The following is a 48,300-nucleotide window of genomic DNA, read 5'->3' as shown; positions in this document are numbered from 1 at the left end:
CCCACCCCACCAGCCGGAGGCGGTCGTGACCGGCAGGACCACCGGCGGGAGGGGGACGGGGGCACAGGAGGATGGTGACCGGACGTAAAGCGTGATTTGTGGCGCGGCATCCCGGTTGACCTCACGACCGCCCGAGCGCGCCGTAAATCATGCAGTCCGGACACCACCTCCGGCGCCCCCGGCACCCGCACCCCGAACAACAACCCGCGCCGGGACAACGCACCGCCGAAGGCCCACCGCCCGCCGCCACCAACCCCCGCCGGAGGCGCACCGCACCCGCAACCCCCGCCGGAGGCGCACCGCAACTACCCCAGCACCTCACCCAGCCCCACAACCCCCAGCAGCAGCCGCAGTTCCCGGTCCGCGCCCCGCAGCCGGATCCGTCCGCGCGCGGTGAGCTGGAGTCTGGCCAGGGCCTCGACGGCGGTCAGATCCGGCCGGATCAGGCCGCCGACGTCGCAGATCACCTCGGCTCCGGCCGAGTCCCGCAGCCGCGTGGTCAACTCCGCGCACAGCCTGGGCACATCGGCCGGAGTCAGTCGGCCGGCGATGACGAGAACGATCGGGTCCGTGGCGTCCACGGCAAGGAGACCGGTCCCACGGCCGGAACTCATCGCGAGGTCAGCCGATGCGCTCCAGCACCACCGGCGTCGCCTTGAACTCGGTGCCGGCCGCGGCGATGTCGTACGCGCCGTCCAGCGCGCCGAGCGCGTAGTCGAACTTCTCCGGGGTGTCGGTGTGCAGGGTCAGCAGCGGCTGCCCGGCCGTGACGGTGTCGCCCGGCTTGGCGTGCAGCTCGACGCCCGCGCCGGCCTGGACCGGGTCCTCCTTGCGGGCGCGGCCCGCGCCCAGGCGCCAGGCGGCGACACCGACGCCGTACGCGTCGAGACGGGTGAGGACGCCGGAGGACGGCGCGGTGATCACCTGGCGCTCGCGCGCGACCGGCAGCGCCGCGTCCGGATCGCCGCCCTGCGCCGCGATCATGCGGCGCCAGACGTCCATGGCCGAGCCGTCGGCCAGCGCCTTCGCCGGATCGGCGTCCCTCAGGCCCGCCGCGTCGAGCATCTCGCGCGCGAGAGCGAGGGTCAGCTCGACCACATCGGCCGGGCCGCCGCCCGCCAGGACCTCGACGGACTCACGGACCTCCAGCGCGTTGCCGGCGGTGAGGCCGAGCGGCGTGGCCATGTCGGTGAGCAGGGCGACGGTCCGTACTCCGTGGTCGGTGCCCAGGCCCACCATGGTGGCGGCGAGTTCGCGGGCGTCCTCGATGGTCTTCATGAAGGCGCCGGTGCCGACCTTGACGTCCAGGACCAGTGATCCGGTGCCCTCGGCGATCTTCTTGGACATGATCGAGGAGGCGATCAGCGGAATGGCCTCGACGGTGCCGGTGACATCGCGGAGCGCGTACAGCTTCTTGTCCGCGGGCGCCAGTCCGTCGCCCGCCGCGCAGATCACCGCGCCGGTGGTCTCCAGGACGTCCAGCATCTCGGCGTTGGAGAGCAGCGCGCGCCAGCCCGGGATGGACTCCAGCTTGTCGAGCGTGCCGCCGGTGTGGCCGAGGCCCCGGCCGCTGAGCTGCGGTACGGCCGCGCCGCAGGCCGCCACCAGCGGGGCCAGCGGCAGAGTGATCTTGTCGCCCACGCCGCCCGTGGAGTGCTTGTCGGCCGTGGGACGCGACAGCGCCGAGAAGTCCATGCGCTCGCCGGAGGCGATCATGGCGGCGGTCCAGCGCGCGATCTCCGTCCGGTTCATGCCGTTGAGCAGGATCGCCATCGCCAGCGCCGACATCTGCTCGTCGGCGACCTCGCCGCGCGTATAGGCGTCGATCACCCAGTCGATCTGCTCCGGGGTCAGCTCGCCCCGGTCCCGCTTGGCGCGGATGACGGAGATGACGTCCATGACGTTCCTTTCGATGAGTACGGCCCCTCCGCCGCCGGATCGCGGCGACGGAGAGGCCGGGTTCAGTTGAGGTGCCCGGGCCCGAAGGCCTGCGGAAGCATCTCGTCCAGCGTGCGGATACCGTCCGGAGTCTCCAGCACCAGTGCGGGACCGCCGAACTCGTACAGGAGCTGCCGGCAGCGGCCGCACGGCACCAGCACCTCGCCGGCGCCGTCGACGCAGGTGAAGTGGGTGAGCCGGCCGCCGCCGCCGAGTTGCAGCGCGGAGATCAGACCGCACTCGGCGCACAGTCCGATTCCGTACGAGGCGTTCTCCACATTGCAGCCGGTGACGGTACGGCCGTCGTCGGCCAGCGCCGCGGCGCCGACCGGATAGCCCGAGTAGGGCGCGTAGGCACGGGACATGGCGTCCCGCGCCGCGGCCCGCAGGGCCTCCCAGTCGACGGCCGGTTCCGCGTCGGCCGTCATTTTCCTTGTCCTCTGCGATAGCGCATACCGTCAGCCTTGGGCATCCGGAGGCGCTGCGCCGACAATGACAGCACCAGAAGTGTCACGACATACGGTGTGGCGCCGACGAAGTCCTCAGGAACGGTGTCGGTCACCAGGTACCAGACGAGGATGAGCGCGGCCACGACCGCGCTCGCCACGGCCTGGAACAGCGCCTTCCGGTACGCCTTCCAGAGAGCGAGCAGGACCAGCAGGACGACGAGCAGGAGCAGCAGCGCGTGGACGGTCTCGCCGCCGTTGCGGAGCTGGAGCGCGTCGGAGAAGCCGAACAGGCCCGCGCCCATGGCGAGTCCGCCGGGACGCCAGTTGCCGAAGATCATCGCGGCGAGACCGATATAGCCGCGTCCGCCGGTCTGGCCCTCCAGGTATATGTGCGAGGGAACGGTCGCGAGGAAGGCGCCGCCGAGGCCGGCCAGTCCGCCGGAGATCGCGACGGCCGCGTACTTGTACGAGTAGACGTTGACGCCGAGCGACTCGGCGGCGATCGGGTTCTCACCGCAGGAGCGCAGCCGCAGGCCGAACGGGGTCCGCCAGAGCAGCCACCAGGTGGCGATGAAGAGCACTACCGCGAAGATCGTCAGCACCGAGACATGTGTGATCAGACCGCCGATGATGCCCGCCAGGTCCGAGATAAGGAACCAGTGGTGGCCGGCGATGGACGAGAGTCCGTCCGAGAGGCCCGGGACGGTGACGTCCGGGATGGAGTCGACCGGCGGAGACTGCTTCGGGTTGCCGCCCTTGAGCTGTGCCTCGCCCGAGTTGAAGAAGATCTTGGCGAGATACTGCGTGACACCGAGAGCGAGCAGATTGATGGCGACACCGGAGACGATGTGGTCGACGCCGAAGGTGACGGTCACGACCGCGTGCAGCAGGCCGCCCAGGACACCGAAGGCGACACCGGCGATCAGTCCCAGCCAGGGGCTGGTCTGCCAGCCGATCCAGCCGGCGCCGAAGGTGCCGAGGATCATCATGCCTTCGAGACCGATGTTGACCACACCGGCCCGCTCGGACCACAGTCCGGCCAGTCCGGCGAGGCCGATCGGCACGGCGAGGCCGAGGGAGGCGCTGATCTGGCCGGCGGAGGTGAGCTGGTCGGCGCCGGTGAGGACGCGTACCGCCGACAGCAGGACCAGCGCGCCCGCGACGATCAGCAGGATCCGCGCGACGGACATCCGGGCGCGGGCGGGCTTCGCGGCCGGGGCCTTCGGAGCCACGGGAGGCGGAGTGTCGGTCGTCGTGGCGGTCATCGCGCCACCTCCAGCTTCTCGGTCTTGGCCAGGGCGGCGAGCTCGGCGCCGACCCGCTGCTGCTGGCGCTTGAGGCCGTAGCGGCGTACGAGCTCGTAGGCGATGACGACGCACAGGACGATGACGCCCTGGAGCACGCCGAGGATCTCCTTGTCGTAGCCGATCACTTCGAGGTGGTTGGTGGTGCGCTCCAGATAGCCCCAGAGGAGCGCCGCGAGCGCGATGCCGATCGGATGGTTGCGGCCGAGCAGAGCGATCGCGATACCGGTGAAGCCGATGCCCAGCGGGAAGTCGTTGCTGTACATGTGGCTCTCGTTGAGCAGCGTCGGCATGCCGATCAGTCCGGCCATGGCGCCGGAGAGGATCATGCTGGTGACGACCATCTTCTTGACGCTGACACCGCTGGCGGCGGCCGCGGACTCGGACTGGCCGACGGCGCGCAGGTCGAAGCCGAAGCGGGTGCGGCCGAGGACGAACCAGTAGGCGAGGCCCGCGAGTACGGCGATGAAGAGGAAGCCCCAGAGCCGGCCGGCCGGGCCGAGGTCCATGGTGAAGAACCAGGACGACTCGGGCAGCGGCTTGGTGGAGACCAGGGTGCCGGCCTCGTCGAGCTGGCCGAGGCGTTCCGGCTGGATCAGATAGCCGATGATCGCGGTGGCGATCGAGTTCAGCATGATCGTGGAGATGACCTCGCTGACTCCTCGGGAGGTCTTGAGGACACCGGCGATTCCGGCCCACATGGCGCCGACGAGCATGGCGACGATGATGACGACCGGGATCTGGACGATGCCGGGCAGGTCCAGCGTGCCGCCGACAACGGCGGCGAAGAAGGCGGCGATGCGGTACTGGCCGTCGACGCCGATGTTGAACAGGTTCATCCGGAAGCCGATGGCCACCGCGACGCCCGCGAGGTAGTACGTCGTCGCCTTGTTGAGGATGTAGACCTGGCTGTCGCTGGCGGAGCCGTACGACAGCATGTCGTTGAACGCCTCGAAGGGGTTCTTGCCGGTGGCGGCGATGACCAGCGCGGTGACGACCAGCGCGGTGATCACGGCCAGTACGGGCGCCGCGACGGCGAGGAGCAGCCGCTCCTTGTCCATGCGGGAGGTGAGCTTCTTCATCGGTCCTCTCCCCCGGCCCGGTCCGCCGTGCCGTCGTGTTCGAGGTGGCCGGTGGCGGCACCCGTCATGGCGGAGCCCAGCTCCTCGGGGGTGATCGTGGCGGGATCCGCGTCGGCGACCAGCCGGCCTCGGTACATCACCCGCAGGGTGTCGGACAGGCCGATCAGCTCGTCCAGGTCCGCGGAGATCAGCAGGACGGCGAGGCCCTCACGGCGGGCCTCCCTGATCTGGTCCCAGATCTGCGCCTGCGCGCCGACGTCCACACCGCGGGTGGGATGCGCGGCGATCAGCAGCTTCGGGTGGTGGCTCATCTCGCGGCCGACGATCAGCTTCTGCTGGTTGCCGCCGGACAGCGAGGCCGCGGTGACCTCGATACCGGGAGTGCGTACGTCGTACTCGCGCACGATCCGCTCGGTGTCGAGGCGGGCGGCTGCCGCGTCGAGCAGTCCGCGCCTGGAGTTGGGACGTTCGGTGACATGGCCGAGGATGCGGTTCTCCCAGAGCGGCGCCTCCAGGAGCAGACCGTGCCGGTGGCGGTCCTCCGGGATGTAGCCGATGCCGCTCTCGCGCCGCTCGCGGGTCGGCGCGTGGGAGATGTCGGTGGAGTCGAGTGTGATCACGCCGCCGTCGGGGTCGCGCATGCCCATGATCGCCTCGACGAGTTCGGCCTGGCCGTTGCCCTCGACCCCGGCGATGCCCAGGACCTCACCGCGGTGGATCGTGAAGTCGATTCCGGCGAGGACGTCCCGTACGACACCGTCGGTGTCGGTGGCGGTCAGCTTCAGGTCCTGGACCCGCAGGGCCGGTATGCCGGTGACGGTCGACTCGCGCGTCTCCGGAGACGGCAGCTCACTGCCGACCATGAGTTCGGCGAGCTGCCTGGAGGTGGTGGAGCGCGGGTCCGCGGTGCCCACCGTCGTACCGCGGCGGATGACGGTGATCTCGTCGGCGACCGACAGCACCTCGCCCAGCTTGTGCGAGATGAAGATGACGGTCAGGCCCTCGGACTTCAGCTCGCGCAGATTGTCGAAGAGCGCTTCGACCTCCTGCGGGACGAGGACCGCGGTGGGTTCGTCGAGGATCAGGGTGCGGGCGCCTCGGTAGAGGACCTTGAGGATCTCCACGCGCTGGCGGTCGGCGACACCGAGTTCCTCGACGAGAGCGTCGGGACGGACGTTGAGGCCGTACGCGTCCGAGATCTCCTTGATCTTGTCGCGGGCCCGGGAGCCGATGCCGTAGAGCTTCTCGCCGCCGAGAGCGACGTTCTCCAGGACGGTGAGGTTGTCGGCGAGCATGAAGTGCTGGTGCACCATGCCGATGCCGCGTGCGATGGCGTCCGCGGGGCTGCCGAAGCTGACCTGCTCGTCGTCGACGGTGATGGTTCCCTCGTCGGGCTTCTGCATGCCGTAGAGGATCTTCATCAGGGTCGACTTGCCGGCACCGTTCTCACCGCAGAGGGCGTGCACGGTGCCTCTGCGGACGGTGATGTCGATATCGCTGTTGGCGACGACGCCGGGGAAGCGTTTGGTGATGCCGCGCAGTTCGACGGCGGGAGGGCTGGACGCGTTGATGGCGCACTCTCCTCGGAGGAAGGAGCGTTGGGGCGGGGGGCGTTGGGTGACGCTAGCGCGTCAACTCCCGCCTACGCGCGTAGAGTTGACACATCGTTATGGGCCCGGCGAAAGGGTGATGAGGCCCTTTCGCCGGGCCCGTACGCTCAGCCGGCCGCGGGTCGGACCCGCGCGCCGGAGCGGATCACGGGGTGGTCTTGACCTTGACCGAACCGTCGATGATCTTCTGCTTGGCAGCGTCGATCTTCGGCTGGATGTCCGCGATGAAGTCACCGCTCGTGGAGAGCGAGACGCCGTCCTTGGCGAGCGAGTAGGTGTTGGTGCCGACCAGCGGCTTCTTGTCGTGGATCGACTTGATCAGGTCGTAGACGCCGACGTCGACGTTCTTGACGACCGAGGTCAGGATCGAGTCCTTGTACTTGGCCAGAGAGGCCTGGTTGTACTGGTCGGAGTCGACGCCGATCGCCCAGGCGCCCTTGACGCCGTTGACGGCCTCGATGGAGCCGGAGCCGGAGGAGCCCGCCGCGCTGTAGATCACGTCGGCGCCCTTGTCGAGCATGCCCTGAGCGGCGGCCTTGCCCTTGTCGGGGCTGGCGAAGCCGGAGGTGTCGGAACCGTGGGACAGGTACTGGACGTCGACCTTCATGCTCTTGTCGGTGTCCTTGACGCCCTGCACGAAGCCCGCCTCGAACTTCTTGATCAGCGGGACGTCCACACCGCCGATGAAGCCGACGTGCTTCTTCTCGGTCTTCAGCGCCGCGGCCACACCCGCGAGGTAGGAGCCCTGCTCCTCGGTGAAGACGATGTTGTCGACGTTCTTCGCGTCGACGACCGAGTCGACGATGCCGAAGGTGGTGTCGGGGAACTTGACCGCCGCCTGCTTCATCGAGTTGGCGTACGCGTATCCGATGCCGACGACCGGGTTGTATCCGGCCTGGGCGAGCTGGCTGAGGCGCTCCAGCCGGTCGGCCTCGGTGTCGGTGGTCTTGGCGGTCAGTTCCTTGACCTCGCCACCGAACTCGCCCTTGGCCTTGTCTATACCGCGCGCGGCGGAGTCGTTGAAGGAGTGGTCGCCACGGCCGCCCACGTCATAGGCGACGCCGACCTTGACACCGCCCGCGGCGGCGCTTGTCGTGTCGCTGGCCTTGGCCTTGTCGGCCGACGTGCTGCCACACGCGGTGGCAGTCAGAGCGAGCGCGGCGGAGGCGATCCCCGCCGCAGCGATCTTGGTTACCCGGCGCAAGAGGGTGGTCCCTTCAACCTGACCTAAGCGCCTCTTCCGGCGCTGGTTTCGCCGCGATCGTAACGCGCGTAGATGTCAGATAAAGACCTGTACGGAAGCTGTTATCGGATCGTCGCGAACGAGAGGTGTCCTGGCCGGTTACAAACGGTTGCCGTCCAACAACGCGGCGGCCGTGAAAAGCTCCACGCCGACCTGGATCGCCTGCTCGTCGACGTCGAAATCACCACGATGCAGGTCGTACTGGGCCTGGCTGCCGGGCGTCCTGACACCGAGGCGCGCCATCGCTCCGGGCACCTGCTCCAGATACCAGGAGAAGTCCTCGCCGCCCAGGCTCTGTTCGGTGTCCTCGATTGCATACGAACCACGGCGGGCGGTCTGGGCAGCGCGCAGCAGCTCCGTGACGGCCAGGTCGTTGACCACCGGCGGCACGCCGCGGATGTAGTTGATCTGCGACTTCGCGTGATGGAGCGTGGCGACCTCGTCGATCGCGGCATGCACCAGATCCGGCGCGTCACGCCAGGCGTGCAGATCCAGGCAGCGGACGGTGCCGGCCAGCTCCGCGTGCTGCGGGATGACATTGCAGGCGTGACCGGCCTCGATACGGCCCCAGGTGACCGCGAGGCCGGAGCGGGCGTCGACCCGGCGGGCCAGCAGCGCGGGGACGTCGGCGGCCACCCTGGCGACGGCGGTGATCAGGTCGGTGGTGAGATGCGGGCGGGCGGTGTGGCCGCCGGGGCCGTCGAGAGCGATTTCCAGCCGGTCGCAGGCGGAGGTGATCGGACCGTGCCGCAGCCCGATCAGCCCGGCGTCGACCCGGGGGTCGCAGTGCACCGCGATGATCCTGCCGACGCCGTCCAGCACGCCGGACTCGATGGAGTCGGCCGCACCGCCGGGCAGCACTTCCTCGGCGGGCTGGAAGATCAGCCGCACCGCGTTCGGCAGCAGGCCCTGCCGGTCCAGGGAGGCCAGCACCAGTCCGGCGCCGAGGACGGCGGCGGTGTGCACGTCATGGCCGCAGGCGTGCGCGCGGTCGGGGACGGTGGAGCGGTAGGCCACGCCCGTCTTGGTGTCCGGAATGGGCAGCGCGTCGATGTCGGCGCGGAGCGCCAGCATGGGACGGGTGCCGTCCCAGGTGCCGACGTCACACATGAGCCCGGTGCCGTTGTTGAGCACCCGCGGCGCGAGCCCGGCCTGCTCCAGCCGGTGCTTGAGCGCGGAGGTCGTACGGAACTCCTGGTTGCCCAGCTCGGGGTGCATGTGCATGTCGCGGCGGAAGGCGATCAGCTCGGCACGCAGCTCGTCGGAGAGCGCGCCGGGAAGCGCCGCGCCCTCGGGCAGCTCTGTTTCGGACTCGCGGGACATCAACTGGCTCACCTGTTGAAGGGTAGGCCCCTTCCGTGATCAACCAACCATCGATCCATAAAATTTCAGCCACTCAGGCGAAGAAATCCGCTTGCCGCGCGGTTGATGCCGGGACACACCGGGTATACCCGCCCGTCTTTGACCCCCGTGACCAGCGGTCACGGCGCGGTTGACCGGCCCGCCACATCCGTCGCGTACGCGGGTACCCGTTCGAGGCGTGAGGATCCGGGCGGTACGCCCACGGCCGGGACGTCGGAGTGCTTCGGGGCGGCTCCGGTGGAGAGCCGCCCCAGGGAGGCGCCGATGAAGGTGCCCGGTGTCCGTCCGGCTCAGGCCGGGGACGCCGTACGGGGCAGTCGCTGGACGTCGCGGGCCGTGCCCGTGACACCGGAGAGAAAGCCCTGGGCGCGCGGCGAGGCGGTCTTCTTGAGCCATTCCGGAGCGATGTCGCACACCGCGACCCGTACGCCGGTTCCGACGAGGGCCAGCGGCAGGGTGTGCACCACGGTCGACGGGAAGCTCAGGATCGTGCTCCCGATCGGGCCGCGCCGCGCGATCAGCTCCAGCGGCAGGTCCGGACGGACGATCTCCAGACCGGTCGCCAGGTGCAGCCGGTGCAGCTTGTCCGCGCCCTCGCGGCGGTGCGCGAAGTACCGGGTCGCGTTGTGGGCGCGGGCGAGTCCGATGACCGCCTCGGTGTACTGGTCCGCGTCGACCACACCCGTCTCGACCAGTGAGGTGCCGACCATGTCGGCACCGGCGGTGATCCGCGGCGGCCCGAAGGTCGACCGGGTCCACTCGAAACGGTTCGGCGTCACGGTGATGCCGTCGGGCACCTCCTCGACGGGCATCGAGGTGAAGACCTCGACCGTACGGGCCGCCGACGGCGTGAGCCGGCGCCGCGCGGCCGCGGTGACGGGCGCGAGGACCAGTTCCCGCGGCCCGCGGCTGCCGCGCCGGTGCCAGCGCACCAGCCGTTCGCCGCGGGCGATCTGCCCGATGAACTCCATCGTGGCGGTGCCGTCGTCCACGACGGTCAGCTCCTTGTTGCCGACGATGGTCAGCAGGAGCTGCACATAACGGGAGAACGGGTCGCCGATGACGATCCGTTCGGCCCGGCGCAGCATCGGTGCGAGTTCACGCACCGTCCGCAGGGGCGCCCCCGCGCCACCGCGCGCCTCTTGCCAGCGCACGGTGAAGCCCTCGTCGCGGGCCAGCTCGGCCATCCGGCGGAGCTGGCCCCGTGACATGGGATCGGTGGGCGAGAGCACGACGACGGTGAGGGCTTCACCGGTCGTGCTCGCCCTGGCCCACTCCAGCACGTTCAGAAGCTGGACCGGGCTCTCCACGAAAGCGATCGCACGAGGGTGCGGGGGGCGGCCCCCGCTGGGACCGGTCATGGCCGTCAGACCGCCACCTTGTCGGCGGCCTCGGCGACGACGCCCGCGACGCGGCGGAGCTTCTTCATCGGGCCGAGCTCCGACTCGTACACCTTCTTGACGCCGTCACCGAGGGACGCCTCGATGGTGCGGATGTCGCGGACCAGGCGCTGGAGGCCCTGCGGCTCGACCGAGGCGGCCTGGTCGGAGCCCCACATGGCGCGGTCGAGGGTGATGTGACGCTCGACGAACGTGGCGCCGAGCGCGACGGCGGCCAGCGTGGTCTGGAGACCGGTCTCGTGACCGCTGTAGCCGATCGGGACGTTCGGGTACTCGGCCTGGAGGGTGTTGATCACGCGCAGGTTGAGCTCCTCGGCCTTGGCCGGGTACGTCGACGTGGCGTGGCAGAGCAGTATGTTGTCGCTGCCCAGGACCTCGACCGCGTGGCGGATCTGCTTCGGCGTCGACATGCCGGTGGAGAGGATGACCGTACGGCCGGTGGCGCGCAGGGAGCGCAGCAGCTCGTCGTCGGTGAGGGAGGCGGAGGCCACCTTGTGGGCCGGGACGTCGAACTTCTCCAGGAAGGCGACGGCCTCGGTGTCCCACGGGGAGGCGAACCAGTCGATGCCGCGCTTGCGGCAGTGCTCGTCGATGGTGCGGTACTCGTCCTCGCCGAACTCGACGCGGTGGCGGTAGTCGATGTACGTCATCCGGCCCCACGGCGTGTCGCGCTCGATGTCCCACTGGTCACGCGGCGTGCAGATCTCCGGCGTGCGCTTCTGGAACTTGACCGCGTCGCAGCCGGCCTCGGCGGCCACGTCGATCAGGGCGAGGGCGTTGTCCAGCTCGCCGTTGTGGTTGATACCGATCTCACCCGTGACATAGACAGGACGGCCGGGGCCGGCGGTCCGCGTGCCGAACGTGCGCAGGCGGGAGGTGGCGTTGGTGCTCATGAAGGGTCCTTACTTGTCGAGGGTGTTGTGGGGGGTTGTGTGGGAGGTGCTCAGCCCCGGACCGAGGAGCCAGGCGGCGATCTCACGGATCGCGCCCTCACCACCGGGGGTCGTGGTGACGGCACGCGCGGCCGCGCGTACGGCGTCATGGGCGCTCGCGACGGCCACCGGCCAGCCGACGAGGCCGAAGCACGGGAGATCGTTGACGTCGTTTCCGACGTAGAGCACCCGCTCGGGCGCGATCCCGTGCTCGTCGCACCACTGCTTCAGTGCGAGGTCCTTGCGGTCGATGCCGTGGAGCACCGGCACCTGGAGTTTGCGGGCGCGGGCGGCGACGACCGGGTTCTGCTCGGTGGAGAGGATGAGCAGTTCCAGGCCGGCGCGGCGCAGCGCGGCGATGCCGAGCCCGTCGCCGCGGTGCACGGCGACCGTTTCGCGGCCGTCGGAGTCGACGAAGACCTTGTCGTCGGTCTGCGTCCCGTCGAAGTCCAGGACGACCGCGTCGATGTCGTCGTGGACCGGCAGGACGGCCGGGTCGAGCAGTGGCGCGAGAGCGCGGGCGCGGGCCAGGTCGTGCGGGTCGTCGATCTCCAGGACCCGCGCGGGATCGGTCGGTACGAGCGCGGTCCGGCCGAAGAAGCGGTGGTTGGCCTCGCGGAAGCCCTCGGCGCGCATCGCGTACGCGGCGCCGGTCTCCAGGTATTCCTGGGGCCGGTCCTGGCGGCGCGGCCGGTTCGACTTGTCGTGGTTGACGCCGTAGCCGTCGGGTCCGCCGGTGACCGCGGGCCCGTCCTGGCGCCAGATGAAGCCGTGGGTGGGCGCGACGGTCAGCGCGGTGTCCGCGCCGTCCTCGGCGACGGCGCCGGCGACGCCGTCCACGTCCTCGGCGGTGATGAACGGGCTGGTGCACTGCACCAGCAGGACGACGTCCGCGGTCTTGCCGCGCATCGCGCCGTAAGCGTCCATCGCGTGCAGCACGGCGGCCTCGCTGGTCGCGGTGTCGCCCGCGATGGCGGCGGGCCGCAGTACGACCTCGGCGCCGGCCGAGCGGGCCGCGTCCGCGATCGCCGCGTCGTCCGTCGAGACGACGACATCGGTCACCAGCCGGGCGGCCTGGCAGGCGCGCACCGCGCGGACGACCAGCGGGACACCGCCGACGGGTGCGAGGTTCTTCGCGGGCACGCCCTTGGACCCACCGCGTGCGGGGATCACGGCGAGGACGGTCATGGGAACTCCTTGGTTCGCGGCTCGCCGGTTCACAGCTCGCCCATCCGGCGGATGACGGGGGCCACGCGCTGCACGCCGTGGCGGTAGGCGCCGCGCGCCGCGCCTCGTACGGCCTCGCGCACCACACGGCGGACGCCGCCGGTGCCGGTCTCGGGCGGCGCGGTCGACAGCGCGGTGCCGTCGGTCGCCAGGTGGTAGCGGGCCAGCAGTCCCGGCAGATATCCGGGTGCGGTGGTGGCCGTGTAGTACGGGCTGATCGCGGGCAGCTCGGACTCGTCGAGCAGCCTGGCGACGTGTGCGCGGGCCGCGTCGAAGGCCGAGGCGTACGAGCCGTCGGCGGCGACGCCCTGCTGGTCGGCCCAGACGGCGTCCGGGCGCGGCCGGTAGCCGCTGTCGAGCTGGTCCCAGGAGGCGAGGCAGCCCGAGCCGATGAAGTGGTGGTTTCCGAGCGGCTCACGCACGCCGAAGTCGGTGAGGATCGCGGTGGGAATGCGCCGGTGCAGGGATTCCAGGGCGGCCGTCGAGGAGACGGTGACCAGCAGATCGGTGCGGTCCAGAACCTCGCCCATGTTTCCGTACACGAGGCTGAAGTTGGACGGCAGACCGCCGGGCAGCTTCTCGGCGAGCCGCTGGTACGGGTATTCCTCCACATGCGTGGTGTGCTCGCCGACCCGGCTGCGCAGCTTCAGCAGGACCTCGCGGCGCGGGTGGAGCTGGGCGTGCTGGATCAGGCGCCGCAGCAGATACGTACGGTCGGCGCGGCTGGCCGGCACGGACGGCTGGGCGGCGAAGACGACGGTGTCGCGGCCTTCCTCGGAGTCGTAGCGCGCACCGCCGAGGAAGGGCAGCGCGGCCTCGGTGACCGAGGACGCGTCGGCGCCCACGCCTTCGTACACGTCGCGGAAGCGCCGCGCGTCGTGGCGGGAGTTGGCCAGGACGACATCCGCGCCGTGCCGCAGCAGCAGACCGTCCGAGAGCTTCTCGTAGACGACGCCGACATAGCCGGTGACGACGACGGGCCGGCGCTCCAGGCCCAGCGCCGCCATCCCGTGCAGCATGGCCTGGACGGCGCCGCCGACGAGGGCCAGCACGACGACGTCGTACGACTCCTCGCGCAGGGTCCGCAGGAACGCGGTGCCGGTCATCTCCCGCAGGGCGTCCGCCTCCGCACCGACCTCCGCGAGCTGCCGGGCGGTGGGCGTGGCTCGCCCGCGCAGCAGAAACCCGCTGAGCTCTATGGAGCGGTCTTCGGGGACGATGCGGCGCGCGGTGAGCGCACCCCACTTCCACCGGGTGTCGGAGTCGGCGAGCACTGCGACCCGGACCGCTTGGCTGGTACGTGATGGCACGACCAGGACATTAGGAAGCCATTCCGTTTGTCGGCCCAACTCAATGGCAATAAAGGGTTAACAGAACATCTACGAATGGCGACGAAGGCTCGGAAACGGCCGGGTTCATCATTCCGCCACGCGTCGTTCACCTTCCATGCGTCCAGATGTCAGGGCGGATGAGTTGGCATCGCCTACCTTCATGCGGGTGGTCAAGCTCTCCGTCGTCGTGCCGTTCTACAACGTGCAGACATACGCCCTCGAAACCCTCAGAAGCCTCCGAGCGAACAGCCGTGAGGACTTCGAGTTCCTGTTGGTCGACGACTGTTCGACCGATGGAACCCCGGACATCCTCGAACGCGCCGAGCGTGAGCTTCCCGGGGCGGTCCTGCTCAGACATGAACGGAATGGTGGACTGGCAACCGCACGCAATACGGGTCTCGACGCGGCGCGCGGCGAGTACGTCACATTCCTCGACGGTGACGACTGGGTGGCTCCGGGTTACTACGAACAGCTCCTCGCGTCCATAGAAGGGCTCGGCTGCGACTTCGTCCGGACCGACCACGTCCAGTTCACCGCCAGGGCCCGGACGATCCACCGCGTCCCGGTCGGCCGGCGCGACGAGGTGCTGCGGCCGCGGGACGCGATCCTGCCGGCGCACCGCTCCACCTCGGTCGACTATCCGTACGCCTGGGCGGGCATCTACCACCGGCGCATCGTCGACCGGGGTCTGGTGCACTTCACGGACGGGCTGCGGACGGCCGAGGACCGGCCGTGGATATGGCGGCTGCACCGTGAGGCGGAGTCCTTCGCCGCGGTGGGTCTGCTCGGCATCTTCTACCGGCGCGGAGTGGCCTCGTCGCTCACGCAGATCGGCGATGTCCGCCAGCTCGATTTCATCAAGGCTTTCGACCAGGTCATCGCGGAGACCTCGAAGGACAGCGAAGCGGACCGGTTCCTGCTGAAGGCTGTACGCACCTATTGCGCCATCATCGCCCACCATCTGGGATCGAAGGAACGGTTCGAGCCCGCCGTGGCCCGTCAATTGCGGACCATGAGCGCCGCCGCTCTGAAACGACTGCCCCAGGACGTCTTGAAGGAAGCGCTGGATTCGATGGACCTGGACCGTTCGGCCCGGCTGCGCCGCCTGCGAAGGCGGTCGCTGTCCTCCGCCGGGAAGGCGGCGGCGTGATGGCGCGGTCCGCCCACGACGCGAGCGTGAGGACGACGCAGATCTTCTGTGCCTCGACGCTCTACGGCGCCGCCACTCTGGCCGCCGCGACAGACGGCGGTCTCTTCCGCCCGGCCGCCCGCCGTCTGCTGGTCATCAGCAACAACGCGGGATCGCCCGAGCTGGCACCGTCCGTCGACGAGATGCCCGGGTTCGAGCAGCTCCGCGACAGGTTCGACGACCTGGTGTCGTGGAACGAGACCATCGCGCCGTTCCATCCGGGCGCCTGGGCCCCGCGGCCCGACGACATCCCGATCTGGGAGCGTCATCTGCGGCTGGCGTGGCAGCTCGGCGACGACCGTGTGGAACTGATCGTCGAGTCCATCCAGGTCACTCCCGCGCTCGCCATCGCGCAGATCTTCACCGGCGCGCCCGTCGATGTGTACGCGGACGGCCTGATGAGCTACGGCCCGACCCGGTCCAAGATCGAGCCGCTGGTCGGCGAACGCGTCCGCAGGCTGCTCCATCTCGATCTCGTCCCGGGCCTCAAGCCGCTTCTGCTGACCGAGTTCGGTGTCGAGCCCGAGCTGGTGCCGACGGAGGCGTTCACCCGCGTACTGGACGAACTCACCGACGCCGAGCGGGAGATCGAGACGCCCGCGACGCCTCCGGCGCTGCTGCTCGGCCAGTACCTCTCCGCGCTCGGGATCCTCACCGAGCGGGAGGAGGAGGATCTCCATATCCAGATGGTGCGCGGAGCGGTCGCCCAGGGCCACACGCGGGTGGTGTTCAAACCGCATCCGAACGCTCCCGCCGTCTGGTCGCGCCTCCTGGAGCAGGAGGCGGAGAAGCTCGGCGCCGACCTGACCATCATGGACACTCCGGTGCTCGCGGAGGTGCTGTACCGGCGGCTGAAGCCGGCGCTGGTGGTCGGCTGCTTCTCCACCGCGCTGTTCACGGCGGCGGCCTTCTACGGCATCCCGGTGGCCCGTACCGGCACGGAACTGCTGCTGGAGCGGCTCGCCCCGTACCAGAACAGCAACCGCGTGCCCGTGACGATCGTGGACGCGCTGCTGCCGCCGCTCGACGACAAGGGCACGCACCGGCCCGATCCGCGGGTGGCCGAGCTGCTCGCGGCCGTCGGCTACGCCATGCAGCCGCAGATATATCCGGAGCTGCGGCCGGCGGCGGAGAGCTATCTCTCGCGCCATCTCGACTCGCACACCTGGCGCTACTTCAAGCGCCGCCGGCTCACGGCGCTCGCTCTGCCGGGCGCGGTCCCGGCGCAGCTTTCCCGGATCCCGCGCAACGCGACGGCGCGGCGGATGGTGCGGCGGGCGCGGAAGCTGCGGCGGACGGTGCTGCGTTCCAACTCGTGACGACGGCGCAGGACGGACTCGTGACGACGGCGCAGGACGGATGAGGGCGGGCCACTGATCGGTGTGATCGGTGGCCCGCCCTCTCGCGTGTCGCGCCCGGTCCCGGCATCCGGGCCGGACGGTCTCAGCCGGCCGGAGTGCCCAGGACGGCCCGCAGGTCGGCCGCGTTCGCCTGAGTGACCTTCCACAGTTCGCGCTGCCGGCCGTGCACATCGGCGACGGCCGCGGCGTGGTCGTTCAGCATTCCCAGCGCCCGCTCGGTGAGCAGTGCTCCGAGGTTCTTGTCGTGGACCGAGACGCCCCACTCCGGGCGCTCGATGTCGGACAGGAAGTACGCCATCTTCGGATGCGAGATCAGGCTGATGACCGGTGTCCCGCAGCCGAACGGGATCATGCCGGCGTGCCCGCGCATCCCGATCACCAGCTTCGTACGGGCGTAGGTGTCCCGGATCGCGTCGTTCCCGAAGTCGTACATGGGGATCACCGGCAGCGAGATGCCGTGCTCGCGCCGCAGGTCGAAGGCGATCCGCTCGTCGTCCAGCGAGTGCGCCACACACATGACCTCGGCGTGCGCGCCCAGCGTGCGTACCGCCTTCGCCATCTCGCCGAGGAAGTGCCCGTAATCGTGGCCGAAGCGGAGCCCGGCCCGGTCGTAGGCGGCGTTGATCATGACGGTGTTCTCGCGGTGCTCCGGATCGGTCCAGCCGTCGACGAGCTGCCGGGTGACGGTGGTCGGACAGGGCTGGAAGCGCACCTTGTCGTGGAGTGACGTGGGAAGCAGCGCGCGGACCTTCTCGATCGAGCCGTGGTTGCGCAGTCCGAAGAAGGCGGCGCGTTCGACGAGCAGGCGCAGTCCGGCCTCGAAGCGCCGGCGCCGGTAGGACTGGCCGTCGAAGGCGTTGAAGCCGACCGCGTAGACCATGAGCGGTACGTCGATACGGTTCAGCATCTCGTCGGAGACGTTCCACTGCCAGCCGCTGTTGCCGTTGGGCGCGGTGTCCGGGATGAACAGGCCGCCGCCGCCGATGACCAGCCCGCGCCGGGCGTTGACCCGCTCCAGCGCGGCTTCGTCGAAGAGCCGGTGCGCGTGGACGGAGTGCCAGCGGCGCGAGCCGGTGTCCGCGCCGAAGGTCAGCCGTACGGACTCCGGCAGCAGCTTGTCGCCGGCGTTGCCCTGCTGAGGCATGTAGAAGGCGACATGGGCCAGTTGGTCCTCGGCCGCGCCCTGCTGCGACTTCGGCAGGCCCGTGGTGCGGCGGCGCATCTCCCGGCCGGCCTGGTGCGTCGGGTCGGTGCTGAGCCCGGCGAGCGCGTACTCCCGCGCCGCGCCGTCGTCGCCGTGGATCCAGGCGATCTGCGCCAGCCGGCCGAAGGCGGTCGCGGCGCGCTTGGGAGCGGCGGTGGCCATCAGGAGCTGGGCCCGCGCCTCCTCGTAGCGGGACAGGCTCATCAGCGCGTGGCCGAACACCTCGTGCGGCCATGCCTCGTTCACCGGGATGTGGATCCGGCCGAGCAGATCGGCCGCCTCCTGGTACTCACCGGCGACGATGTGCGCGGTGGCGACCTTGCGGGCGCTCTCCAGGTCCTCGGTGCGTACGACGTGCGGAGTGCCGTAGCGCACGATCAGGTCGTGGTGCGCGGCCGAGGACAGGGCCATGTACGCGGCGTGGAACTCGGCGTCGGCGAGGTCGAACTTCTCCCGGTCCTGCTCCGTCCCGCTGTACTCGGCCTGACCGTCGAGCGGGACGAAGTCTCCGTCCAGCACGGCGTCGAGAACGCCGAGGCCGGGACCGGAGCCGTCGCCGTCTCCGTACGCTCCGGCGCGGCCCGCCGCGTCCAGCCGCGCGCAGAACGCGTCGGTCAGATACTCCCGCTGGACGACCAGCGGCCCGGCCGCGATCCGGTGCCGGCCGCCGGAGCCGCCGGACGGCCGGCTGAAGGCGGCCAGTCCGTCACGCTGCCTCAGCAGTGCGCCGAGACCGCCGAGCACCACAGTGTCCGGGTCCAGCGTGATGACGGTGTCGTAGTCGCGGATACGGAACACGTCGAGGAGGAAGCAGTCGCGGCGGGACGATTCGTCGACGGCGTACGTCGCGTAGCGCTCGGTGGCGACCGGACGCGGCTCGATCCGCGGATGCAGCGCGCCGATCCGGGCGAGCGCGTCGGCGGACAGACCGTCGTGCAGGACGACGAAGTCCTCGCACACGTCCGGGTTGGAGAGCGCGAGGCTGCGCAGCAGCGCCAGGAAGCCGGGCACGCGGGCGTCGTCGACGAAGGCGGCGAAGGCGATACGGCGCTTTCCCGTCAGCGTGTTCGCCGGGGCCGGCACGGCCGGAGAGACGGCTTCGCGGGCGGCGGCCCGGTCACCGGAGAGCGGGACGGCGGTCATCTCAGGGATATCCTCATATCGGTGACACTCTGTGCGCGTTCCATGACCCATGCCTTCTCGGCCGCGCGCTCACGCTCGGAGGTGAGCGGTACGCGCATCGCTCCTGGCAGGCGGTGGACACCGCTCTCGTAGAAGTCGAAGCCGATCAGATCGAGCGTCGGGCTGACATCCAGGAAGTCCAGCAGCCACAGCGTGTTGAAACCGCTGGTCGGGACGGAGGGCCAGGCGTCCCAGCCGATGCCGCCGATATGGCGCAGCGGCCAGCGCAGCGACTCGTCGGCCACATACCGCTGGGCGCCGGAGACCAGCCGTTCGCGCAGCGAGTAGCGCCACTCCTCCGAGGCGCCGCCGTAGACGATCCGCGTGGTCACCGGCCGGTCCCAGTTGTGGCCGTGCTCATGGCTGGTGGCATGGATGTCGGTACGGCTGCCGGTGGCCGCCGCGTCGATCCGGTAGGAGCTGAAGCGGACGACCAGGTCGTACGCGTCTATTTCGGGACCCAGTGCGCTCCGGCCGAGGCTTTCGGAGTTGGCGACCAGGCAGACGGACTTGCCGGTGATCAGATTGCGCAGCTCACCGAGGCTGATCCAGTCGACTCCGCCGAAGGTGGGGTCGGCGAGCGGCGGCCGCATCCGGTTTCTGCGCTGCTCGGCGTAGTGGCCAATGAGCTCGCTCAGCGCCGAGGCGTCACCGCCGGCTCCCTCCATCCGCAGATCGAGGTACTGGCCGACGGCGTTCTGGAGTTCCAGCACCGGCCGGCCGGCCCGGCCCATGGCCAGCAGCGCGCCGACCAGCCGCGGCTCCGCCTGCTCCCGCTCGCCGCCGGTGTGCAGCCGTATTCCCTCGGCCCACAGGTCGTCGGCGGGCCCGCCGGCGAAGCTCTCGGCCGGCGGGCAGGCGCGGGCCAGTAGCTGGAGCATCTCGCCCTGCCGGCGCGCGGCGATCCGCAGTCCGGCGAGCCGCGGAGCCACACCGAACCGGTCTTCGGTGGTCAGTTCGAGATAGCGCTCGTACGCCTCGATGGCGGCGGTCTCGTCGCCGAGGGCTTCCAGCGTCCGGGCGCGCAGGCGCCAGGCGGCGCGGGACGCCTTGCGCTGGGTGAGCACGGTGTCGGTGATGAGCAGCGCGAGCCGCAGCTCCTCGCCGTCACCGCACTCCATGGCCTTGGTGCCGACGGCGAGCAGCGCGTCGAGCAGTTCGCCGTCGAGCTGACCGCCGGCGCCGGACGCCTCGCGCCCGCCCGCCGCGTTCTGTGCCGAGTCCTGGACGGTGCGGAGGTGCCGCAGTTTCCCGGCCAGTTCGGTGCGCTTGCGGTCGTCGCCCGCGACGAGCCTGTCGCCGTGCAGCGCGCAGGCCCGCAGACAGTCCGCCGGGTCCGTCGGCGTGATCCGGGCTTCGGGCCCCGACGTGTCCGGTGGTACGGCGGCGTTCTTGGCGGTCTTGCCGCCTCGCCGTCTCGGCCACAGGCTGCGGACCTTCGTCATGTTGCTCCCGGCGTCTACTTGCCCACGGACAGATGGTGGGTGGGTGACAGAGTAGGAAACCTCCTCGCCCGGAAGGTGAACTTCCACCGTCGGGCAGGGAAACGAAACGCTTCAGACGTCATTTCCGGCCAACGCGCGCCGCTCGGCTCCGCCGGTGTCACTCGTCACCGCGCGGCAGCGGCGTCCGGTCGACTCCCGCGACGGCCGGACCGGTCCCGGCCGATGTCACCGGCCGTTCCTCGACCGGCCCGGCTCAGCCGCCGGTCGCGCCGCTCCGCGCCCAGCCGACCGTGGGCCCATGGCCGAAGAAACCCGGCAGTCCGCCGCTGTGCAGGAAGACGGTCCGCCGTCCCGGGCGTACCTCGCCGTCCTCGGCCGCCGCCATCAGACCCGCCATCGCCCGGCCCGTGTAGATCGGGTCCAGGATGATTCCCTCGGTGCGCGCCGTCGTCCTCATGGCGGCCTTCACCGGTTCCGTGAGGCTCGCGTAGCCGTCGCCGACCTGGTCGAGCCGCAGCCTCAGCCCCGCCGGTTCGACTCCTCCGGCCGACAGGCCCGCGACCAGACGGCGTACGGTGCGCGCCGGATCGGGCACGGCGCCGCAGTGGACACCGAGCACGCGTTCCGCGCCGAGCGTGTGCACCAGCCCCGCCATCGTGCCTCCGGAACCGACGGCGGTGACCACCAGAGACAGATCGGGCGCCTGCGCGAGCAGTTCCCGGCCGCACTCGGCGTAGCCGCGGGCTCCCGTCACACTCGATCCGCCGAACGGGATCAGCGCGGGCGCCGCGCCCTCGCTCCGCAGGCGCGCCACGACCTCCTCCAGCGTGGCCGCCAGCGTGGTCTCGTCCACGTCTCCGGCCCAGACGATCTCCGCACCCAGCAGGCCGTCGAGCGCGACATTGCCCGAAGCCGCGCCGTCCGGCGTCCCGGCGAGGACCAGCACGACATCCAGTCCGAGCCGGGCGCCCGCGGCGGCCGTGAGCCGGGCGTGGTTGCTCTGCGCGGCGCCGCTGGTGACCAGCGTCCCGGCGCCCTCGGCCAGCGCGGCGCCGCAGAGCCACTCCAGCTTGCGGACCTTGTTCCCGCCGCCGCCGAGCCCGATCAGGTCGTCGCGCTTGAGCCACAGATCGTCCGGCCCGAGCCCCAGCGCACGCGCCAGTCGCGGCGCGGGCTCCAGCGGTGTCGGCCGGCTCGCCAGCGGCACCGGTTCCGGCGCGCCATGATCCGCCGCGGCCGTCATACGGAACTCACCGAGAGCTTCGCGGCGAAACCGAGGAAGAGCGCTCCGGCCGCCGTGGTCGCGCCGGCCGAGAGGCGCTTGCGGCGGCGGAAGGCGGCGGCCAGTCTCGTACCGCCGAAGATCAGGGCCGTCAGATAGAGCGCGCTCGCCAGATTGGCGAGGAATCCCAGCAGTACGAAGGAGAGCGCCGGATGCGCGTAGCCGGGATCGACGAACTGCACGAAGAACGAGATGAAGAACAGGATCGCCTTGGGATTGAGCAGGCCGATCACCAACGCCCTGCGGTAGGGCCGTTCGACGGAGGCCGACGCGGCGGGCTCGCCGGTGTCCTCCGCCGGGCGCTCGTGCCGGCCGCGCCACAGCGACCACGCCGTGCGCATCATCCCGATGGCCAGCCAGGTCAGATACCCGGCGCCGGCGTACTTCACCACGCCGAAGAGCAGCGCGTTGCCGTGCAGCAGCGACGCGACACCGGCGGCGGAGAGCACCATCAGCACGGTGTCGCCGCACCAGACACCGGCGGCGGCCTTGTATCCGTCCTTTATCCCGCGGCGCGCCGCGACCGAGAGCACATAGAGCGAATTCGGTCCCGGCAGCAGCACGATCAGGATGAGACCGACCAGATAGGTCGGCAGATCAGTGACACCCAGCATGTGCCGGAGTGTCGCACACGCGCCGCCGCCGGGAGCCACACGGGCCTGGCCGCAGGCGAATTCAGGACGCGTCCACCGGTGTGTACACGCCCCACACCGCCCGCAGTGCGTCGCAGACCTCGCCCACCGTGGCCCGCGCCCTGAGCGCGGCCTTCATCGGCGGCAGCACATTGGCCGTTCCCTCCGCCGCCGCTTTCAGTGCCGCCAGCGCGGTGTCCACCGCGGGCCGGTCGCGTTCCGCGCGCAGCCGGGCCAGCCCGGCCGCCTGCTGGGCCTCGGTCGCCGGGTCGACACGCAGTGGTTCGTACGGCTCCTCCTCGTCCAGGACATAACGGTTGACGCCGACGACCACGCGCTCGCCGCTCTCCGTCTCCCGCGCGACGGCGTACGCGCTGCGCTCGATCTCGCTCTTCTGGAAGCCGCGCTCGATGGCGCCGACCGCGCCGCCGAGGTCCTCGATCCGGTTCATCAGCGCGACCGCCGCGGCCTCCACCGCGTCCGTCATGTTCTCGACGGCGTACGAGCCGGCGAAGGGGTCGACGGTCGCGGTGACATCGGTCTCGTACGCCAGGACCTGCTGGGTACGCAGCGCCAGCCGGGCCGACTTGTCCGTGGGCAGCGCGATGGCCTCGTCGTAGGAGTTGGTGTGCAGCGACTGCGTACCGCCGAGGACCGCCGCGAGGCCCTGCACCGCCACCCGGACCAGATTGACCTCCGGCTGCTGGGCGGTGAGCTGCACGCCGGCCGTCTGGGTGTGCAAGCGCAGCATCTGCGACCTGGGGTCCTTCGCGCCGAACTCCTCGCGCATCACTCTGGCCCAGATCCGCCGCGCGGCGCGGAACTTGGCGACCTCTTCGAGGATCGTCGTCCGCGCGACGAAGAAGAAGGAGAGCCGCGGCGCGAAGTCGTCGACGTCCATCCCGGCGGCGACAGCCGTCCGCACATACTCGATGCCGTCGGCCAGCGTGAACGCGATCTCCTGCGCGGGCGAGGCTCCGGCCTCCGCCATGTGGTAGCCGGAGATCGAGATGGTGTTCCAGCGCGGCAGCTCGGCCCGGCAGTACGCGAAGATGTCCGCGGTCAGCCGCAGCGAGGGCTTGGGCGGGAAGATATAGGTGCCGCGGGCGATGTACTCCTTGAGCACATCGTTCTGGACGGTGCCGGTCAGCCGCGCCGCCGGGACGCCCTGCTCCTCCGCCACCAGTTGGTAGAGGAGCAGCAGCAGGGCCGCGGGCGCGTTGATCGTCATCGATGTGGAGACCTGGTCCAGCGGGATCGCGTCGAACAGCACACGCATGTCGTCGATCGAGTCGATCGCCACACCGACCTTTCCGACCTCGCCGCTCGCGATCGGCGCGTCGCTGTCGTATCCCATCTGGGTCGGCAGGTCGAACGCCACGGACAGGCCCGTCGTGCCGTGCGCGATCAGCCGCCGGTAGCGCGCGTTGGACTCGACCGCCGTGCCGAAGCCCGCGTACTGACGCATCGTCCACGGGCGGCCCCGGTACATCGTCGGACGGACCCCGCGGGTGAACGGGTACGAGCCCGGCTCGCCGAGCTTCGCCACGGGGTCCCATCCGTCCAGCGAGGCGGGCCCGTAGACCGCTTCGACGGGCAGTCCGCTCTCGGTGACTCGCTCGCTGCCGGGCCCGCTCGCCATCCGCTCCGCCTCCCGCCGGGCCGACCGCCGCGACCGGCCGCCACCGCCACCGTCCGCCGGTGATGACGGACTACGCGACGGACTGTAGCGGCGAGCGCGCGGTGGCCCGCGGGTCACACGCGCCGGGCGTGGCGTCCTTCCGGCCACCGGGTGCGTCACGCGTCCACCGACACCCGGGCCCGGGAACCGGAAGCGCTCACTCCTCAACCAGAAGCCTTGTACCGATCGCCAAGAGTTCATCTGGCCAGCATCCGCAGGTGGCCCGTGTACGGAGCGGGCGGCGTAGGTTCCGCCGCATGGTTTCTCTCCTGAGCACCCGGCTGGCGAAGCGGCTTCTGCGCCCCGCCGCGACGCTGGTGGACCGGCGTATCAACCGTTCCACGTCCGCCCTGCGCGCCGACATCAAGGCCCTGCGCGCCGAGCAGTACGCGTTCAACCTGCTCTTCGACAGAACGGGGCGCAGCGGGTCTCGGATAGTCACACCCGCGAGCATCGACACCCTGGTGCGGGAGATCGCCTCCGTGACGGGCGAGGACGAGAGGTCCGCCCGTCGCAATGTCACCATCGCCTTCCGTAATGTGATCGCGCTGGAGGCGCTCGCCGTGGGAAGGCTCGCCGGCTCCACGTCCAATGTGTGCGGCAAGCTCGCCACCGTTCCACTGCTTGCCCCGCCGAACGAGAACGTGCTCGAAATCGGCACCCTGTACGGGCTGTTCTCGGCCACGCTGATGCGGATGCTGCACCGCGCCGGTATCGAGGCGCGGCTGACGATCGTCGACCCGTTGGCGGGCAGCCAGCTCCAGCCCGGCGCGAAGCAGGCTTCCGATCCAACCGGCACGCCGGTACGGATGGACGTCGTACGCGCCAACCTGGCGCTGGGCGGCCAGGCGGGTGCCGAGGCACGCGTCGAGAAGGGATTCTCGGGCGATCCCGATGTACAGGCGGCGGTCTCCGACCGGCAGTACGGCGTGATCATCGTGGACGGCGACCACTCCATGGACGGCGTGCTCGCCGACCTCGAATGGGTCGAGAAGATCGTCGCAGCGGGCGGAATCGTTGTCCTGGACGACTACGGCGACGGCCGCTGGCCGGGAGTGAAGGACGCTCTGGACAAACACCTGGCGAGCGGCTCGTCGCGGCTGGCGCTGCTGGGCAAAGTGTCCACGTCGGCGTTCCTGCGGGCATCCTGAACGACCCGCGTCCAGAAGCGGACGCACCCGTCCCGGCCCCTCAGCCACCGTCTTTTCTGGCGAGCCGCCCGTCGGTAGTCACCTCCCGTCAAAAGAGGGACGACTCCGGCCGGCGGCTCCGCCCGCGTTTACGCGACCGCGCCACAAGGGGAACTGTCTGAAGGACAAAACAGACGCCTTGGGACACGGGAAAGACTGGTGGGACGAGGATGCTCACGAAATCCGTCATGGGCACGGGGATCGCCACGGCCGCCGTGCTCGCCATGAGTGTCGGCTGTACGGTGCGGCCCGTCACCGACGGCGCGGTGACCGATGCCAAACCGATGGGCCGTCTTCCGGGAGCGAGCGTCACACCCGTCGCCGAGCAGCCGTCGTGGAAAGCGTCCTGGACACCGTCGCCGGGGCCCGCCGACGGCCGGCCGGTGGTCTCCACACCGGACCCGACACCCACGCCGACGCCGACACCCACGCCGACACCCACACCTACGCCAACGCCAACGCCTACGCCGACACCGACCGTGCCGAAGCCCGTCACTCTGATGGCGATGGGCGCGCGGAGCGAGCTGGTCCGGGAACTCCAGGCCAGGCTGCGGCAGATCCAGCATTTCAACCGCGCTCCGAGCGGTTATTACGGCTCCGAGACGGTCGCGGCCGTTTCCTCCTTCCAGGGCAGGCGCGGTCTGCCGCGTACCGGCGTGACGGACACCCTCACCTGGCGGAAACTGGTCTCCATGACCAGGCAGCCGACCCGCGTCGAGCTGCGTCCGCCCGTCGTCAAGCCGGTCCCGAAGCCCGATCGCCGGTGCGCGAAGGGCCGGGTGCTGTGCATCAGCAAGAAGAACCGCAAGCTCTTCTGGATGATCAACGGCAAGGTCAGGTCGACGATGGACGTCCGCTTCGGCTCGCAGTACGCGCCGACCCGCGAGGGCACGTTCACGGTGTACTGGAAGTCGCGCAACCACGTGTCGACGCTCTATCACACCGCCATGCCGTACTCGATGTTCTTCAGCGGCGGCCAGGCGGTGCACTACTCCGAGGACTTCGCGCTCTACGGCTATGACGGCGCCTCGCACGGCTGCGTCAATGTCCGGGACAAAAAGAAGATCGCCTCGGTCTACGGGCAGGTCCGCACCGGCGACAAGGTGTTCATCTACAAGTGAGACCGTCCGCCGACAAGAGCGACCGAGCCGGGAAGAGGCGCGGGCGGGACCGGGGGAACGTGTCCCGCCCGCGCCGATGCGCCGAGCCGAAGGTACGGGGGGAACCCCGGCTCTCTGCGCGGCCGATGACCAGTCGGCCTACTCCCTACTGCGTCATGGTCCGGAAAAACGTCACACCTGTCCCGTGCGCACACGTGCCCGCCGATCAGGTGAGACCGGGCGGCGAGACGCCGGGGCTCGGCTCCGGATCCTGATCGCCGGGCACCTGATCGCCGGGGAGCGGACCCGAGACCGGAGACAGCTCCGGAGAGGGCGCGGACGGCGACGGCTCACCGGGCTCGGGCGGCGTCGACGGCCAGGACACCGGAGGCCCGGCGGGCGAGCCCGGCAGGCCACCACCGTCCGAGGCCCCGTCGTCCGCGCCGCCGCCGCCGGACTTCACACCCTCGCCTCCCGTGCCACCGCCGTCCTCGCCGAGCAGCCGGTCACAGAGACGTTCGACCTCCGGAGCGCCGTGTACCGCCGACTCCAGAGCGACCTTGGCCTTCGCGTCGATCTTCCCGCTGCGGTAGTCGCGGCAGGCCCTGACGGCCTCTCGGTACCGCTGGCCGGCCCGGCTGTTCGCGAGAGCGGACCAACCGCCGTGCTCACCGCCGGTTCCGGCGTCGTCGTCTGCGTCGCCCGCCTCGTCCGTGGCGTCTCCGTCGGGCCCGGCCGGACCACCGGCGGCCCCGGAGCCCGTCCGGTACGAGGGTCCGGGCGAGGCATGACCCATACCGTCCTTGCCCGGCGTGTCCGGGAAACCGGACGGGTGTCCGGAGGGGCCCCGGCCACCGTCGGTCGACTCCGACACCAGCGGTCCCGGCGAGGCCGCCGCCGAGACGGGGCCCCCGGGGACGGAGCCGCGCTCGCCGTCGAACAGCGCGGGCAGCAGACCGACGACGGCCACCGCGCCCAGCGCGCATCCGGCCACCGCGGCGACAAGTCCCGTCCGCAGCGAGTGGCCGGACCGCCGCGGGCGTACGGCGCCGGGCGCGGGAGCGAGACGCACCGTCGCCAGCAGGTCCTCGGCGCGCGGTCCCTCCGGTCTCACGGGGCCCGGTCTCTCGCCGCCGGCCGTCCGCCGGCGCCGGAAGGCGGCCAGAGCCGCCTTCTCACCGGGGAGTTCGGCATCGTTTGCGTATGTGACGGCGCCGATCTCGCGCAGGGCACCGGCGAGCCGCTCCGCCCGGCGCCGGACGTGTTCGTCCACGGCCCCGACCGGCTCACCACTCAGCAATCGCTCCGCCGTGTCCTTGTCGGGCCACGCGTCACGCTCGTCGGCCATCACATGTCCTTCTGCGTCCGCAGGCGCGAATGCGTCACACCCGCGGACGCCGCGACCCCCGGTCGGACACTGCGCTGCGGCGGAACTCCGCCGAGTCCCGGGCGATGACCTGCGGCGCTGTGGCGCGCGGCGCCGGCCGGTTCGCCGCTCGCTCCGCGAGAGGAGTGGTAAGCGGTTTCTCCGGCGATGCCGGAGGACGCGTCACCGGTGGGCCCTCGGTCCGTACCGCCGTCGGCGTCGTCCGGGTCGTCGGAGCCGCCGTCCTTCTCCAGCAGTTCGGCCAGCCGTTTGAGCCCGCGGTGCGCGGCCGTCCGTACCGCGCCCGGTCGCTTGCCCAGTGTCCTGGCCGCGCTCTTGGCGTCGAGTCCGACGACGACCCGCAGCACGACGGCCTCCGCCTGGTCCTGCGGCAACCGCGCTATCAGCGCCATGGTCCGGCCGGTGGCGAGGGCCTCCATGGCCTCGTCCGCCGTGTCCGACTCGGCCGGCTTCCCGGACAGTTCGGTGTCGTCGGCGCCGACGGCGGGACGCCTGCCGCGCATCCGGATGTGATCGAGAGCGCGGTTACGGGCTATCCGGGCCGCCCAGCCACGGAAGCGGTCGGCGTCACCGCTGAAACGGCCCAGGTCGCGGGATATCTGCAGCCATGCCTCGGAGGCCACGTCCTCCGCGTCCGGTTCACCGACGAGCGTCCGCAGATAGCCCAACAGCCGCGGGTGCACCGAGCGGTACACAGTCCGGAAGCCGTCCTCGTCCCCGTCCTGCGCCGCGAGCACCGCGGCGGTCAGCTCCGCGTCGTCCCCCAGCACTCCCACACCTGTCCTGAAATCGCGGCTGGTCGCTGCCGCGCCCCGCGCGTTTCTGCACGCTACGGCCTCGCCAGGGCCCACGTCCATGACTTGTACAACCCGCAACAACTTACCGACGTCATGCGGTGTGACAGAAAACGCACCCCCGGCGCAGATAGGAGTACGGGGCCGTACCGCGGCTCCGGCGGACGGCGACCGGGGCCTCTCCTGTGGGGGGTGGCGGCCCCGGTCGTCCTCCTGACTCCCCCCGCTCCGGCCTGGAATGATGCGCGGCATCGCTGGCGGATGCGGCCAACGCGTGACCAACGCGTCCAGGCGTTCACCCGATCCGCGAGGCGACAGCGGCGACGTCACCGGCCGCTACCTCAGCGACCACTGGAGCCGACGGCCACACGAGCTGGCTGTCCGGAAAACCCTGAGGCGCTTCGGTGAGTGGATCCGGAACACGAGCCGCCCCGGGACCACGAGGGAAAACGGGTTTCAGGAGCAGCAGGCCAAAGGTAATCCCACTGCGACGTTTTACGTCGAAGTACACTTAGACGAAAAACGTCGCAGTCGACCTGTAGGAGGCCCGGTGAAGACGAACCTGCTTGCCAAGCCGGATGACGTGGTCGATCGGGACCGGGAGTGGGGCCTGCTTACGGAGTTCCTCTCCGATCCGGATCCCGCGATGCGGCTCGGCATCGTGTCCGGGCGGCGTCGGCACGGGAAGTCGTACCTGCTGCAGGCCCTGTCCGAGCAGGTCGGCGGCTTGTATGTCACGGCGGTCCGGGAGGAGGGACGGCTGCCCGCGATCCAGCGGTTCAGCGATGCGGTCGCTGCCCACGCGGGCCTGCGGTCCGGCAGTCTGCGCCTGACCGATTGGCGGGATGTGCTGTCCAACGCCCTGGACGTGACCGCCCGTTCACCTCACCCGCTCCTGGTGATCGACGAGTTGCCCTATCTGCTCCAGCACTCGCCCGAGATCCCGGGCCTGCTCCAGCAGCTTTACGACGAGCGCCAGCGCGGTTCCCGCCCCAGCGCCGGACCAGGCCCGCGGTTGATCCTGTGCGGTTCCGCGATGAGCGTCATGCACGAACTGCTCTCGGGGACGAAGCCGCTGCGCGGCAGGGCCGTGGTCGATCTACGGCTGGGGCCCTTCGACTACCGGGGTAGCCGTACCTTCTGGCAGATCAGCGACCCGCTGACCGCGCTGAAAGTGCACGCAGTCCTCGGCGGCGCACCCGGCTACCGGCCGGTGGCCGGCCGCCCGCACCCCGACGACGGCTTCGATACCTGGCTCGCCCACACCCTGCTCGACCCCGGCCGGGCGGTCTACTCACGGACCGAGACCGAATACCTGCTACGCGAGGACCCGAGGATCACACAGCACACGCTGTACTACGACATCCTCACCGCCATCGCCCAGGGCGCCACCACCCCCAGCAAGATCGGCGCGGCCCTTGAGCGTCCGCGCAACGCCGTCGCCCACCCGCTCGGCGTGCTGGAGTCGACCGGCTACATCCGGCGCGAGCAGGACATCCTGCGCACCCGCCACCCGGTCATCACGCTGGCCGACCCGGTCATCCGCTTCAACCAGTTGATCACCCTCCCGGGGGCCGCCGCAGTCGAGCAGGGATTCGCCGAACAGGTCTGGCAGCAAGCCGCCCCCACCTTCAACTCCAAGATCCTCGGCCCGCACTTCGAGGATCTGACCCGCGACTTCACACGCCGCTACGCCCACACCCTGCTGCCCGCGGGTCTGCCCGGCCCACTCGGCACCACCGAGGTCGCCGACCAAGCCGCCCGGACAAAATACGAGGTCGACGTCATCGCCCTGGCCGCCGGCGAGCGCCCGCAGGCACCCCGCGCGAAGATCGCGCTCCTTGGAGAGGCCAAAGCCACCGCCGCCCGCCGGGGCACCGGAGACCTGGAACGCCTGGAACACATCCGCGACCTGCTCACCGACCAGGGCTACCACACCACCGGCACCGTACTGGCCCTGTACTCGCTGCACGGCTTCTACCCCGACCTGATCGAGCTGGCCGCCCGCCGACACGACGTCCTCCTGGTCGACTTGCCCACTCTCTATTCGGCATAAGGCGAAGGGCTCACCTTCACAGGCGAGCCCTTCCTCAAGCTTTCAGTTCCCGGAAGAGAGAGCAGTTCAAGAACTCAGGAAACAGTGAACCGGAACTCCATCACACGCCTCCGCCCTGCTTGGCGTACTCCTTGCCCTCCATGCGGGCCGATCCAGGAGCAAGCGAGAACCTCGACTCGGCAGGAGAAATGCTTGGTCAGGCGCCCCTACGGATCAGTCGGGCCAGGGGTGGCGGCCCCGGTCGTCCTCTCATTCCGCCGGGCGATGCGCCATCGTGCGGCCCGGCGACCGGTACCGCACATGGCGGAGACCTCGACGGGGCTCCCTCCCGCGTCCAGGTGGCGCCGCCGCCGTGCCCGCTCAGGGGCCTTCCGGGCGGGTGTTCAGGGCCCATACGCCCGCGTCGCTTCCAAACCGGTGCAACTCCGCCATGGCGGCTTTTCGGTCAACCGTTCAGCCGGAACCGCGAGTTCCATGGGTCTCGGGATGACCGCACCGTGCCGGTACATAGTTGACGAGGCCGACCGGCCCGGGCTGTGCGAAGAGGCTGACCACCGGGGTGCCCAACTCCCGTACACCACCCGGCTGACGCTGCGCGGGCGCCCGGCCGGCCGGTGGCTCCGGCAGGCACAGGCCGCAGGACGCCGGGCACGGGTCGGTGTCCGCGGCGAGGACGTCCAGGGCCCGGTCCAGCCGGTCCACCAGCTCTCTCGCCGCACCGAGCAGATCCGTCAGCCACTCGTTGCCCGGTTCGGTCCGCCCCGGGTGCCCGGCCGGTTCGGCCGCCACGGAGGGACCGGCCGTGTCCTGCGGCGCCCTCCGCACCGGGGCACCGGCCCGATCCGCCGCGGCCAGAAGATGGTTGCGTACCAGCACCCGGTGGACCGTCGTCCGGGAGGGCGGCATCCCGACGCCCAGCCGGCCGAGTGCCGCATGGAGGCGCTGCGCGCCCCAGTCCGGGTGCTGTTCACGCAGCGAGCAGATCAGCGCCTCCACGGAAGGGTCGAGCCGCGCCGGGCTCAGATGTGGTCTTCGGGACCGGTCCGCGAGGCCCGCCCCGCCTTCCGCCGTGTACCTTCTGCGCCAATTGTGGAGTGTCTGCCGCGAGACGCCGTTGCGCCGGGCGACCTCGGCGACCGGGTCGCCCGACAGCACCGACAGCACCGCCCGGTAGCGCTGCTCTGGACTCGCGTGACGACTCACCGATCCGCCTCCTCGCGTGGGGGTCCACCACCGGTGTAGACGATCACACGTTTCAACGATGTCTCCGCCCGGCTCGGCAGAGGTGAAACATGTCCCGGCACGGGGAGTCAAGAATGTCATGGAACTCTTTACGTACGAGGAGTGATGGGACCAGCGAAATGAATTGGACAGTCCTCGGCTCAGCGTTGACGCCGGACTTCGGGTTGACCAATATTCGAGCTGCCCGGACGGTCCGTTCCGGGACTGCTGGAGACACGGGAGGGAAAATGGAAGAGCACAATTCGCTGAGGGCCGATGAAATCGAAGTCTCGCCATCACCGATCGCGACGCCGGACTTCGTGATCTCGGACAACGACCCCACCGACCCGGTGCTGGTCATTTCTGACAATGACCCCTCCGACCCGGTGATCTGATCCGGTGGCCGTGACTCACGGCGGGTGGAAGGCTGCGCCTTTGACGCAGCCCTCCCTCGGCCTCACCGCTCTCCTGTCCCCGTTCGACACCGCGGACTTCAAGAATGAGATCTGGGAGAAGAAGCCTCTCATCATTCACCGCGAAGATCCGGACTACTACGCGGAACCGTTGACGTTCCGCGATGTCGACCACATTCTCTCCACTTCCAGCGTCCGCTCCTCGGAACTCAAGGTCGTTGTCAACGGACAGGAGATTCCGCTGGTCGAAATGGCCGCCTCGGGCCCGGGTGGGCCGAGCAATGGCCTGGAGGTCCTCTACGACCTCTATCGGAAGGGCTCGACCGTTGTCTTCAAGTTCCTGCACGAACGGTGGGAACCGCTGGGCCGGTTGTGCCGGACCCTGTCGGGCGAGTTCAGCGCGGGGTTCCAGGCCAATGCCTATCTGACCCCGGCCGGCGCCCAGGGACTGACCAGTCACTACGACACCCATGACGTCTTCGTCCTGCAGGTCTGGGGCTCGAAGCACTGGCGGCTGTACGAATCACCGGACGAGCTGCCGCTGCACTCCCAGCACTACCGGCGGCCCGCGGACGGCCCCGGTGCGCCGGTGCGGGAGTTCGACCTGAAGGCCGGCGATCTGATGTACATGCCCCGGGGCACCGTGCACGACGCGACCTCCAACGAGGAGGCGTCGCTGCACATCACGCTCGGAGTGCTGCCGGTTCTCTGGTCGACGGTACTCAAGGACGCGCTGGACCAGGCCATCGAGAGCGATCCCCGGTATCGCGGTTCGCTGCCTCCGGGCTTCGCCCTCGACCCCGAACTGCGTCGGCAGGCCGCGGACACCCTCGCCGGGATGCTCGCCTCGGTCGCCGGAGCGGTGCGGCCGCACGACCTCGTCGAGCGAGCGGCGAGCCGGGCCCTGGTCGGTCGGCAGCCGGTGCTCGACGGTCATCTGCTGGACCTGGAGGGGCTGCGCACGCTCACCCCGGACACCCAAGTGCGGCGCAGGGCGGAACTGCTGTGGTCGCTGTCCCGGGAGAGCACCGGACTCCACCTCGAATTCCATGGCAAGGTCGTCCGGCTCCCGGCACGGATCGAGCCCGAGCTGCGCTATCTGCTCACCGCCGACACGCCGTTCACCGCACGGGACATCACCGGCGCGCTGGATGTCGAGGGCCGGCTCGTCCTGGTCCGCAGGCTGGTGCAGGAGGGGCTGCTCACCCTGACCTGAGGTCGGCCTGCCGGCCGGTGCTCCGTGCAGGGGCGGGCGGATCGTCCTCCGCCCGCCCCTCAGGGCTGTCCCTTCGGTCAGGTCTCCTCGTACCGGCCCCCGAGGTGCTGTGCCAGGAACCGCTCGACGGCCGCGTAGAACGCCAGTCGATTCCGGGGCCGTACGAATCCGTGCCCTTCGTCGGGAAAGAGCAGGTACTCATGCGGGACCCCGTTCCGCCGCAGTGCGGCCACCAGCCGCTCGGACTCCTCGCTCCGTACGCGGGGATCTCTGGCTCCCTGGCCGATCAGCAGCGGAATCCGGATCCGGTCCGCGGCGGACAGCGGCGAGCGGGACCACAGGAAGTCCCGCTCCGTCTCGGGGGAGCCGACCCGGCGGCGCAGCATGGCCGCCATCGGTCCCCAGGTGACGGGCACCGATTCGATGAAGGTGATCAGCGAGGACGGCGCGGCGACCGCCACCGCGCAGCGGTAGTCGTCCGGAGTGAACGCCGCCCCGACGAGCGCCGCGTACCCGCCGTACGAACCGCCGTACACCGCGACGCGGCCGGGGTCGGTGTGGCCCAGCGCGACGGTGTGCCGCACCGCGTCCTGGAGGTCGTCCTGCATCCTGCCTCCCCATTCGCGGTCGCCCGCGTTGGTGAACCGCTTGCCGTAGCCGGTGGACCCGCGGAAGTTCACCTGGATACAGAGGTATCCGCGGTTCGCCAGCCACTGGGCCTCGGAGCGGTAGCCCCACAGATCGCGGGTCCACGGCCCGCCGTGGACGCACAGCACGGCGGGCAGCCGCCGGTGGCCGGTGCCGGACGGAGTGGGCGGGACGGATCCGGCGGGCGGGAAGGTGAGGTAGCCGTGCACCCGCAGACCGTCTCGGGCGCGGAACGAGAACGGTTCGACGCGGGCCAGCCTGTGATCGTCGAGAGCCGGGAGATGGCTGAACAGGAATACCGCCCGGCCGGTTTCGCGGCGCAGGACGCGATAGCCCGCCGGGCCGTCGTCGGTGTTGTGCTGCACCAGCCAGTGCCGGTCCGCACGGTCCCGGCCGAGTACCGTGACATCTCCGCGGGCGGCAGCGCGCAGAGCCTCGAAGTCGGGCGCCAGGGACGGGTCCAGCAGCTCGATGTCGTTGCGTTCGCGCCGTACGAGGACGAACTGCGCCCGGCCGGTGACCGGATGGGTGCCGACGCCCTCGACGTCGTACAGCGGGTCCTCGTACAGCACTTCGGTGTCTTCGGTGACGGTGTCCACCAGAAGCAGCCGGGCGGTGTCCGATCCGAGCGACGAGAGCAGCAGCAGGTGGCGGCCTCCGGTGGTGAATCCGAAGGGGCGCAGCGCCGGGGCGTCCTCGGCGCCGACGCGGTGCAGTTCGCGCCAGGGGGCGTCCTCGTCGGCGCGGACGAGGAGGACGGCGGAGCCGTCGTCGGCCGCGCGTACCGCGCCGCGTACCCGCATCCGGTCGTCGGCCACCCACCGGGTGAACCCCTCGTCGCGGGCGGCGAGGTCGAGTCTTCCCGTGGCCGGGTCGAGGCGGTACGCGTCGTGCTGGGCCCGGTCCCGCAGATTGAGGCCGATCAGAACGCGGTCGGGAAGGCGCGGGTCGATGGCGACGATGCGGGCCTGCACGCCGTCGTACGGAGTGAGGTCGCGCGCGGGTCCGGCGCCCGCCGGGTCCACCGCGTGGAGATGGGTGTTCTCGTCGCCGTCCCGGTCCTGCGCGTACAGCAGGACACGGCCGTCGCCGGACCAGGCGAAGGCACGTACGCCGCGCCCCGAGTCCGCCGTCACGGGCCGGAACTCCCGCCCCTCCCAGGGCCCCGCGTGCACGTTGAGGACACCCCGGGCGTCCGGGGCGAGAAAGGCGAGGAACCGCCCGCACGGGGAGAGTGCCGGGCTCATCCGGTCCGGATTCCCGAAGAGCACGGTGCGTGGGATCAGCGGGGTTGCGGTCATGGGCGGGCCCGTCCTGTCCTGGTCGTGGGTGCGTCGGCGGGTGCGAGAGCCTTGAATTCGGATCAGGCCGGGCCTGGGGGGATGTCCTGATGCAGCAAGTGGTGTTCACCGCGCGGGGCGCCGCGTCGACCGGAGGCAGCGGTCTCACCGGGGCCGCCGATTTCTCCGGGCCCGAGCGGCCGCGGCGGCCGCGCGGTGCCCGGGCCAGGCTTCGCCGGGCGGCCGGATCGGCGGCCGACACGGTCGCGGGGCTGGGCCGGGTGCTGGCCCTGGTCTGGCGGGCGAGTCCGGTACTGACGCTGGCGCTCGGCGTCTCGACCGTACTGATCGGGCTGGTTCCCGCAGCCGTGGCCATGACCGGCCGACTGCTGGTGAACACGGTGGTCGAGGGCGCCGCCATCCATTCCGGCGACCGTGCGGACCGGATCAGCCTCGACGTACCGCTGCCCGGCTTCACTCTGCAGTTGCCCGTACTCAGCACGGTCGGGGCCCTGGTGGTGCTGGCCGCGGTCCAGTTCGCGGTCTACGCGCTCAGTGCGCTGGGCACGGCCGTACGCAGCATCGCCCAGCAGTTGCTTCAGGAGAAGGCGTCCCAGAGTGTGCAGCTCCAGGTCATGGAGCACGCCGGCCGGCTGCCGCTGTCGTTCTTCGAGGACTCCCGTTCGTACGATCTGCTGCGCCAGGCCCAGCAGGAGGCGTCGACGCGCCCGGTCACCATGATCGGCGGAGCGTTCAATCTGCTGCAGATGGCGGTGACGTTCCTGAGCATGGTCGGACTGCTCTTCGGTCTCGGGCCGGTCGTCGCGGTGGCGGCGCTGCTCGCCCCCGTGCCCGCGTTCGTCTCCGACTCCCGGTACAGCATGCGCGGCTTCATGGTGACGCTCTGGTCCTCGCCGATCCGCCGCCGCATGGAGTATCTGTCCCGGCTGCTGTCCACCGACGCGTACGCCAAGGAGGTCAAGGTCTACGGCCTCGGTCCGTTCCTCACCGAGCGCTTCCGGCTGCTCGGCTCGACCGCTTACCGGGGCCTGCGCGGAGTCGTCATCGCCCGCTATCTCATGGGCAACGCCTGGTCGACGCTGACCACCCTGGTCGGGTCCCTCACCTATCTGTATGTCGCGGTGCAGGCGGTCAACGGACGGCTCAGTCTCGGCGACCTGATCCTGTACACCTCCGCCGCGACCTCGGTACAGGCATCCATCCAGGGCATCTTCACCGGCGTGAGCGGCATGTACGAGAACAATCTGTATCTGCGCAAGCTGTACGAACTGCTGGCCGTCCCGGTACACACCTCCGCCGGTGCGGGAGAGGCGGTCCGGCCGGCGGCTCCGCTGCCGTCCCCGCTGCTCGGCCATGTCGTGCTGGAGAACGTGACGTTCCGCTACCCCGGCGCCGACCGGCCGGCGCTGGCCGGTGTCAGCCTGGACATCCCGCCGGGCACCACTCTCGCCGTTGTCGGCCGCAACGGCGCGGGCAAGTCGACGCTGATCAAACTGCTCTGCCGGCTGTACGAACCCGACTCGGGCCGCATTCTGCTCGACGGGACCGACATCCGGGATCTCGATCCGGAGGAGCTGCGGAGCAATGTCGCCGCCATGTTCCAGGACTTCGTCTCCTACCAGGCCAGCTTCGCCGAGAACATCGGGCTCGGCGACACGACCCGGGTCGAGGACCGGGACCGGGTCGAGGAGGCGGCCCGGCGCGGTGGGGCGGCGCCGCTCACCGAACGGCTGCCGGACGGCTACGACACCGCGCTCGGCAAGTGGTTCGACACCGGGGTGGAGCTGTCCGGCGGGGAGTGGCAGAAGGTCGCGCTGTCCCGCGCGTTCATGCGCGACGCTCCGCTGCTGGTCCTCGACGAACCGACTTCCGCGCTGGACGCCGAGGCGGAGCACGAGCTCTTCGCCCGGCTGCGCGACCTGGCCCATGGGCGCACCACCGTGTACATCTCGCATCGGTTCTCCACGGTGCGCCACGCCGATCTGATCCTGCTGATCGAGGACGGCCGTCCGGCCGAGCAGGGGACTCATGAGGAGCTGATGCGGCTGGGCGGATCGTATGCCCGGCTGTTCGCTCTGCAGGCCTCCGCGTACACGGAAGGCCCGCTGGGAGGTGGCCCGGTGAACGGTGCGGGGCCCGGCGCCGGTCCCGGTATCGACAAGGCCGCCGCCATTGAGGCCGCGCTCGCGGCGAAGGGCAAGGGGAACGGCCGCCGGGCGGCCGGCCAGGGCCCGTGAGCCTCCGCGCCCTCCGGCATCGCCTCCCTCGTTCCCCGTCACGTCGGCACCGGCCGCGCGGCGCCGGTTGTGGCCAGCCGGACGCGGGCCTCCAGGCCGCCGCCGGGCCGCGAATCCAGCTCGATGGTCCCGCCGTGGGCCTGCGTGATGGAGCGGACGATGGAGAGGCCGAGCCCGACGCCGTCGCCCGTGTGGGTCAGCCGGCGAAAGGGCTCCAGCAGCCCCTGGACCTCGTGCCGGGGAACGAAGGCACCGGTGTTGCGGACGACAAGACCGCCCTCCGCCGATGTGGCCACCTCCAGCGTTCCGCCCGGCACGTTGTAGCGGACAGCGTTCTGGACGAGATTGGAGACGAGTTGGAACAGCAGCACCGGATCGCCGCTCACCCGCATGGTCCGCAGATCCAGCTCCGTGCGCAGGCGGGCCTCCTTGATGGCGGGCCGCCACTGGCCGAACGCCTCCGAGGCCACTCGCGCCACATCGATCGGTTCGTGCCGGTCCAGGCCGCGGTCGCTGGCGGCCAGGGTCAGGAGTCCTTCGATCAGCCGCTCGCTGCGCCGGTTGGTTTCCAGCAACTCCTCCTGGATGCGCGGCAGATCGTCCGGACCCGCCCGGCCGAGCCGGATCTGGATCGTGGCCCGCTGCACCGCCAGCGGGGTGCGCAGTTCGTGCGAGGCGTTCGCCACGAAGCGGCGCTGTGCCTCGAAGGCCGCGTGCAGACGGTCCATCAGGGCGTCGAGGGTGTCAGCGAGGTCCTTGAGTTCGTCGTCGGGGCCCTCCAGCGAGATCCGCTCGTGCAGATTGGCGGCGGACAGCCGCTGCGCGGTGGCCGTGATGGTGTGGAGGGGACGCAGCACCCGGCCGGCGATCCACCACCCCAGGACCACCGAGACCAGCAGCATCACACCCAGGGCCAGCAGCGACATCAGCAGGAGCTGTTCCTGGGCGTTGCCGCGCAGCCGTTCGGCCACCGCGGCGAGCTGGCCCGGGGTGAGCGTGGAGACGGCGGCGGAGGGCAGTTCGCTCTTCGGTACGACCGTCACGGTCGTGGCGCCGATGCGCTGCCGGAACAGCACGTTCGTCAGACTCAGCAGCAGCAGGCCGGTGACGGAGAACAGCAGGCTGTAGAGGGCGGTCAGCCGCAGCCGTATCGAATGTCGGTGGAGGCGTGGACTCTCGGTCGCTACCGGCATCGCGGTCCTCCTGGGGCGTGTTTCGAAAGTAGCGCCGTCCGCCCCCTGGGGCGGGGCTCGCGGCGTCTGGTGCGTGCGATCGCAAGGCGGAGGATCGTTCGCGTACTGGACGAACTGGACATATTGCGACGACTCCGACAACGCGGCGAGCGTGCGTGCCAGGCGTCGCGAGCCAGGCGGGACTTTCGAAACACGCCCTAGATCCGGTAGCCGCTGCCGGGCACGGTCTCGATCAGCGAGGGCTCCCCGAGTTTCGCGCGGAGTTTGCTCATGGTGATCCGTACCGCGCTGGTGAACGGGTCGACGTTCTCGTCCCAGGCCCGCTCCAGGAGTTCCTCGGCGCTGACGACCGTTCCTTCCGCGACGAGGAGCACTTCGAGCACCGCGAACTCCTTGGGAGAGAGACGCAGATAGCGGCCGTCCCGGAACGCCTGCCGGCGCGGCATGTCCAGCGTGACCCCGTCGCGTTCCAGTACCGGCGGAACCGCCCGGGTGGCGCGCCGGGCGAGTGCCTGGACGCGGGCCACCAGTTCCGGGTACTCGAACGGCTTGGAGAGATAGTCGTCCGCGCCGAGCGCCAGACCGCCCACCAGATCGCTGGTCTGCCCGGCCGCCGTCAGCATCAGGATGCGGGTACGGGCCGCCGAGGCGACGACCTGGCGGCACACCTCGTCGCCGTGCGTGCCGGGCATGTCGCGGTCCAGCACCAGTACGTCGTAGTCGTTGACGAAGAGCCGCTCAAGGGCGGCGTCGCCGTCCAGCGCGACATCGACGGCCATCCCGTACTGTCGCAGTCCCTCCGCGACCAGTTCGGCGAGCATCGCCTCGTCCTCCGCCACCAGTACCCGCATCGACCCGTCCCCCTGTCCGCCGACATCACTGATCAACCGTGATACCCGCCCCGGTGTTTCGCCACCGTATGCACGGTCGGAGACAGTCGCGCAACCCCGCCCCCGGTACACCTGTGGCACGCACCGGCGGCCGTCGGTGCGCCGCGGATCGTGCAGGGCGAGGAAGGGACCGACAGTGGCAGTCATCACGCAGAGGACGGCATCGGGACGGGGGGCCGGACGGCGGCGTCGTGGACGCGGCTGGGCCGGCGGGGCGGCCGCGGTCGCGATGCTGGCACTGGCCGCGTGCGGTGGCGGCTCGGACTCCCCGGGTGTCGCGAGCGCCGGGGACACGAAGAAGACCTCGTCGGCCTCCGCGGCTCCGAGTGGCAGCCGTCAGGACCAGCTCGTGGCCTTCGCCCAGTGCATGCGGAAGAACGGTGTGCAGATCCCCGACCCGGCTCCGGGGGACGAGAACATCCAGCTTCCCGCGGGCACCAAGGGCGACAGCAAGACCCAGGCCGCGCTCGCGGAGTGCCAGCGACTCCTCGGCGGCGGGGCGAAGGACACCACCGACAGCACGGCGCAGGACCGTGCCGTCGAGCTCGCCGAATGCCTGCGTGGCAAGGGCCTGGACGTCGCGGACCCCGAGCCCGGCAAGCCGCTCCAGCTCAGCGGGGCGGCGAGCAGCCCCGAGGCCCGCGACGCGATCACCGCCTGCCGCGCCTCCGTCGGAGCCGGCGCCGGCACCGCCTCGCCGTCGGCGGGAGGCTGACCGATGAGCGACGATGCCGACCGGCTGCCGGACACCGATGTCTTCGTGGCGGGCCCGGCCGGGCCCGCCGGGTCCGAGGAAGAGCAGCCACCGCGCCGTCGCCGTCGGCGGGGCCTGCTCCTCACCGTCGCGCTGGTCGTCCTGGCGGCGGCGGGCGGCGGCGGCGCCGTCGTACTGGTCCGGGACGAGGCCCCGAAGCCGGCCGCCGATGCCGCCCGGACCGCGACGGCCACGGTGACCAGGACCGATCTGGTGCAGACGCAGCGCGTCGACGGCACTCTCGGCTACGACGGCCGGTACACGGTCGCCGGTAACAGCCGGTCCATGGTGACGTGGCTGCCCGACGTCGGCGACACCCTCGATCGCGGGGAACGGGCGTACTCCGTCGGCGGAGTGGACGTACCGCTGTTCTACGGCCGGACCCCGCTCTTCCGGGAGCTGTCCGTCGGGGTACCGGACGGTCCCGACGTACGCGTGCTCAAGCGCAATCTCAAGGAGCTGGGCCACGGCGACGCTCTCGCCGACGACGACCACTACTCACCGGGCACCGCCGACGCGGTGCGGGACTGGCAGGACGCACTCAACCGCGAGAAGACCGGCACGGTCTCGCCGGGAGACGCGCTCGTCGAGCCGGGTTCCGTACGGGTGACGGAGACGCTCGGCATCATCGGCGCACCCGCTGAGGGACCGCTTCTCACGCTCTCGGGTACGGAACGGGTCGTCACGGTCGACATGCCGGTCGCGCAGCAGCAGCTCGCCCGCGAGGGAGCCGCCGTCCGCGTCCAGTTGCCGGGCGGTGCTCCGACCGACGGCAAGGTCACCGATGTCGGCACGGTCGCCCGTGACCCGGAAGCGGGAGACGGGAGCGGGCGAGCCGCCGCCGGTGACACGGCCGCGCGGAATGCCACGATCACGGTACGGGTCACCCTGACCAGGCCCAAGGACGTCGGGGCGCTGGACGGCGCCCCGGTCTCCGTCGACTTCACGAGCGACCGCCGCGAGGATGTCCTGGCCGTCCCGGTCCCGGCGCTGCTGGCCCTCGCCGAGGGCGGGTACGCGGTCGAGACGCCGCGGGGCGAGCTGGTGCCCGTTCGGCTCGGGGCCTTCGCCGGGGGCAAGGTCGAGGTGTCCGGCAGCGGGCTCACCGAGGGGATGCGGGTGGAGGTGCCGCGCGCATGAAGGAACCGGGGATGGCGCCGTCGCGGGCCGGCGCCCGAGGGCCCGCGGCCCAGAAGCGCGTTCCCGCGGCAGCCGAGGAGCAGGTACCGGCAACCGGCTCAGGGCGGGTGGCCGACACCGGCCAGGACCGCGCGCCCGTCATGGGCGAGGCCGACGCGCCGGTGATCCGGCTGGAGGATGTCTCCAAGTCCTACCAGGGAGGCGTGCACGCGCTGCGCGGGGCGAGTCTCGATGTCCGGAGCGGTGAACTCCTGGCCGTGGTCGGCCGTTCCGGCTCCGGGAAGTCCACCATGCTCCATCTGATGGGCACGCTGGACCGGCCGTCCACCGGCCGGGTGCTGCTGCGCGGCCACGATGTCGCCGAGCTGAGCGACCGGCGGCTGTCCGCCGTACGGGCGCGCTGGATCGGCTTCGTGTTCCAGCAGTTCTTCCTCTCTCCCGGTCGCACCGCCGTCGACAACGTCGCCGAAGGGCTGCTGTACCACGGCATCACGGCCCGCCGCCGGCGCACACTCGCCATCGCGGCACTGCGCCAGGTGGGTCTGGGCCACCGGCTGTGGCACCAGCCGCACGAGATGTCCGGCGGTGAGCGGCAGCGGACCGCCATCGCCCGGGCCATCGCGATCCGTCCCGCCGTGATCCTGGCCGACGAGCCGACCGGAAATCTGGACTCGGCGGCGGGCGCGGGTGTTCTGGCGCTCCTGCGTGATCTGAACGCCCGGGGCACCACCATCGTCGTCATCACGCACGATTCCGCGCTGGCCGGGCAACTGCCGCGCAGGGTGGAGCTGCTGGACGGCCGGATCCGTGAGGATTCCGCCCGGCCCGCGGCGCACCTGACCGAGGAGGTCTCCCGGTGAAGCGGTCCGAACTGCCCACTCCCGCGCGGATGTTGCCCACGGATGTACTCCGCGTCGGGCTCGTGGGCATCCGCAGCCGCCCGACCCGGGCGGTGCTGTCCGCGCTGGGCATCGCCATCGGCATCGCCGCGATGGTCGCGGTGCTCGGCATCAGCAACGCGGGCCAGGCCGACCTCGTGAACCGGATCAGCCGCCTCGGCACCAATCTGCTGACGGTCTCACCGGGCCGTGACCTGTTCGGCCAGGACGCGCAACTGCCCCTCGACGCGGTGGAGATGGTCGAGCGGATCGGCCCCGTCGAGTCCGTCACGGCGACCGGAGCACTCTCCGGCGTCACCGTGCGCCGGACCGATCGCATCGACCCGCTGGCCGGCGGCGGGATAGGAGTGGCCGCGGCGAGGACCGACCTCCTGTCGACCGTCGGCGGATCGGTCCGGGAGGGCAGCTTCCTCAACGGAGCTACCGGCCGCTATCCGGCGGTCGTCCTCGGCTCGGTGGCAGCCGAACGCCTCGGCATCGACCGGACGGGGCGTCAGGTCTACATCGGTGAGCGGTGGTTCACGGTGGTCGGCCTGCTCGAATCGGTCGTCCTCGCTCCGGAGATCGACCGGTCCGCGCTCGTCGGATGGGACGCCGCGCGCGATCTCTTCGCCTTCGACGGCCACCCGACCACCGTCTATGAGCGCTCGGCCGACGAGTCGGTCGAAGCGGTACGCGGTGTCCTCGCCGCCACGGCCAACCCGGAGAATCCGCAGGACGTACGGGTGAGCCGGCCCTCCGACGCCCTGGAGGCCCAGCTCGCCGCCAAGTCCGCCTTCACCTCGCTCTTTCTGGGGCTGGGTGCGGTCGCTCTGCTTGTCGGCGGTGTCGGAGTGGCCAACACGATGGTGATCTCGGTCCTGGAGCGCCGTCCCGAGATCGGCCTGCGGCGCTCGCTGGGAGCCGGGCGCGGCCAGATCCGTATCCAGTTCCTCGCCGAGTCGGTGGCCCTCTCCGGATCGGGCGGCGCGGTCGGTGTGGTGCTGGGCGCGGTCATCACCGCGGGCTGGTCGGTCATCCAGGGCTGGCCCGTCGTCATGCCGGTGGGTGTCCTGCTGGCCGGCATCGGCTCGGCGGCCCTCATCGGCACGGTCGCCGGTCTCTACCCGGCGACGCGCGCGGCCCGGCTGACACCCACGGAGGCGCTGAGCTCCATCTGACAGGAGGAGACCGGAGGAGACCGGGCCCGCCCTCGTCACCCGTGCGGCCGGGCCCGGTGTGGCGGCCCCGGTCGTCCTCCCAGCGCCCGGCCGGCACTCCGGCGCGCCGTACGCCTCAACTCGCCGCCCGCGCACGGCGCGAGACCACCGCGCGCAGTACCCGCTGGCCCTCGGTCGACAGATCCATGGCCTGGCGCAGTCCGGCCGCGCCGGCCGTCTCGGCCAGGATCTCCAGAATCCGGATCTGGCGCCGTAGTTCACCGGCGACCAGCGGCCCGACGCCGTCGGCGCCTGCCGTGCCGTCCGCGCCGGCCACCGCGTCCGTCACCGCCGCCGCGTCCTCGCGGCAGCGCGCCAGCCACTCCGCCGCGGCGCCGCTCTCGCTCTCGCCCTCGCCCACGGTGTCGAATGTCCGGTGGATCCGCAGCGCGGCGACGGAGCAGGAGTCCGCCCAGCTCCGCAGCGGCTCCGCCGCCCAGTCCGAAGGCGCGGCGCCGAGCACGGTCCGTACGATCCCGGTGGCGTCGTTCGCGCCGGTTTCGGCGTCGGCGGCGTTGACGGCGTTGACGGGCTTGACGGCGTTGGCCGCGCTGCCCAGGGCCTCCCTGACCGCCGCCAGCCGCGCGGACCAGTCCCGTTCGCCGCTCACGACGCCGGCCCACAGCGGCCGCAGCGCCTCGGTCCCGTCGGCGAGCGGCGGCAGACACCGGTCGAGACAGCCGAGTCCGCTCGCGGCCAGGCCGCGCTCATCCGCTTGTGCGATCAGCTTCACCAGGCTCATATACGTCTCCCGTCGCGGACGCGGTACTGACCACTACTGCGCCAAACGGCTGGAATTCGTCACTCACCGACGCTCTTCGATCCTCACCGATCACGTAACGCCGCTTCGTCTGCGCCGATATGCCAGGAAGGCCCCATCTCCTCAGCGTCCGGAGGCGCTCCGAGGCGCACCGAGGAGGCCAGAGAACGGCTCCTCGGCGACTGAATCCGGCCGCACGGTCTGGCATACGGCCGGAGACAGTTGACAGAACATCAGTGTGAGGGTCGGGCAGGGTCCTCATGTGCCTGCGGCTCCGGCGGCACGGGTCCCGCCGGAGCCGCGAGGGCGACCGGGCCCTGTGTCGCCTTCAGGCGCTGCATCCGCGTCAGCGTGAGCACAAACCTGATCGCGAGTACGGCGGCCACCACATCGATCACGTCCGCGGCGAACTCCAGGCGCACCGCGTTCCTGACCTCGTCGGCCTCCTCGGCCATCTGGTACAGCCTGGTGCTCACCCAGCCCACCACACAGGTGCCGACCCACGCCGCCCACCAGACGTTGACCACTCCGTACGACACCCGGCGCGGTGTCCCGTCCTGCTCCGCCTGGGTGCTCGCGGCCCAGGTGTCCGCCGCGACCCGGCGCGGCAGCCAGAAGCTCCAGAGCGGCACGAACCACGACCCGACGGCCCAGCCCTGGCCCATCCGGTGTCCGCCCTGATCGAAGACTCCGGCGTTCCGCCGGACCCGGAAGAACCAGACGAGGAAGACGACGGCCGTCGGCAGCATCGCGTTGACCTGGAACACTCCGGACCTGGCATAGAGCTGGTCGGCGCGGTCCAGGTCCTCGTCGGTGAAGGCGGCGTAGTCGCCGTTCACCACGTCCGACATCAGCCCGTGGATATTGGCTCCCGCGACCAGGGAGAAGAGATCCGTCGCGATGACGACGCAGAACAGCACGACAAGCGCTTTCGACAGGCCGACCGGTGAGGACAGCCGTGCCGCGGCCGGCGCGAGGCGCCCCGCGCTCGCCCGCGACCGCTGCTTGGCGCACTGCCCGCAGAGTCCCTCCCCGGTGACCGCGGCACGGGCACGGCAATGCGTACACAACATGATGTGGAACCCCCCAAGGTTCTCGCGCGCCCTCCCCGGGCGCCCGGCGGAACATATGCGCCGGGCGCACGCGCTGTCCACACGTAATAGGAGGGCACGCCGGCGCTCTCAGCCGGCGTCGACCTTTTCCGCGAGCGCCGTGAACCCGCTCCAGCTCAGCGCCGGCCTGGCCGGGTTCCACAGCTTCTGGGAGACCGCCCGCAGCGGCATCCTGATACCCCGGGCCACCTGGTCCTGGGTCTGCGCGTTCGGGAAGTCGCCCCAGACCGCGAACAGTCCGCCGAGGATCTGCTTCGAGTAGCGCTGCGGCACCGGCGTCGTGCCGCGCAGGACGAACGGAGTCCACTGCTCGTAGATCCGCTGCCCCGTCGGATAGCGGAAGGCGTTCGGCTGGCCGAGTACGTAGTACAGGTACTCATCGTTGTAGTTGATCACGTCACGGCCGTCGTTCAGATACTCCTCCGGCGGCCGCGCCCCGATCTCCTTGCCCGTCCAGTAGGCGACCTCCAGGCTCGGATCGGCCCGCACGGCGCCGCCGCGGAAGATGCCGTCGTTCCAGACCCTGAGCTTGCGGTCGAACGGCTCCATCGCCGAGGCCCGGCCGTTCGTCCAGGCGGTCGTCAGGTCCTGGATCCGGCCGCCGCTCCCGTACTGCTGCACCGCGAGCCGGGCGAGCCGCGGATAGGACGCCTCCGGGTCGCGGACGAGCAGGGCCTGGTACTCGTCACCGCCGAGATGCCAGTACGGCCCGGGGAACAGGCCGGCGAACTCGCGCAGCAGATCGTCCACGAGCCGCGCCGACGCGGCCTGCGAGATGTCGATGGCCCCTCGTGTCGGCACTCCGGCGGCGTTGCGGAGCTGGAGCGCCGGATAGTGGGCCAGTACCGCGCCGAGATGTCCCGGAGAGTCGATCTCCGGGACCACGTTGATGTGCAGCCGCTCGGCGAGCGCCAGGATCCGCCGCACCTCGGCCTGGGAGAGATGCTCCTTGGAGACGATCTCCGGATGGGTCGTGGAGGCGATACGGAAACCCTGGTCGTCCGAGAAGTGCAGCCCGAGCTGATTGAGCTTGAGGTCGGCCATCTCACGCAGCCGGTCCTCGATCCAGGCGGGCGTGTAGTACTTGCGGGCGATGTCGAGGTTCAGGCCGCGCTGCGGGCGGTCCGGACGGTCGCGCACGACGCCTTCCGGCATCACACCGTCCGCGCGCACCGACTGCTTGAGCGTGCGGGTGCCGTAGAAGACGCCCGCCTGGTCGGGCCCGGTTATCCGGACCCGGCCGCCGCGCACGGTGAGGGTGTACGACTCCGCGGCGCCGCCTCCGCTCGCGAGCGCCAGCTCGACATCACCGGCGCGCGCCGGCACGGCGCCGCGGTAGGCGATCTTCAGCTCCTGGGCGAGCAGCCTGCCCTCGTCCGCGAGCCCGCCGCTGCCGCCGGCGATGACGACGCCGCTCGTGGCGGCGGGCCGCCAGCCGGGACCGCGGGCCGCCTCGTGCGTCCGCACGGAGGGGATGGAGCGTGGCGCCTCCGAGAGCGGATAAGACCGCGAGGGCGAAGGCGAAGTGGTCGCGGGGGCGGGCAGTGAGCGCGCGCCCTCCGACGAATCCGTGCCGCCGGAGCCGCATCCCGCCACGGCGGCGACGGTGGCCAGCGCCACTGCCGCGCCGGCCACCTGGGGTGTCCGTATCACTGGATACCTCCCATGTCCGTCGAAAGTGTGGCGAAGTTACGCCGAAGGTCCCATGAAAACGTCCATCGCGCGCGCCGAAACTCTCCCTTCCGGGTGAAAATCGTGCACCCGTCGGACCAATTGCCTCAGGCGCCGATAGCGTTGCGACCCAGGTACCCCTTCTCGCTCAACCACCTCGCCTGTCCGTACGTCCAGCAGTACGTCACGCCAGTAATACGTCGTTGCCACCTCCCCCCGTCAAGCCGCGTTCGAGGAGCCCACGCTGTCCAGCGCATCCCACGCCGGCCCCCTCAGCCTCCTGCACCTCTTCAACAGCGCCCCGCAGGTCGCCGCTGAAGCGGCGTTACTCACCTGCTGCGGCAGCCAGCGCTGGGCCCAGCGGCTGGTCGCGCACCGTCCCTATCCCGATCTCGAAACCCTGCTCGCGGCGTCCGACGAGGCCAGTTACGACCTCTCCGCGGCGGACCTCGCCGAAGCGCTCGCCGGCGAGTCCTCCTCGGGCCCGCCGCACGGCGCGCCGGCCTCCGCCAGGACCGCGCTGCGCGCCGCGCACGCGGCGTACGAGAGCAGCTTCGGCCATGCCTTCGTGATCAGTCTGGACGGTCACCGGCCGGAGGAGTATCTCGACGAGGTGCTGGCCGGTATCCGTACCCGGCTCTCGCACGAGCCCGATCACGAACGAGTGGTCGCCGCCGACCAGCTCCGCCGACTCGCCCGGGCCAGAATCACACACATGATCGACCGCCGGATCCAAACGCCTCGTTCCGGGGACTCTAAATCTTCAGCTCATCCGGAATCCGGGAGTTCAGGCTGTCCGGATAGCCCGTCCGTGGCTGTTTGATTGCCTGTTTGATCACACCTGTGGACCCCTGGGCGAACGAACCGACAACACGTCGCTACGATGGCCGGGGCCGGTGGACCGTACCCGGCCGGGCGCGACCGACACCACTGTGCTTGATTGAGTAGAAGATGGCGGCCGGCCCCGATCCCCGCTCCCGGAGGGTTTTTCCGTGCCGGCTGGAACGCTGTACCGCGGCCGGGAAGGAATGTGGTCCTGGGTGGCTCATCGAGTCACCGGCGTCCTCATCTTCTTCTTCCTGTTCGTACACGTGCTGGACACCGCTCTCGTCCGTGTCTCCCCCGAGGCCTACGACAATGTCGTAGCGACCTACAAGAACCCGGTCGTCGCGCTGCTCGAGTACGGCCTTGTGGCCGCAATCCTCTTCCACGCGCTCAACGGCCTGCGCGTCATCGCCGTGGACTTCTGGTCCAAGGGCCCGCGC

40 protein-coding genes (1 of these 40 cut by a window edge) are annotated in these 48,300 nt (G+C 70.6%); 14 read left to right on the top strand and 26 right to left on the bottom strand.

The window, feature by feature from the left end:
* Positions 1–305: 305 nt before the first annotated feature.
* The 12 genes from PV679_RS16980 to PV679_RS16925 all read right to left on the bottom strand — a co-directional run bounded on the left by PV679_RS16980 (position 306) and on the right by PV679_RS16925 (position 13,857).
* Positions 306–614 carry an STAS domain-containing protein gene (locus PV679_RS16980; protein ID WP_319681089.1) on the bottom strand — a complete coding sequence of 103 codons (309 nt, stop codon included), beginning with the start codon at positions 612–614 and terminating at the stop codon, positions 306–308.
* Positions 615–621: 7 nt separating this feature from the next.
* Positions 622–1,899: a thymidine phosphorylase gene (locus PV679_RS16975; protein ID WP_319681088.1), complete on the bottom strand. Its 1,278-nt coding sequence runs from the start codon at positions 1,897–1,899 to the stop codon at positions 622–624.
* Between the two features lie 62 nt (positions 1,900–1,961).
* Entirely contained in the window at positions 1,962–2,366 is a 405-nt protein-coding gene (locus PV679_RS16970; RefSeq protein ID WP_319681087.1) for a cytidine deaminase, read from the bottom strand.
* On the bottom strand, positions 2,363–3,652 hold the full coding sequence (locus tag PV679_RS16965; protein ID WP_319681086.1) for an ABC transporter permease: 1,290 nt from the start codon (positions 3,650–3,652) through the stop codon (positions 2,363–2,365). The genes PV679_RS16970 and PV679_RS16965 overlap by 4 nt, the downstream gene beginning before the upstream one ends.
* Positions 3,649–4,773: an ABC transporter permease gene (locus PV679_RS16960; protein WP_319681085.1), complete on the bottom strand. Its 1,125-nt coding sequence runs from the start codon at positions 4,771–4,773 to the stop codon at positions 3,649–3,651. Before PV679_RS16960 ends, PV679_RS16965 begins: the two co-directional genes overlap by 4 nt.
* Complete coding sequence (locus PV679_RS16955) at positions 4,770–6,314, bottom strand: ABC transporter ATP-binding protein (RefSeq protein WP_319681104.1); 1,545 nt, start codon at positions 6,312–6,314, stop codon at positions 4,770–4,772. The genes PV679_RS16960 and PV679_RS16955 overlap by 4 nt, the downstream gene beginning before the upstream one ends.
* Before the next feature lie 214 nt (positions 6,315–6,528).
* A complete protein-coding gene (locus PV679_RS16950) occupies positions 6,529–7,587 on the bottom strand; it encodes a BMP family ABC transporter substrate-binding protein (RefSeq protein ID WP_319681084.1) in 1,059 nt (352 codons plus the stop codon).
* Between the two features lie 138 nt (positions 7,588–7,725).
* Positions 7,726–8,949: an amidohydrolase gene (locus PV679_RS16945; protein ID WP_319681103.1), complete on the bottom strand. Its 1,224-nt coding sequence runs from the start codon at positions 8,947–8,949 to the stop codon at positions 7,726–7,728.
* 329 nt (positions 8,950–9,278) lie between these two features.
* Positions 9,279–10,349, bottom strand: a complete 1,071-nt coding sequence (locus PV679_RS16940) for a hypothetical protein (RefSeq protein ID WP_319681083.1) — start codon at positions 10,347–10,349, stop codon at positions 9,279–9,281.
* Positions 10,350–10,354: 5 nt separating this feature from the next.
* The gene (locus tag PV679_RS16935; protein WP_319681082.1) at positions 10,355–11,281 is read right to left on the bottom strand and encodes an N-acetylneuraminate synthase family protein; all 927 of its coding nucleotides are present in this window, start codon (positions 11,279–11,281) and stop codon (positions 10,355–10,357) included.
* Between the two features lie 9 nt (positions 11,282–11,290).
* Entirely contained in the window at positions 11,291–12,508 is a 1,218-nt protein-coding gene (locus PV679_RS16930; RefSeq protein ID WP_319681081.1) for an acylneuraminate cytidylyltransferase, read from the bottom strand.
* Positions 12,509–12,537: 29 nt separating this feature from the next.
* Complete coding sequence (locus tag PV679_RS16925; RefSeq protein WP_319681080.1) at positions 12,538–13,857, bottom strand: DUF6716 putative glycosyltransferase; 1,320 nt, start codon at positions 13,855–13,857, stop codon at positions 12,538–12,540.
* A 187-nt stretch (positions 13,858–14,044) separates the two neighbouring features.
* On the opposite strand from PV679_RS16925, the gene PV679_RS16920 reads away from it, so the two are divergent.
* Both PV679_RS16920 and PV679_RS16915 read left to right on the top strand, forming a co-directional pair.
* Entirely contained in the window at positions 14,045–15,028 is a 984-nt protein-coding gene (locus PV679_RS16920) for a glycosyltransferase family 2 protein (RefSeq protein WP_319681079.1), read from the top strand.
* Complete coding sequence (locus tag PV679_RS16915) at positions 15,028–16,386, top strand: alpha-2,8-polysialyltransferase family protein (protein WP_319681078.1); 1,359 nt, start codon at positions 15,028–15,030, stop codon at positions 16,384–16,386. The genes PV679_RS16920 and PV679_RS16915 overlap by 1 nt, the downstream gene beginning before the upstream one ends.
* 124 nt (positions 16,387–16,510) lie before the next feature.
* On the opposite strand, the gene PV679_RS16910 is transcribed toward PV679_RS16915, so the two are convergent.
* From PV679_RS16910 to PV679_RS16890, 5 genes are all read right to left on the bottom strand, one after another.
* Entirely contained in the window at positions 16,511–18,775 is a 2,265-nt protein-coding gene (locus PV679_RS16910) for a polysaccharide pyruvyl transferase family protein (protein ID WP_319681077.1), read from the bottom strand.
* Positions 18,772–20,259 carry a hypothetical protein gene (locus tag PV679_RS16905; RefSeq protein ID WP_319681076.1) on the bottom strand — a complete coding sequence of 496 codons (1,488 nt, stop codon included), beginning with the start codon at positions 20,257–20,259 and terminating at the stop codon, positions 18,772–18,774. Before PV679_RS16905 ends, PV679_RS16910 begins: the two co-directional genes overlap by 4 nt.
* A gap of 253 nt (positions 20,260–20,512) precedes the next feature.
* Positions 20,513–21,502: a D-cysteine desulfhydrase family protein gene (locus PV679_RS16900; protein WP_319681075.1), complete on the bottom strand. Its 990-nt coding sequence runs from the start codon at positions 21,500–21,502 to the stop codon at positions 20,513–20,515.
* Positions 21,499–22,155, bottom strand: coding sequence for a leucine efflux protein LeuE (gene leuE, locus PV679_RS16895; RefSeq protein ID WP_319681074.1), 657 nt, complete (start codon positions 22,153–22,155; stop codon positions 21,499–21,501). The genes PV679_RS16900 and leuE overlap by 4 nt, the downstream gene beginning before the upstream one ends.
* 61 nt (positions 22,156–22,216) lie before the next feature.
* Positions 22,217–23,815 (bottom strand): methylmalonyl-CoA mutase, encoded by a 1,599-nt coding sequence (locus PV679_RS16890; RefSeq protein WP_319681073.1) that lies wholly within the window; start codon positions 23,813–23,815, stop codon positions 22,217–22,219.
* Between the two features lie 296 nt (positions 23,816–24,111).
* Between PV679_RS16890 and PV679_RS16885 the strand changes: the two genes are divergently transcribed.
* Both PV679_RS16885 and PV679_RS16880 read left to right on the top strand, forming a co-directional pair.
* Entirely contained in the window at positions 24,112–25,005 is an 894-nt protein-coding gene (locus PV679_RS16885) for a class I SAM-dependent methyltransferase (protein WP_319681072.1), read from the top strand.
* A 209-nt stretch (positions 25,006–25,214) separates the two neighbouring features.
* The gene (locus tag PV679_RS16880) at positions 25,215–26,165 is read left to right on the top strand and encodes a L,D-transpeptidase family protein (RefSeq protein WP_319681071.1); all 951 of its coding nucleotides are present in this window, start codon (positions 25,215–25,217) and stop codon (positions 26,163–26,165) included.
* A 205-nt stretch (positions 26,166–26,370) separates the two neighbouring features.
* Here the strand turns inward: PV679_RS16880 and PV679_RS16875 are convergent, their stop codons facing one another.
* Both PV679_RS16875 and PV679_RS16870 read right to left on the bottom strand, forming a co-directional pair.
* Entirely contained in the window at positions 26,371–27,492 is a 1,122-nt protein-coding gene (locus tag PV679_RS16875; RefSeq protein ID WP_319681070.1) for a hypothetical protein, read from the bottom strand.
* On the bottom strand, positions 27,492–28,301 hold the full coding sequence (locus tag PV679_RS16870) for an RNA polymerase sigma factor (protein WP_319681102.1): 810 nt from the start codon (positions 28,299–28,301) through the stop codon (positions 27,492–27,494). Before PV679_RS16870 ends, PV679_RS16875 begins: the two co-directional genes overlap by 1 nt.
* 574 nt (positions 28,302–28,875) lie before the next feature.
* On the opposite strand from PV679_RS16870, the gene PV679_RS16865 reads away from it, so the two are divergent.
* Positions 28,876–30,381 (top strand): ATP-binding protein, encoded by a 1,506-nt coding sequence (locus PV679_RS16865; RefSeq protein ID WP_319681069.1) that lies wholly within the window; start codon positions 28,876–28,878, stop codon positions 30,379–30,381.
* A 453-nt stretch (positions 30,382–30,834) separates the two neighbouring features.
* On the opposite strand, the gene PV679_RS16860 is transcribed toward PV679_RS16865, so the two are convergent.
* Entirely contained in the window at positions 30,835–31,584 is a 750-nt protein-coding gene (locus PV679_RS16860; RefSeq protein ID WP_319681068.1) for a helix-turn-helix domain-containing protein, read from the bottom strand.
* Positions 31,585–31,850: 266 nt separating this feature from the next.
* On the opposite strand from PV679_RS16860, the gene PV679_RS16855 reads away from it, so the two are divergent.
* Together PV679_RS16855 and PV679_RS16850 are read left to right on the top strand one after the other, a co-directional pair.
* Entirely contained in the window at positions 31,851–31,997 is a 147-nt protein-coding gene (locus PV679_RS16855) for a hypothetical protein (protein WP_319681067.1), read from the top strand.
* Positions 31,998–32,037: 40 nt separating this feature from the next.
* A complete protein-coding gene (locus PV679_RS16850; protein WP_319681066.1) occupies positions 32,038–33,231 on the top strand; it encodes a cupin domain-containing protein in 1,194 nt (397 codons plus the stop codon).
* A 77-nt stretch (positions 33,232–33,308) separates the two neighbouring features.
* Here PV679_RS16850 and PV679_RS16845 read toward each other — a convergent pair whose 3' ends face one another.
* Positions 33,309–35,180 carry a S9 family peptidase gene (locus PV679_RS16845; RefSeq protein WP_319681065.1) on the bottom strand — a complete coding sequence of 624 codons (1,872 nt, stop codon included), beginning with the start codon at positions 35,178–35,180 and terminating at the stop codon, positions 33,309–33,311.
* An 89-nt stretch (positions 35,181–35,269) separates the two neighbouring features.
* On the opposite strand from PV679_RS16845, the gene PV679_RS16840 reads away from it, so the two are divergent.
* A complete protein-coding gene (locus PV679_RS16840) occupies positions 35,270–37,417 on the top strand; it encodes an ABC transporter ATP-binding protein (protein WP_319681064.1) in 2,148 nt (715 codons plus the stop codon).
* A 38-nt stretch (positions 37,418–37,455) separates the two neighbouring features.
* Here PV679_RS16840 and PV679_RS16835 read toward each other — a convergent pair whose 3' ends face one another.
* Positions 37,456–38,610, bottom strand: a complete 1,155-nt coding sequence (locus PV679_RS16835) for a HAMP domain-containing sensor histidine kinase (RefSeq protein WP_319681063.1) — start codon at positions 38,608–38,610, stop codon at positions 37,456–37,458.
* Positions 38,611–38,807: 197 nt separating this feature from the next.
* Positions 38,808–39,461, bottom strand: coding sequence for a response regulator transcription factor (locus PV679_RS16830; RefSeq protein ID WP_319681062.1), 654 nt, complete (start codon positions 39,459–39,461; stop codon positions 38,808–38,810).
* 175 nt (positions 39,462–39,636) lie between these two features.
* Here PV679_RS16830 and PV679_RS16825 point away from each other — a divergent pair, with 175 nt between their 5' ends.
* The 4 genes from PV679_RS16825 (at position 39,637) to PV679_RS16810 (ending at position 43,453) form a co-directional block, all read left to right on the top strand.
* Complete coding sequence (locus PV679_RS16825) at positions 39,637–40,215, top strand: hypothetical protein (protein WP_319681061.1); 579 nt, start codon at positions 39,637–39,639, stop codon at positions 40,213–40,215.
* 3 nt (positions 40,216–40,218) lie between these two features.
* On the top strand, positions 40,219–41,394 hold the full coding sequence (locus PV679_RS16820; protein WP_319681060.1) for a peptidoglycan-binding protein: 1,176 nt from the start codon (positions 40,219–40,221) through the stop codon (positions 41,392–41,394).
* A 140-nt stretch (positions 41,395–41,534) separates the two neighbouring features.
* Positions 41,535–42,254 (top strand): ABC transporter ATP-binding protein, encoded by a 720-nt coding sequence (locus PV679_RS16815; RefSeq protein ID WP_319681101.1) that lies wholly within the window; start codon positions 41,535–41,537, stop codon positions 42,252–42,254.
* Between the two features lie 29 nt (positions 42,255–42,283).
* Positions 42,284–43,453 carry an ABC transporter permease gene (locus tag PV679_RS16810; protein ID WP_319681100.1) on the top strand — a complete coding sequence of 390 codons (1,170 nt, stop codon included), beginning with the start codon at positions 42,284–42,286 and terminating at the stop codon, positions 43,451–43,453.
* 115 nt (positions 43,454–43,568) lie between these two features.
* On the opposite strand, the gene PV679_RS16805 is transcribed toward PV679_RS16810, so the two are convergent.
* From PV679_RS16805 to PV679_RS16795, 3 genes are all read right to left on the bottom strand, one after another.
* Positions 43,569–44,234 (bottom strand): hypothetical protein, encoded by a 666-nt coding sequence (locus PV679_RS16805; RefSeq protein WP_319681059.1) that lies wholly within the window; start codon positions 44,232–44,234, stop codon positions 43,569–43,571.
* Between the two features lie 251 nt (positions 44,235–44,485).
* Complete coding sequence (locus tag PV679_RS16800) at positions 44,486–45,325, bottom strand: DUF4328 domain-containing protein (protein WP_319681058.1); 840 nt, start codon at positions 45,323–45,325, stop codon at positions 44,486–44,488.
* A 108-nt stretch (positions 45,326–45,433) separates the two neighbouring features.
* Positions 45,434–47,017: a glycoside hydrolase family 20 protein gene (locus PV679_RS16795; protein WP_319681057.1), complete on the bottom strand. Its 1,584-nt coding sequence runs from the start codon at positions 47,015–47,017 to the stop codon at positions 45,434–45,436.
* A 262-nt stretch (positions 47,018–47,279) separates the two neighbouring features.
* On the opposite strand from PV679_RS16795, the gene PV679_RS16790 reads away from it, so the two are divergent.
* Both PV679_RS16790 and sdhC read left to right on the top strand, forming a co-directional pair.
* Positions 47,280–47,858, top strand: coding sequence for a 2-oxo-4-hydroxy-4-carboxy-5-ureidoimidazoline decarboxylase (locus PV679_RS16790; RefSeq protein ID WP_319681099.1), 579 nt, complete (start codon positions 47,280–47,282; stop codon positions 47,856–47,858).
* 169 nt (positions 47,859–48,027) lie between these two features.
* A protein-coding gene (sdhC, locus tag PV679_RS16785) for a succinate dehydrogenase, cytochrome b556 subunit (protein ID WP_319681056.1) crosses the window boundary here: on the top strand, positions 48,028–48,300 show its 5' portion. 108 nt of this gene lie beyond the right edge of the window; the window shows 273 of its 381 coding nt (coding positions 1–273); its start codon is at positions 48,028–48,030; its stop codon lies beyond the right edge, outside the window.

It is taken from the genome of Streptomyces sp. AK02-01A (genome assembly GCF_033795305.1).
In the GTDB taxonomy this organism is placed as follows: Bacteria; Actinomycetota; Actinomycetes; order Streptomycetales; family Streptomycetaceae; genus Streptomyces.
Note: the sequence above shows the minus strand (reverse complement) of the source record. Positions and strands in the feature narration are given on the sequence as shown.

What these genes read in the sequence shown, in the direction of transcription:
- PV679_RS16980 (WP_319681089.1), bottom strand. Translation starts at nt 614, where the DNA reads ATGAGTTCCGGCCGTGGGACCGGTCTCCTTGCCGTGGACGCCACGGAC.
- PV679_RS16975 (WP_319681088.1), bottom strand. Translation starts at nt 1,899, where the DNA reads ATGGACGTCATCTCCGTCATCCGCGCCAAGCGGGACCGGGGCGAGCTG.
- PV679_RS16970 (WP_319681087.1), bottom strand. Translation starts at nt 2,366, where the DNA reads ATGACGGCCGACGCGGAACCGGCCGTCGACTGGGAGGCCCTGCGGGCC.
- PV679_RS16965 (WP_319681086.1), bottom strand. Translation starts at nt 3,652, where the DNA reads ATGACCGCCACGACGACCGACACTCCGCCTCCCGTGGCTCCGAAGGCC.
- PV679_RS16960 (WP_319681085.1), bottom strand. Translation starts at nt 4,773, where the DNA reads ATGAAGAAGCTCACCTCCCGCATGGACAAGGAGCGGCTGCTCCTCGCC.
- PV679_RS16945 (WP_319681103.1), bottom strand. Translation starts at nt 8,949, where the DNA reads ATGTCCCGCGAGTCCGAAACAGAGCTGCCCGAGGGCGCGGCGCTTCCC.
- PV679_RS16940 (WP_319681083.1), bottom strand. Translation starts at nt 10,349, where the DNA reads ATGACCGGTCCCAGCGGGGGCCGCCCCCCGCACCCTCGTGCGATCGCT.
- PV679_RS16935 (WP_319681082.1), bottom strand. Translation starts at nt 11,281, where the DNA reads ATGAGCACCAACGCCACCTCCCGCCTGCGCACGTTCGGCACGCGGACC.
- PV679_RS16930 (WP_319681081.1), bottom strand. Translation starts at nt 12,508, where the DNA reads ATGACCGTCCTCGCCGTGATCCCCGCACGCGGTGGGTCCAAGGGCGTG.
- PV679_RS16915 (WP_319681078.1), top strand. Translation starts at nt 15,028, where the DNA reads ATGGCGCGGTCCGCCCACGACGCGAGCGTGAGGACGACGCAGATCTTC.
- PV679_RS16910 (WP_319681077.1), bottom strand. Translation starts at nt 18,775, where the DNA reads ATGACCGCCGTCCCGCTCTCCGGTGACCGGGCCGCCGCCCGCGAAGCC.
- PV679_RS16905 (WP_319681076.1), bottom strand. Translation starts at nt 20,259, where the DNA reads ATGACGAAGGTCCGCAGCCTGTGGCCGAGACGGCGAGGCGGCAAGACC.
- PV679_RS16900 (WP_319681075.1), bottom strand. Translation starts at nt 21,502, where the DNA reads ATGACGGCCGCGGCGGATCATGGCGCGCCGGAACCGGTGCCGCTGGCG.
- leuE (WP_319681074.1), bottom strand. Translation starts at nt 22,155, where the DNA reads ATGCTGGGTGTCACTGATCTGCCGACCTATCTGGTCGGTCTCATCCTG.
- PV679_RS16890 (WP_319681073.1), bottom strand. Translation starts at nt 23,815, where the DNA reads ATGGCGAGCGGGCCCGGCAGCGAGCGAGTCACCGAGAGCGGACTGCCC.
- PV679_RS16885 (WP_319681072.1), top strand. Translation starts at nt 24,112, where the DNA reads ATGGTTTCTCTCCTGAGCACCCGGCTGGCGAAGCGGCTTCTGCGCCCC.
- PV679_RS16880 (WP_319681071.1), top strand. Translation starts at nt 25,215, where the DNA reads ATGCTCACGAAATCCGTCATGGGCACGGGGATCGCCACGGCCGCCGTG.
- PV679_RS16875 (WP_319681070.1), bottom strand. Translation starts at nt 27,492, where the DNA reads ATGGCCGACGAGCGTGACGCGTGGCCCGACAAGGACACGGCGGAGCGA.
- PV679_RS16855 (WP_319681067.1), top strand. Translation starts at nt 31,851, where the DNA reads ATGGAAGAGCACAATTCGCTGAGGGCCGATGAAATCGAAGTCTCGCCA.
- PV679_RS16845 (WP_319681065.1), bottom strand. Translation starts at nt 35,180, where the DNA reads ATGACCGCAACCCCGCTGATCCCACGCACCGTGCTCTTCGGGAATCCG.
- PV679_RS16840 (WP_319681064.1), top strand. Translation starts at nt 35,270, where the DNA reads ATGCAGCAAGTGGTGTTCACCGCGCGGGGCGCCGCGTCGACCGGAGGC.
- PV679_RS16835 (WP_319681063.1), bottom strand. Translation starts at nt 38,610, where the DNA reads ATGCCGGTAGCGACCGAGAGTCCACGCCTCCACCGACATTCGATACGG.
- PV679_RS16830 (WP_319681062.1), bottom strand. Translation starts at nt 39,461, where the DNA reads ATGCGGGTACTGGTGGCGGAGGACGAGGCGATGCTCGCCGAACTGGTC.
- PV679_RS16820 (WP_319681060.1), top strand. Translation starts at nt 40,219, where the DNA reads ATGAGCGACGATGCCGACCGGCTGCCGGACACCGATGTCTTCGTGGCG.
- PV679_RS16815 (WP_319681101.1), top strand. Translation starts at nt 41,535, where the DNA reads ATGGGCGAGGCCGACGCGCCGGTGATCCGGCTGGAGGATGTCTCCAAG.
- PV679_RS16810 (WP_319681100.1), top strand. Translation starts at nt 42,284, where the DNA reads ATGTTGCCCACGGATGTACTCCGCGTCGGGCTCGTGGGCATCCGCAGC.
- PV679_RS16805 (WP_319681059.1), bottom strand. Translation starts at nt 44,234, where the DNA reads ATGAGCCTGGTGAAGCTGATCGCACAAGCGGATGAGCGCGGCCTGGCC.
- PV679_RS16800 (WP_319681058.1), bottom strand. Translation starts at nt 45,325, where the DNA reads ATGTTGTGTACGCATTGCCGTGCCCGTGCCGCGGTCACCGGGGAGGGA.